Genomic DNA, 55781 nt, shown 5'->3' on the forward strand with positions numbered 1-55781 from the left:
AAGGGCGAGGTCATCAAGACCGTGCCGGAGTCGAAGATCGTGGAGACCCTGATCGAGGAGGCCATGAAGCTCGCCGCAGAACAGGAGGGTGGGACGGCAGGTGCCTCCGGCGTCACCGGGACACCGACAGTGACGGTGCACTGAGACACAGAACGATCCGAGAGGGGGCCCAGCGTGACCATTCTGGAGAGCATCCGGGGACCACGCGACCTGAAGGCGCTGTCCGAGGCGGAACTCGGTGAACTGTCCGACGAGATACGTCACTTCCTGGTGCACGCGGTCGCCAGGACAGGCGGTCACCTCGGGCCCAATCTGGGGGTGGTGGAACTCACCATCGCACTGCACCGGGTCTTCGAGTCGCCGGTGGACCGGATCCTGTGGGACACCGGCCACCAGAGTTACGTCCACAAACTCCTGACCGGCCGTCAGGACTTCTCCAAACTGCGCGGCAAGGGCGGCCTGTCCGGCTACCCGTCGCGGGAGGAGTCCGAGCACGACATCATCGAGAACAGCCACGCCTCGACCGCGCTGGGCTGGGCCGACGGGCTCGCCAAGGCGCGTGACGTGACGGGCGGGACGGGACACGTCGTCGCCGTCGTCGGCGACGGCGCGCTGACCGGCGGCATGGCCTGGGAGGCGCTGAACAACATCGCGGCCGCCAAGGACCGGCCGCTGATCATCGTCGTCAACGACAACGAGCGCTCCTATGCGCCCACCATCGGCGGCCTGGCCAACCACCTGGCCACGCTGCGCACCACCGACGGCTACGAGAAGTTCCTCGCCTGGGGCAAGGAGGTCCTGCAGCGCACCCCCGTGGTGGGCACCACCCTGTACGAGTCGCTGCACGGCGCGAAGAAGGGTTTCAAGGACGCCTTCGCCCCGCAGGGCATGTTCGAGGACCTGGGCCTGAAGTACGTCGGCCCGATCGACGGGCACGACATCGGCGCCCTGGAGTCGGCGCTGCGCCGCGCCAAGCGCTTCCACGGCCCGGTCCTGGTGCACTGCCTGACCGAGAAGGGCCGCGGCTACGAGCCCGCCCTCGCCCACGAGGAGGACCACTTCCACACCGTCGGTGTGATGGACCCCCGCACCTGCGAGCCGCTGTCCCCGGCGCCGGGTCCGTCGTGGACCAGCGTGTTCGGGGACGAGATGGTGCGCATCGGCGAGGAACGCGAGGACGTGGTCGCGATCACCGCCGCCATGCTGCACCCGGTGGGCCTGGGTGAGTTCGCCGAGCGCTTCCCGGAGCGGGTGTGGGACGTCGGCATCGCCGAGCAGCACGCCGCCGTCTCCGCGGCCGGCCTGGCCACCGGCGGCCTGCACCCGGTGGTCGCCGTCTACGCCACCTTCCTCAACCGCGCCTTCGACCAGGTGCTCATGGACGTGGCCCTGCACCGCTGCGGTGTCACCTTCGTGCTCGACCGCGCGGGCGTGACCGGCACCGACGGGCCGTCCCACAACGGCATGTGGGACATGTCCGTGCTGCAGGTCGTGCCGGGCCTGCGGATCGCCGCGCCGCGCGACGCGAGCCAGCTGCGCGCCCAGCTGCGCGAGGCGGTCGCGGTGGACGACGCTCCCACCCTGGTGCGCTTCCCGAAGGAGACCGTCGGCCCGGACATCCCGGCCGTCGGCCGGGTGGGCGGCATGGACGTGCTGCACCGGGCCAAGCGGCCCGAGGTGCTGCTGGTGGCCGTCGGTGTGATGGCGCCGGTGTGCCTGCAGGCCGCCGAACTGCTCGAAGCCAGGGGAGTGGGCTGCACGGTCGTCGACCCGCGCTGGGTCAAGCCCGTCGACCCGGAGCTGCCGGGCCTGGCCGCCGAGCACCGCCTGGTGGCCGTCGTGGAGGACAACAGCCGCTCCGCCGGCGTCGGTTCCGCGGTGGCCCTGGCGCTCGGCGACGCCGACGTGGACGTCCCGGTGCGGCGGTTCGGCATCCCCGAGCAGTTCCTGGCGCACGCCAAGCGGTCCGAGGTGCTGGCCGACATCGGCCTGACACCCGTGGACATCGCCGGCCGGATCAGCGCGAGCCTGACCGTCAGGGACGCGGCCGACGTCAAGCAGGCCGGTATGGTTCCGGCGCAGCCGGCCGCCCGGACCGTCACGGCAGTCAAGGAGAAAACTGAATGACCACGGAGTTCGACCTCGGTGCCCTGCTGGCCGAGCGCGGCGCCGAGCGGTACGAGCTGCACGCCAGGCATCTGAACCACCAGCTGCCCCGCATGCTGCACACCATCGGCTTCGACAAGGTGTACGAACGGGGCGAGGGCGCCTACTTCTGGGACGCCGACGGCAACGACTACCTGGACATGCTCGCCGGGTTCGGCGTCATGGGCCTGGGCCGTCACCACCCGGTCGTCCGCAAGGCGCTGCACGACGTCCTGGACGCCCAGCTGCCCGACCTGACCCGCTTCGACTGCGCCCCGCTGCCCGGCCTGCTGGCGGAGCGGTTGCTGGCCCACAGCCCGCACCTGGACCGGGTGTTCTTCGGCAACAGCGGCACCGAGGCGGTGGAGACCGCGCTGAAGTTCGCCCGCCGCGCCACCGGCAAGCCGCGCGTGCTGTACTGCGAGCACTCCTTCCACGGCCTGACCACCGGCTCGCTGTCGGTGCTCGGCGAGCAGGGCTTCCGCGACGGCTTCGGCCCGCTGCTGCCCGACACCGCCGTCCCGCTCGGCGACCTGGACGCGCTCGAGAGTGAGCTGAAGAAGGGCGACGTCGCCGCCCTGATCGTCGAGCCGATCCAGGGCAAGGGCGTGCACGAGGCCCCGCCCGGCTATCTGCGCTCCGCCCAGGAGCTGCTGCACCGGCACAAGGCGCTGCTCATCGCGGACGAGGTGCAGACCGGCCTCGGCCGCACCGGCGACTTCTACGCCTACCAGCACGAGGACGGCGTCGAGCCCGACCTGGTGTGCGTCGCCAAGGCGCTGTCCGGCGGATACGTGCCGGTCAGCGTCACCCTCGGCAAGGACTGGATCTTCAAGAAGGTCTACTCCTCCATGGACCGGGTGCTGGTGCACTCGGCGAGCTTCGGCTCCAACGCCCAGGCGATGGCGGCCGGACTCGCGGTGCTGTCGGTCATGGAGAACGAACAGATCGTGGCCAACGCCCGGGCGACCGGCGAGATGCTCAAGTCCCGGCTCACGGCGCTGATCGACAAGTACGAGCTGCTCGCCGACGTCCGCGGCCGGGGCCTGATGATCGGCATCGAGTTCGGGCGCCCGAAGTCGCTGAAGCTGCGCAGCCGCTGGACCATGCTGCAAGCCGCCCGCAAGGGCCTGTTCGCCCAGATGGTGGTCGTGCCTCTGCTGCAGCGGCACCGGATCCTCACCCAGGTCTCCGGCGACCACCTGGAAGTGATCAAGCTGATCCCGCCGCTGATCATCGGCGAGCGCGAGGTGGACCGCTTCGTGGACGCCTTCACCGCCGTGATGGACGACGCGCACAACGGCGGGCTGATGTGGGACTTCGGGAAGACACTGGTCAAGCAGGCGGTCGCCAACCGGTAGGGCCTGCCGTCCGGCGGAGCCGGCCGGGGTTTGCCTCGTGGGCAAAAAATTTGCCCTCGGGGCAAACCCTCGGCTGAATGGAGACATGAGCTCCCCCGAGTCCGACGTCTCGGCGGGGCCGGCTGCCGGCCTGCCCGCCATGGCGTCCCAGCTGCGCGTCCTTCGCCGCCGAGCCTCCCTGACCCTGGAGGCCGCGGCCCGCGCCGCCGGGCTGTCGCCCGCCCATCTCTCCCGTCTGGAGACCGGGCAGCGCCAGCCCTCGCTGCCGGTACTGCTCGCACTCGCCCGTACCTACGGTACGACCGTCTCCGAGCTGCTCGGCGAGCGGACGCCCGACCCCGACGCCGTCGTCCGGGCCGCGGACATGGAGGCCACCCGGGCCGGCGGCTGGACGTACTGGCAGGCGGGTTCCCCCGGGCGCGGCATGCAGGCCCTGCGCGTCCACGTGCCGCACGGCTCCCAGGGCGACATCGTCCGCGTGCACCCCGGCGAGGAGTGGCTGTACGTGCTGCGCGGCCGGCTGCGGCTGCGCCTCGGCGACACCACGCACCTGCTCGGGCCCGGCGACAGCGCGCACTTCGACTCGCTGACCCCGCACCGCATCGCGGCCGAGGACCCGGACGGGCTGGAGCTGCTCTTCGTCCACACCCTGCTGCAGAGCCCGACGGCCACGCTGTGCCTGGGCCCGCACACCGGAGGCACACCATGAGCGACCTGGAGGAGAAGTTCCCGCGCGCGCTGTGGGTCCGGCTCATCGTCTACATCGCCGTCGGCCATCTCTTCGCGGCCTTCATCTGGCTGCTGTTCGAGGTCGGCGCCAAGTAGCCGGATGCCCCGTGCGGGCTCGCCGATCAGTCGAGCAGCCGCGCGCGCAGCCGCCGGCGTGCCGCGGGGGTGAGCCGCAGCCCCCGCTCCAGATAGGCGTCCACGCCGCCCCAGGTCTCCTCGATGGTCTCCAGCGCGGCCGTCAGATACTCGACCCGGGCGTCGAACAGCGGATCCAGCAGCTCCATCACCTCGGGCGAGTACGCCGAGGCGTCGGTGCGGCCGCGCCGCACCCGGTAGCGGCGGTGCCGGGCGCCGGAGGCCAGATAGTCGGCGACGATCGCGTCCCGCTCCACGCCCAGCGCGAGCAGCGTCACCGCGATCGCCAGGCCGGCGCGGTCCTTGCCGGCGGCGCAGTGCAGCAGGGCCGGGACGCTGTCGTCGGCGAGCGCGTGCAGCACCTGGGAGTGCTCCGCGGTGCGCTCGGTGACCATCGCGCGGTAGGAGGCGACCATCCGGGCCACACCCTTGCCGTCGTCGAGGATCGACCGCAGCTGGTCCAGGTCGCCGTCGCGGACCAGCCGCCAGAACTCCGCTCCGTCCGCCGGATCGCTCAGCGGCAGATTCACGTTGCGCACGCCGGGCAGGTCCACGTCCGGTCCGTCCAGCTTCCGGTCTGCCGCGTTGCGGAAGTCGAAGACCGTGTGCAGGCCCAGCGAGGACAGGAACGCCACGTCATCGGGCGTGGCATGGGCCAGGTGGCCGCTGCGGAACAGCACGCCGTACCGCACCCGTCGTCCGTCCTCGGTCGGCAGCCCGCCCACGTCCCGGAAGTTGCGCACCCCGGCCAGTTGCGGCTCGGTCGACGGGATCTGCTGCGTCACGAGGACTCCTTCCTCTCCGCCCCGCCTCCGCGGCTCGCCGGCGGGCGCGACCTCGACCATACGGCATGGCTTCGACGGCCACGAGCATGCGGGACTCCTCCCCTTATTCCCGCGCGAGCCGTCTCGGGACGTGGCTTATCTCACCGCCCGTCAACCCCTTCCTACGGTCGCGTAGGTCACATTCGAGGGTGAATCATGGGCGGACGTGGCAGACGATTCGAAGAATGACAGCGGATCAGTGATCGGGTCGTACGTGGCGGTGGGTGACAGCTTCACCGAGGGTGTCGGTGACCCCGGCCCCGACGGAGCGTTCGTCGGCTGGGCCGACCGCCTGGCCGTCCTGCTCGCCGACCTCAGGCCCGAGGGCGACTTCCAGTACACCAACCTCGCCGTGCGGGGCAAGCTGCTCGACCAGATCGTGGCGGACCAGGTGCCGCGGGCCGTCGAACTCGCCCCCGATCTGGTGTCGTTCTGCGCGGGCGGCAACGACATCCTCCGCCCGGGCACCGACCCGGACGACGTGGCCGAACGCTTCGAGAAGGCCGTCGCCCGCCTGGCGTCCGCGGCCGGCACCGTGATGGTCACCACCGGCTTCGACACCCGCGGCGTGCCCGTGCTCAAACACCTGCGCGGCAAGATCGCCACCTACAACGGGCATGTGCGGGCCATCGCCGACCGCTACGGCTGCCCGGTGCTCGACCTGTGGTCGCTGAAGTCCGTCCAGGACCGCCGGGCCTGGAGCGACGACCGTCTGCATCTCTCGCCCGAGGGGCACACCCGGGTGGCCCTGCGGGCCGGCCAGGTCCTCGGTCTGGACGTGCCGGCCGACCCGGAGCAGCCGTGGCCGCCGCTGCCGCCCCGCGGCACCCTGGCGGTCCGCCGCGACGACGTCCAGTGGGCCCGCGAGCACCTGGTCCCGTGGATCGGCCGCCGGCTGCGCGGTGAGTCCTCCGGCGACCATGTACGGCCCAAGGGCACCCTCTCCCCGGAGGAGATCAGGACCCGGATCGCGTCGGTGGCCTGATCCCCACGTGACGACCGCGGCCCGCCCCGGTGACGGACGCCGGAGCCGGGGCGGGGGCCCGCCGGCCGGTGCCGCCCGCCATAATGATCTCTTCGACCGACTTCAACGGGAGGTACTGTGGCGGGAGTTGACATCCTCGGCTCCGGTCTCCGCACGCTGAGACTCGAGGCCATGGGCGCGCAGCCGCGCGGGGAGCGCGCGGCACGCATCCGCCGTTCGCCCCATTTCGCCGACGGTGCCTTCCGCAACCCCGACGGCCCGTCGAGGACCGCGCCGCCGCGGCGGGAGCTGGCCCGGGCCTACCTGGACGGCGAGCAGCGGCGCCGCCGCCGTCCCCGGGGCACCGTGCCCGTGCACGCCACCACGGTGGCCGATCTGGCCCGCCCCGCCCCCACCGGCCTGCGGATGACCTGGCTGGGACACTCCAGCGTCCTCGCCGAGATCGACGGCCGTCGGGTGCTGTTCGACCCGGTGTGGGGCGAACGCTGCTCCCCGGTGCCGTTCGCCGGCCCGCGTCGCATGCACCCGGTACCCCTGCCGCTCGCCGCCCTCGGCCCGGTCGACGTGGTCGTCGTCTCCCATGACCACTACGACCACCTGGACATGCCCACCATCAAGGCACTGGCCGGCACCGACACCCTCTTCGCGGTCCCGCTCGGCGTCGGCGCCCACCTGGAACACTGGGGTGTGCCCGCAGGCCGTCTGCGCGAACTCGACTGGCACGAGGACACCCAGGTCGGTCCGCTCACCCTCACCGCCACCCCGGCCCGCCACTTCTGCGGCCGCGGCCTGCGCAACCCCCAGCACACCCTGTGGGCGTCCTGGGTCGTCACCGGCGAGCGGCACCGCATCTACCACAGCGGCGACACCGGCTACTTCGAGGGCTTCCGGGACATCGGCGCCGCCCACGGCCCGTTCGACGCGACGATGATCCAGATCGGTGCGTACTCCGAGTTCTGGCCCGACATCCACATGACGCCCGAGGAGGGCCTGCGCGCCCACCTCGACCTGCAGGGCGGCCGGCCGCACGGCGTGCTGCTGCCCATCCACTGGGGCACCTTCGACCTCGCCCCGCACCCCTGGGCCGAGCCGGGTGAGTGGACGAAGGACGCGGCCGAGGAGGCGGGCCAGGCGGCGGCGTTCCCCCGGCCCGGAGAACCCTTCGAGCCCGAGGGGAAGCTGCCCGCCGAGCCGTGGTGGAGGGCGGTGTCCTCTCCGATCGCCCGTCCGTGGCGCCGCCCCGGGCGGACCGAGGCCGTGTCCGCGACGCGCGGCGGCGGCCTGGGTCTCGCGGGGGAGCGGTGACCGGTCCGGAGAACGGCGGTGAACCCCTCTTCGGCCGCCTCACCCGGCTGCTGCCGCCGCCCCCGGACGTGACCGGGAAGGACTGGGCTGCCGTGGGGAAGGCACTGGGGACCGAACTCCCCGAGGACCACAAGGAGCCGGCCGACACCTACGGCGGCGGCGTGTTCGACGTCAACGTCCTGCTGCCGGCACCCGGGTGCCCCCGCCCGGGCCACGACCTGATCGCCATGGACGCCCAGTGCCGCGCATCGCCGCACCTGCTGTGGGACCACGGCGAGCCGCGCCCCGCCGAACCGGACCAGGAGGGGCCCGCCTGATCCCCTGGCCTACGAGGACGAGGGCGGCGAAGTCCTCACCTTGTTGTCCACCACCGGCCGGAGACCCGGGACCTGGACCGTCCTGATCGACGAAGGACGCGGCCCCGAAGGGGAACGCCACGCCGGCCCGTGCACCTCCTTCCTGCGGCAGCTGATCACGTCTGACGTCCGCTCCGCGTACTTCCCCGACCCGCCTCTTAAGGAGCACGTCTTCCAGGCCGGCGCGGAGACCTTCGCCGGCGAGGCGTGACACACGTCCGTCCCGCCGCCGTCGGTCCAGCAGCCGCCCGTCTCCGGACCGTCCGAGTCCGGACAACGGCGGACCACCGAAGACGGAGCAGCGCACCACGGCTCGGCCGGCCACGTCCCGGCCGTGCCGCACGGCACCATCGCCGTCCGACCCCTCGACGCGCGGCCCGCCGCGGGCGCACACTGCCGACCGGCCCCCGTTGCCCCCGGTGGGGCGATCCCATGGGCGAGCCCGCGGGGACCGCGAGCGAAAGGCGGGACGGTGCGAGCGCAGATCAGCACAGCGATCGGCAGCGGCGCGGGCCGGGCAGGCGGCGGTCCGGGACCGGTGCTCGGCCGGGCCCTGAAGATCCTCGGCGCCTTCTGCGCCGACCGTCCCGCGATGACGCTCAGCGAACTGGCCCGGCGCTCGGGGCTGCCCACCTCGACCGTGCACCGCATGCTCGGCGAACTCATCGCCTGGGGAGCCCTGGAGCGCGGCGAGGACGGCCGCTACCGGATCGGCCTGCGGCTGTGGGAGCTGGGCGCGCTGGCCCCGCGCGGCCATGGCCTGCGCGAGCACGCCCTGCCCTATCTGGAGGACCTGTCGCAGGTGACCCGGGAGAACGTGCAGCTGGCGGTGCGTGAGGGATGCGAGCTGGTGTTCGTGGAGCGGATCGCGGGAACCGGCGCGGTGCCCGTGCTCACCCGCCCGGGCGGGCGGTTCGCGCTCACCGCCACCGGGGTGGGGCTGGTGCTGCTCGCCCACGCACCCCGCGAGGTGCAGGAGCAGGTGCTGGCCGGGCCGTTCCACCGGTTCACCGAGAAGACCGTGACCGACCCGCGCGCCCTGCGCCGGATGCTCGGCGACGTCCGGCGCGACGGCTACGCCGTCAGCGACCGGCAGGTCACCATGGACGCCCTGTCGGTGGCCGCGCCCGTGCACGGGCCGGACGGGGAGGTGGTCGCGGCGGTGTCGCTGGTGGTGCGGCACGGCAGCCGAACCGTCCACGCGATCGCCCCGCTGGTGTGCACCAGCGCCCGCACCATCTCCAGAGCACTGGCCGGTACCGGCCGCTGACGGCCCGCCGGCGACGGACCCCGGCCGTCCGGCATGTGCGGCTCACACGCGAGGACCGCACCGGACCGTCCCGGAATCTTTCCCGCCATCCGGGAAAGGCCCTGGGCGGCGGTGGGCCCCGGTCCGAAGATGACCGCACCGACCGCGCCCGGCAGCCCGCGTGATCGTGGACCCTCAAGCCCTCTGCACGAGGAGGAACACCGTGACCGCCTTCGTCCGCAACCAGTGGTACGTCGCCGCCTACGCCCACGAGGTCGGGCGCGACCTGCTCGGCCGCACGATCCTGGGCGAACCGATCCTGCTGTACCGTACCGAGGACGGCCGCCCGGTGGCCCTCGCGGACCGCTGCGTGCACCGCCGCTTCCCGCTGTCCGAGAAACCCAGCCGCCTGGACGGCGACCGCGTGGTCTGCGGCTACCACGGCTTCACCTACGGCACCGACGGCGTGTGCGTCTCCGTGCCCGCCCAGCGGCGCATCCCCCGCACCGCCCGCCTGGCCACCTACCCGGTCGTCGAGCAGGACAGCTTCGTGTGGGTGTGGATCGGCGACCGGGAACCCGGTGACACCCTCCCGCCGCGCGCCCCCTGGCTCGACTCGTCCGACCACACCGTCGTGTGCGGCATGGAACCCCTCGACGCCGACTACGGGCTCCTGGTCGACAACCTGCTCGACCTGTCCCACGAGACCTACCTGCACGGCGGCTACATCGGCACCCCCGAGGTCGCCGAGACCCCCATCACCACCGAGGTCGACGACAAGTCCGGCGTGGTGTACGTCAGCCGCCACATGGACGACGCGGAGTGCCCGCCGTTCTACGCGAAGTCCACCGGGATCGCCGGGCGGATCACCCGCTGGCAGGACATCGAGTACCACGCCCCGTGCCTGTACCTGCTGCACTCGCGCATCGCCCCCGTCGGCGCGCCCGGCCCGAACCCCGACGGCAGCGACCCGCACGCCTTCCACGTGGAGGTCGTCTACGGCATCACCCCGTCCACCGAGAAGACCACCTACGACTTCTGGGCCGTGGCCCGCGACTTCGCCCTGGACGACCAGCGGGTCTCCGACTTCCTGCGGGAGAACAACCACACCGTCGTGATGCAGGACGTGGTCGCGCTCAACGTGCTGCAGAAGGCGCTGGACACGGAGAAGCCCGGCTACCAGGAGCTGTCCATCAACATCGACACCGGCGGCCTGGCGGCGCGCCGCATCCTGGCCCGGATGGCCGCCGAGAACGCCGCACCGGCGGAGGCCGGAGTCCGGTGAACGCACTGCATCCACCGGCGCTGACCGGCGGCGAGGTCTACCGCATCCACTGGGTGCTCGGAACCGACCGGCTGCTCGCCGTCTGCCACTGCGGCGCCGAGCACGAGTTCGAGGATCCGGTCGACGTGTGGGAGTGGCTCCTCGCCCACCCGGACGGGCACCGCCCCTTTGATGACCCGGCCGGCCGCGACCCGGGAGAAGAAGCACCGTGACCACAGTGATCCCCGCCCGCACCCAGGGCACCGGCGAGGCCGGATGCGACCTCGTCCTCACGGCCAAGGACACCGTCGCCCAGGACGTCGTGCGGCTGACCCTGGCCCGCCCCGACGGCGCCGCGCTGCCGCCCTGGGAGCCCGGCGCCCACATCGACCTCGTCCTGCCGGACGGGACCACGCGCCCCTACTCGCTGTGCGGCGACCGGCAGGAGACGGGCACCTACCGTGTCGCCGTCCTGCGCGAGCCCGCCGGGCGCGGCGGGTCGGCGTACGTCCACGACCGTCTCGCGCCCGGCGACCCGGTCCGGGTGCACGGCCCGCGCAACACCTTCGCCTTCGACCCCTCGCCCCGCTATCTGTTCCTCGCGGGCGGCATCGGCATCACCCCGCTGATCCCGATGCTCGCGGAGGCGGAACGGCAGGGCGCCGACTGGGAACTGGTGTACGGCGGGCGCAGCCTGGCCGCCATGGCCTTCCACGCCGATCTGCGCTCCGCCTACGGCGAGCGGATCCGGCTGGTGCCCCAGGACACCCACGGACTGCCGGACCTGGACGCCCTGCTCGGCACCCCCTGCCCGGACACCCTCGTCTACAGCTGCGGGCCGGAAGGGATGCTCAAGGCGGTCGAGGAGCGCTGTGCCGCCTGGCCGGCCGGCGCCCTGCGCACCGAACGGTTCGCGCCCAAGGAGCGTCAGGACACCGGCGCGGACGAGGAGTTCGAGGTCGAGCTGGCACGCAGCGGCCGCGTCCTGACCGTGCCGCCCGGCACGTCCGTGCTGGACGCCGTCGAACAGGCGGGTGTCCAGGTGCTCTCCTCCTGCCGGGAGGGCACCTGCGGAACCTGCGAGACGACGGTGCTGGCCGGCACCGTGCGGCACCGCGACTCCCTCCTCACCCCGGAGGAACAGGCCGCGCACGACACCATGATGATCTGCGTGTCCCGGGCCGCCTGCCCCCGCCTGGTTCTCGACCTCTGAGGCCGGCCTGCGCGCACCGCGCGCCGGCCCCTTCCTCAGGCGACCGGCCGCCGACGGCATGCCGTCGGCGGTCAGTCGCGCGGGAAGGGGTGCAGCAGCTCGCGGCCGGCCGCGAACCGGCGGACCTGCTCGACGATCAGCCGCTCCGCCCGCGGACGGAACGCGGCGGACCCGCCGGCCACATGCGGGGTGATCAGCACCCCCGGACAGCGGCGCAGGGGATGGCCGGCGGGCAGGGGTTCGGGATCGGTGACGTCGAGGGCCGCGCGCAGCCGGCCCGTCGAGGTGTGCGCGAGCAGGGCCTCGGTGTCCAGGGTGCGGCCGCGGCCGACGTTGACGACGAGCGCCCCGTCCGGCAGCGCGGCCAGTTCCCTGGCGCCGAACAGGCCGGCCGTGCTCGCGTTCTCGGGCAGCACGAGCACCACGATGTCGGTGTCCGGCAGCAGGTTGGGCAGGTCGCTCACCGCGTGGACGTCCTGCTCGGGCCGGGCCCGCCGGGCGACGCGGACCACCTGCGCCTCGCAGGCGAGCAGGCGGCGTTCGAGCGCGGCGCCGATGGAGCCGTAGCCGACGATGGTCACCCGGCGATCGGCGAGGGAGCGGGTGAAGTGCGGCTGCCACCGCCCGTCCGCCTGGTCGGCGACCCACCGGGGCAGATCGCGCTGCGCGGCGAGGATCAGGCCGAGCGCGTGCTCGGCGGTGGAGGCGTCGTGCAGACCCCGGCCGTTGTGCAGCGCGACCCCCGCGGGCAGCAGCGGCAGCAGCTTCTCGACACCGGCGCTCAGCGACTGCACCGCCCGCAGCCGGGGCAGGCGCGGCAGAAGGCGAACGGCGTCCGGCACCGCGTAGGGCATGACCCACAGGCCGACCTGGGCCAGGACCTCGTCGGCGGGTTCGCTGTCCGGGGTCGCACCGTCCCAGACGTGCACCCGGACCCCCTCCGGCCAGGGGCCGTACCGCCGGTCCAGACCGGGCCAGGGCAGCAGGACGCCGGTTGCGATGTGATGAACGGCACTGGTCAACGGACTCTCCTTCTCGTACCGTGCTTTCCGTCCAGTGAAACACTTTCCATCACACGGAAAACAGGGGGTCTGGGATGACAGCGACGTCACCCGCCACCGCAGCCGCCGCGCCGGAGCGGACCGGGCTCTTCACCTCCGTCCGCGCCCGTTACCTGATGCCGGTCGCGTTCGTCACGTACTCGCTCGCCTATCTCGACAAGTCCAACTACGCGATCGCCTCCGCCGGCGGCATGGCCGACGACCTGGGGCTGTCCACGAGCGCCGATTCCCTGATCGCCGCGTCGTTCTTCCTCGGCTACTTCTTCTTCCAGATCCCCGGCACCCTGTACGCCGAGCAGCGCAGCGCCCGCAGGCTCGTCGCCTGGTCCACCGTCGCCTGGGGCCTGCTCGCCGTCGCCCAGGGCCTGCTCGGCAGCCCCGGCCAGCTGATCGCGGTGCGCTTCGCGCTCGGCGTCGTCGAGGGCGCCGTGCTGCCCTCGATGGTCATGCTGCTCGGCCGCTGGTTCACCCGCGGCGAGCGCGGACGCGCCAACACCCTGCTCATCCTCGGCAATCCGGTCACCGTGATGTGGCTGTCGGCCGTCTCCGGCTGGCTGGTGTCGGTCTCCGACTGGCGCGTGATGTTCGTCGCGGAGGGCATACCCTCCGTCCTGTGGGGCCTGGCCTGCCTGTGGCTCATCAAGGACCGCCCCGAACAGTACGGTCGGCTGCCCGAGCACGAACTCGCCCGCCTGCGCGCCGACCTGGCGGCGGAGCGGGCCGCCGCACCGCCGGTGACCGGCACCCTGCGCGAACAGTACGGCCGTGTGCTGCGCTCCCCGGCGGTGCTCACCATGGCCGCCCAGTACTTCTTCTGGTCCTTCGGCATGTACGGGTTCGTCTTCTGGCTCCCCGCCATCATCAAGAAGGGCTCCGGCGAGGGCATCGGCGCCACCGGACTGCTCACCGCCGTCCCGTACGCCTGCGCCGCCGCGGCCATGCTGCTCAACTCCCGCCTGTCCGACCGCAGCGGACGGCGCCGCAGGGCCGTGTGGCCGTGGCTCGCCTGCGGCGGCCTCGCCCTGGCCGCCTCCTACGCCGCCGGTGACCACTTCCCGCTGGCGCTCGCCCTGCTCACCGTCGCCGGCCTGTGCCTGTACGCGCCCTACGGGCCGTACTTCGCCTTCGTCACCAGCCTCGCCCCGCCCGGCATCGCCGGCGCCGCGATCGCCCTCGTCAACTCCCTCGGCGCGCTGGGCTCGTTCGCCGGCACCTACCTGGTCGGCTGGGTGCGCGGCACCCCGCTGGGCGACGCGGGCGCCTTCGGGTTCATGGCCGCCTGCGCCCTGCTCTCGGCCGGACTGACCCTGGCCGTCCCCGAACCGGCGGCCGCCCGTCCCGCCCGGGTACCGTGATCGTCGGCGCGGCGGCGACCGCACCCCGGACGCCGGCCGCCGCACCCGCCCGCACCGCCCGGCACACCGCCGGGCGGCCCGCGGCGGCACCCCGAGGACAGGACGAAAGGCACACGGTGACCACACCATCCGGCGACGACATGCTGGGCCGGGGACTGCGGCTGCTGACCGTGCTGGCCGAGCACCCCGCCGGCCTCGGCGTGAGCGCCGCCGCCCGCGCCGCCCGCCTGCCCGTCAGCAGCGCCCACCGCCTCCTCGGCCGCCTGGTCGAGGAGCGGTTCGCCACCTACGACGAGGACACCCGCCGCTACGCCCTCGGCGCCCGCGTCCTCGAACTCGCCCGCGGATTCCAGCGCTCCCCGGCCGGCTACTCGGCCGCCGCCGAGCCGATGCGCCGGCTGGCCGCCCGGACCGGACTGCCGGTCATCGCGGGCATCCTCAGCGGCTCCGACGTGCTGCTCGTGCTCTCCGTGCAGGGCACCCAGCACCTGCAGCTGCGCAGCGCCGAGGGCACCCGCAACCCCTGGCACGCGACCTCGATCGGCAAGGCCCTGGTCGCCGGACTGCCCGAGGACGAACGCGAGCACCTGCTGTCAGCACCGCTCCCCGCGGTCACCTCCCGCACGATCACCGACCCGGACCGGCTGCGCGCCGAACTCGACGAGGTGCGCGCCCGCGGCTGGGCCGAGGTCGACGAGGAGAACGAGATCGGAGTCCGGTCCGTCGCCGCGGCCCTGCCGCCCGGTCCCGCCGGCACCCCGCCCCTGGCCATCTCGCTGGCGGCCACCGTCATCCTCACCGACGCCGCCCAACTGCGCGCCCACGTGCCCGCACTGCGCGCCTGCGTGGACGACATAGCCGCGCACCGCGCCCCCTGACACCCGCGGAGGCGGCCGGGCAGCCCGCAGCGCGGTCCCGCGCCCGGGTCAGCTCAGCGACAGCACCTGCACCGTGGTGTGTCCGCCCGGAGCGTCGTAGCCGATCAGGTCGCCGACGCGATGGCCGAGCAGGGCGCGGCCCAGCGGGCTCGCGGCGGTGACCAGTGTCGTCCGGTCCAGTTCGGCGACCTCGCCCAGCTGGACCGTCTGCACGGTGCCGTCGTCGAACCGCACGGTGGCCGTGGTGCCGATGCCGATGACGTCGGTGGGCGGCGGACCCGCGTCGCCCGCCTGGCGCAGCCGGGCGTCGATGTCGTCGATACGCCTGTCCAGACGCTGCAGATGGGCGACGCGCTGCAGCTCGTCGGCCTGGTCGGCGGTGTCTCCCTGGGCGTCCTCGCCTCGCAGGGTCGCCGCCACCGCGTCGCGCTCGGCGCGCAGCTCGGCGAGTTCCCGTTCGAGGGCCTTGCGGGCCTCGGCGCTGATCGGGGCGGGTTCACCGGTCATGCGTGCTCTCCCCGGACGGATCGGGTGGAACGGCCGGGCGACGGCGGTCACCCGGGCGGGCCCCCGCTTACAGGGTAGTGGCCGCCGAGCGGCGCCACGACCGCGCGATGCCGCGGCCGCCGTTCGGGCGCCGGGCGGCGCACGCGACGCGGGATAGCGGCCCTGGGCGCCTTGTGGAAGGATGCGGGAGAAGACGCGAGCGAACCGGGACACCGGAACGACACCGCTCTCAACGGCGCCCGACCATCGGGAGGTTCCCATGTCGTCGAAGCGACGCCGCAAGAAGAAGGGCCGCCGCAACCACCGCGCCAACCACGGCAAGCGCCCCCAGTGCTGATGCCCGGCGGAGTGTGAGGACGTCATCATGGTGCGGCTCCACCGCAAGGATCTCGGACTGCTGGCCCTGCGGGTCGGCACCGGCGGGGTGCTCTTCGCGCACGGCGCCCAGAAACTGCTCGGCTGGTTCGGCGGCTCGGGCATCGAGGGCACCGCGCAGGCGATGGAGGCCATGGGCTTCCGCCCCGGCCGGCCCAGTGCCGTCGCGGCGGGCCTCGGGGAGGCGGGCGGCGGACTGCTGCTCGCGCTCGGGGCCGTCACACCGGCCGCGGGCGCCATGGCCGGGGCGGTGGCGGTCCACCGGCCCGCCGGCTTCTTCGCGACCCAGGGCGGCTACGAGTACCCCGCCTACCTCGGGCTCGTCGCCGCCGCGCTCGGCCTGTCCGGCGTGGGCCGCTACTCCCTGGACCACCTCACCCGCAACCGCCTGGACAGCCCCGCCGTGGTCGCGCTCGCGTTCGCGGCGAGCACGGCGGCCGCGGTCGCCATCGTGGGCCGCCGGGAGCGCACCCTGGCCGCCAAGGCGGAGACGGAGGGCACGGGCGAGGCGTGAGTCCGCGGTGACCGGACGGCCGGCGCGGCCGCCGGTCAGCGCCGGGCCAGGCGCCGCTCGCCACCGGCACCGGGCTGGTACTCCAGCTCGTAATGGGCGAAGACGGCAGGCTCCTGCGCGGCGGCCAGCACGCCGTCGGTGTCGATCGACGGCGCCTGTTTGATCACCTTCTTCGTGTGGGCCACCCGCAGGTAACCCGGGCCGACGGTGGCACCGGCGAGCGGGACGAACACCAGACGGCGGCGGGTGGGCAGGCCCGTCGTGACCGTCGCGAAGCTGGGCTCGTCCGTCGTGGTGTCGACGTAGACGGACTCCAGAGTGCCGATCTTGTTGCCGTCCGCGTCGACGACATCGTGTCCGCGCCATTCCCGGATGTCGCCCGCCTCGAACATCGCTGACCTCCTGTGCTAGGGACTCTTCACCCGTGTTCCCCGGCACCCTGGAGTTCATCGTGCGGCGCGCCCGGAGCCCCCCGGACGGCCGTGCGGCCGGACACCCGGCCGGGCAGGCCGGCGCCGTCTCGCTCAGCCGTGCGACTCCTCATACCAGAGCAGGACGATCCGCGGGGGATTTTTCCAACTGCCCGTCGCACCGGGCTCGCACGTGACTACGGTGAGTGGCCGTCGGGCGACGGAGTGCCGCACCAGCGGCCCGGACGGCCGGCACAGCGATGGCGCCTGCCCGCTCACGCCCCGCCGCGTGGGCTCACAGGCCCGACGGACCCGTACGAGGAGCAGATGCCACACCTCCGCGCAGCGGCCGTGCGCGCAGACCGCCGTGAGGGCGGGCGGCACGGCCGACCGGCCGCCCGCACCGCCCCGTCGCAGCCCCCGGCCCGCATACGGCCCCGGCTGCTGCCCCTGGCCGTGCTGCCGGCGACCGCGGTCGCACTCGGCGCCGGCGCCGCCGTGCTGTACACGCTGGACACCCTGCGCTCCACCGGCCAGCGCCCCCCAGCCGTGCTGTGGGCGGTGCTCGCCGGGGCCGCGGCGGTGACGCTCGCCGCCCTGCTGACCGGCGCTCTCGCCGCCCGCCGTGCCACCCGCTCCGTGCGCGAGCGGTTCGGCGCCCTGCGCGCGGACACGGCGCGCCGCGAGGCCGAACTGACGGCCCTGGTCGAGGCGTTGCGGCACGGCGAGGAGCCGCCCCGGACCCCGCGGCGCGGCGAGCCGTCCGCCCGCGCCGACGCCTTCGGGCTGCTCGCCGACGACCTCGCCCGCGCCCACGACGGCGCCGTCGCCGCCGTGGCCGAGGCCGGCCGGCTCTCCGGCCGGGCGGGCAGCGAACAGAAGCTGGAGGTCTTCGTCAACCTCGCCCGGCGCCTGCAGTCCCTGGTGCACCGCGAGATCTCCCTCCTCGACGAGCTGGAGAACGAGATCGAGGACCCCGAGCTGCTCAAGGGCCTCTTCCACGTCGATCACCTCGCCACCCGGATCCGCCGCCACGCGGAGAACCTCGCCGTGCTGGGCGGTGCCGTCTCCCGCCGCCAGTGGAGCAACCCCGTCCCCATGACCGAGGTGCTGCGCTCCGCCATCGCCGAGGTCGAGCAGTACTCCCGGGTCCGGCTCGTGCCCCCGGCCGACGGCCGGCTGCGCGGCCACGCCGTCGCCGACGTCATCCACCTGCTGGCCGAACTCGTCGAGAACGCCACGGTGTTCTCCGCCCCGCACACCGAGGTCCTGCTGCGGGCGAACCACGTCACCTCCGGGCTCGCCGTGGAGGTCGAGGACCGCGGCCTGGGCATGCCGGTCGCCGAACAGGTGCGGATGAACGAGCTGCTCGCCGACCCCGGCCAGGTCGACGTCGCCGGGCTGCTCGCGGACGGCCGGATCGGCCTGTACGTGGTGTCCCAGCTGGCCCGGCGGCACGGCATCACCGTGCGCCTGCAGACCAACATCTACGGCGGCGTGCAGGCCGTCCTCGTGCTGCCGCAGACACTGCTCGGCGCGGAACTGGACGTACCGGAGCCGTACGGGGCGGACGCGGAGACCGCCGCATCTCCTGCGGACGTCCCGCCGGCGGCGGCCGGGGACGGCCGGGCAGCCGGGGCCGCTCCGGACGCCGCGGCCGCCACCGGCCCCGGCGGGCGGTCCGGTGCGCCTGAGACGGCCGCCGGCACACCCGCCGCATCCGCCGGCGCTCCCGGTGCCCCCACGGCGCCCGTCGACGCTCCGGCCGCTTCCACGGCACCGTCGCCGTCCGGCGCCCCCGCGCCCCTGCCCCGGCGCGGCTCCGGCACCCGACGGCCCGCCCCGGCACGGGCGGTGCCCGGCCCCCGTCCCGGGGACCGGGCGGCCGCGGCCGCGCACGAAGGCGTCCTGCCCGCCCCGCGCGACGGCAGCGTGCCCGGCACTGAGGTGAAGCCCCCGCTGCCCCGGCGCCGCGCCCACCACCACCTGGTGCCGCAGCTGCGGAGCGGCCCGGCACCCCGCCGGCACGGCGACGACACACCCCTGCACGACCCCGGTCTGATGGCCGCGTTCCGGCGCGGCGTCGGACTCGCCGAGGCCCGGCAGCACCAGGACGGCCCGGGCACGGACCAGGGGCCGTACGCGCCCGGACCGGCGGACACGCCGGCCGGAAGCGGCCCTGCGACGCTCGTACCGGTGCCCGGCCACGGGCACGCCGCCGACGCCGCCACGGGAACACCGGGCGCGCCGGCGGGCGGCCTGCCCGCCCCGCCCACCGGTGCCGACGGCACCCGTGCCGGCACACCGCCTGCTGCGCCGGGCGTGCGCGGCGGTTCGCCGCACGCCCCCACCGACGGCGCCCTGGGCGCGCACGACACCACGCCCGGTGTGCACGCCCCCGGCGCGCCCGGAGCGTACGACCACGGCGCGGCCCGCGTACGCGACGGCGTGCCGGACACCGCGCCCGCCCCCGCCGGACCGGCCGGCCACGACGGGAGCACCCCGACCGGATGACCCGGCCGGACGACCACGGAACCGGAAACCCCGTACCCCAAGGAGTCGATGCAGCATGCCGACCGACGCGCCGACCAGCCGCGTTGCCGACCTCGACTGGCTGATGAGCGGCCTCGTGCAGCGTGTCCCGCACACCACCAGCGCGGTCCTGCTCTCCTGCGACGGGCTGGTGAAAGCCGTTCACGGGCTCGACCCCGACAGCGCCGACCACATGGCCGCCCTGGCCTCCGGTCTGTACTCCCTCGGCCGCAGCGCCGGTGTCCGCTTCGGGGACGGCGGCGACGTCCGGCAGGTCGTCGTCGAACTCGACTCGAACCTGCTGTTCGTCACCACCGCCGCATCCGGCACCTGCCTCGCCGTGCTCGCCGGACGCGAGGCCGACGCGGCGGTTCTGGGGTACGAGATGGCGATGCTCGTCAAGAGCGTGCGCCCCTACCTCGTGACCGCCCCCCGCCAGCAGACCGCCGAACCCCCGGTGCTGCGGCCTTGAGCGCGGCGGCGGCCGGCGACGCACCCTGGCTCGACGACGCGGCCGGACGACTGGTGCGCCCCTTCACGGTCAGCAACGGCCGTACCGAACCGAGCGTCGCCCTGGACCTGATGTCGCAGGTGATGACCACCGGCAGGACCCCCCTGGGCTACCTCGGCCCCGAGCACGGGCAGGCGCTCGACCTGTGCCGCGCCCCGGTGACGGTGGCCGAGGTGGCCGCTCACCTGAGGCTGCCCGTGGCGGTGACCAAGGTCCTGCTCGCCGACCTCCTCGACTGCGGGGCGCTGACCACCAAACCTCCCGTGTACGACCACCACCCCACCGACCGGGCTCTCCTGGAGGCAGTGCTCGATGGACTACGACGACAGCTCTGACCGCGCCGGCGGCCCCACCGGCCGCGGCGACCCCTTCCCGACCGCGCTGAAGATCCTGGTCGCGGGCGGGTTCGGCGTGGGCAAGACGACGTTCGTCGGCGCCGTCAGCGAGATCGCCCCGCTCAGCACCGAGGAGCTGCTGACCACCGTCAGCGAGGGCACGGACAGCCTCGACGGCGTCGACAGCAAGACCGAGACCACGGTCGCCATGGACTTCGGCCGCATCACCCTCGACACGCGGCACGTGCTCTACCTGTTCGGCACCCCCGGGCAGGAGCGGTTCTGGTTCCTGTGGGACGAGCTGTCCGAGGGCGCCCTCGGCGCGGTGGTCCTCGCCGACACCCGCCGCCTGGAGGACTGCTTCGCGGCCGTCGACTACTTCGAACAGCGCGGCCTGCCCTTCGTCGTCGCCCTCAACGAGTTCGACGGTGCCCACCGCTACGACCCCGAGGAGGTGCGGGACGCCCTCGACCTCGCCCCGGAGATCCCCGTGATCAACTGCGACGCGCGCCGGGCCGCCTCCGGCGTCCAGGCCCTGCTGACCCTCGTCCGGCACCTCATCGCCCACGCCCCCGAGCCCGCCGCCGCTTCCGGCCGCGGCGCCTGACGCTGTCCCCGATCCCCGACGGAGTCCCTCCATGTCCCACCCGAAGCGGCACCGCAGGCCGCTGCCCGTCCCCGGGCGGCACGGCACCGGAGCCCGGTCATGAGCTACGACCCGCCGCGCCCGGTCGGCCGGCTGCTGCTCACCCCGCAGGACCGGGAAGCCCCCGCCCGCGTCGAGCGGCTGCGCGGGCTCGGCCTGGGCGAGCGCCCCGAGCCCGCCCTCGACGCGTTCGCCGACCGGCTCGCCGCCCGCACCCGCGCCCCGTACGCGATGGTCAACTTCCCCGGTCCGCGTGAGCAGTTCTACGCCGGGCTGCACCGCCCGGAGCGGGACGTGCTCGACGTCGACACACCCGCCCCCGGTACCCCGGCCGAGGACCAGGACCCCTCGGGGCCCCGGCGCGAGCTGGGCCGGCGCCTCGCCCGCGACCACGGCTTCTGCCCCCATGTGGTGGCCCGGCGCAAGGCGCTGGTGCTGGAGGACGTCCGTGACTACCCGCGGTTCGCGGCCAACGCGATCGTCGACGCGTTCGGCATCCGCTCCTACCTCGGTGCCCCGCTCATCGACGGCACCGGGATGGTGCTGGGCACCGTGTGTGTCGTCGACGTCGCGCCGCGCCCCTGGGGCCGGGAAGGACTGGGAATCATCAAGGCCGCGGCTGCCGACCTGACCCGGCGGCTCGAACACTGGCCGGGCCCGTGAACGCACGGCGGCACACGGCGTGTCGCGGCGTGTGCGGCGGTGCGTGAAGCAAAGCTGTGCCCGTGTTTAAGAAAACCTCGATGGACCTGGGCTGCTCACGTGCGGCAGATTGCTGTGCGATTCCACTCCTCACCCCGGACACGGGTCCCTTCGGCATGCCCGGACACCGTGCCGGGGCCGAACCACAGGAGCCGTAGCGTTGAAGGCGCTGGTCAAGCAGAAGGCGGAGCCCGGGCTGTGGCTGGCCGACGTGCCCGAGCCCACCATCGGACCCGGTGACGTCCTCATCAAGGTCCTGCGGACCGGTATCTGCGGCACCGACCTGCACATCCGGGCCTGGGACGGCTGGGCCCAGCAGGCGATCCGCACCCCGCTGGTGGTCGGGCACGAGTTCGTCGGCGAGGTCGTCGAGGTCGGCCGGGACGTCACCGACGTCACAACCGGCGACCTGGTCAGCGGCGAGGGGCACCTGGTGTGCGGCAAGTGCCGCAACTGCCTGGCCGGGCGCCGCCACCTGTGCCGGGCCACCGTCGGTCTCGGTGTGGGCCGCGACGGCGCGTTCGCCGAATACCTGTCGCTGCCCGCCGGCAACGTCTGGGTGCACCGCGTCCCCGTCGACCTCGACATCGCCGCGATCTTCGACCCGTTCGGCAACGCCGTGCACACCGCGCTGTCCTTCCCGCTGGTCGGCGAGGACGTCCTGATCACCGGCGCCGGGCCGATCGGCCTGATGGCGGCGGCCGTCGCCCGGCACGCGGGCGCCCGCCACGTCGTCATCACCGACGTCAGCGAGGAACGCCTGGAGCTGGCACGCAAGATCGGCGTCAGCCTCGCCCTGAACGTCGCCGGGTCCACCATCGCCGACGGCCAGCGCGAGCTGGGGCTGCGGGAGGGCTTCGACATCGGCCTGGAGATGTCCGGCCGGCCCGAGGCCCTGCGCGACATGATCGCGAACATGACGCACGGCGGCCGGATCGCCATGCTCGGCCTGCCCTCCGAGGAGTTCCCGGTCGACTGGGCCCGCATCGTCACCTCGATGATCACCCTCAAGGGCATCTACGGCCGCGAGATGTTCGAGACCTGGTACGCGATGTCCGTGCTGCTGGAGGGCGGCCTGGACCTCGCCCCGGTGATCACCGGCCGGTACGCGTACCGCGACTTCGAGGCGGCGTTCGCGGACGCCGCGAGCGGCAAGGGCGGCAAGGTCATCCTCGACTGGACCGCCTGACCCGGATCTCCTCCCGCCAGCACCCGCCAGCCCTCAAGGAGCCAAGCGATGTTCGACTCCGTGCGCGACGACCTGCGCGCCACCCTCGACGAGATCCGCGCCGCCGGCCTGCACAAGCCCGAGCGCGTCATCGGCACCCCGCAGTCCGCGACCGTCAACGTGACCTCGGGCGGCCGCCCCGGCGAGGTCCTCAACTTCTGCGCCAACAACTACCTGGGCCTGGCCGACCACCCCGAGGTCATCGCCGCCGCCCACGAGGCCCTGGACCGCTGGGGCTACGGCATGGCCTCCGTGCGCTTCATCTGCGGCACCCAGGAGGTGCACAAGGAGCTGGAGGCGCGGCTGTCGGCGTTCCTCGGCCAGGAGGACACGATCCTGTACTCCTCCTGCTTCGACGCCAACGGCGGCGTGTTCGAGACGCTGCTCGACGACCGGGACGCGGTCATCTCCGACGCCCTCAACCACGCCTCCATCATCGACGGCATCCGCCTGTCCAAGGCCCGCCGCTACCGCTACGCCAACCGCGACCTCGCGGACCTGGAGGCGAAGCTGAAGGAGGCCTGTGACGCCCGGCGCCGGCTGATCGTCACCGACGGCGTGTTCTCCATGGACGGCTATGTCGCACCGCTGCGCGAGATCTGCGACCTCGCCGACCGCTACGACGCGATGGTCATGGTCGACGACTCGCACGCCGTCGGGTTCGTCGGCCCGGGCGGGCGCGGCACCCCCGAGCTGCACGGCGTCATGGACCGCGTCGACATCGTCACCGGCACCCTCGGCAAGGCGCTCGGCGGTGCCTCCGGCGGCTACGTCGCCGCCCGCGCCGAGATCGTCGCCCTGCTGCGCCAGCGCTCCCGCCCCTACCTGTTCTCCAACACCCTCGCCCCGGTGATCGCCGCCGCCTCCCTGCGGGTGCTCGACCTGCTGGAATCGGCCGGCGACCTGCGGGAGAAGCTCGCCGCCAACACCGCCCTGTTCCGCCGCCGCATGACCGAGGAGGGCTTCGACATCCTCCCCGGCGACCACCCCATCACCCCGGTGATGATCGGTGACGCGGCCCGGGCCGGCCGCATGGCCGAGCTGCTGCTGGAGCGCGGCGTGTACGTGATCGGCTTCTCCTACCCGGTGGTGCCGCAGGGCCAGGCCCGCATCCGCGTGCAGCTGTCGGCCGCGCACTCCACGGACGACGTCAACCGCGCGGTGGACGCCTTCGTCGCCGCCCGCGCCGCCCTGGAGGCCTGACCGAAAACCATCGCCCGCCCGGGAGCACGCGTCCGGCCGCGCTCCCGGACGGGCGTCGGAGCGGGAGTCCGACCAGCACCGACGCCCTGTGATAATGGGGGAATGATCGAAGCGCGGCGGCTGCACATCCTCCGTGCGGTGGCCGATCACCGTACGGTCACCGCAGCGGCCGCCGCGCTCTACCTCACCCCGTCCGCCGTCTCCCAGCAGCTGGCGGCCCTGGAGCAGGAGACCGGCCACCGCCTGTTCGAACGCAGCGCCAAGGGCGTACGGCTCACCCCGGCCGGGGAGATCCTGCTCAACCACACCAACGCCGTCCTGGCCCAACTGGAGCGGGCCGAGGCCGAACTGGCGGCCTACGGCGCGGGACAGGCCGGCATGGTGACGGTGGCCGCGTTCGCCACCGGCATCGCCGAGGTCGTCGCGCCCGCGGTGGGCCGCCTGGCCCGCACGGCACCGGGCATCCGCATCCGCGTCCAGGACGCCGAGGGCGACGCCAGCCTGCCGATGGTGCTCGACCGGCAGGTCGACGTCGCGGTGGCCGTCGAGTACCGGGGCGCGCCGCCCGCCGACGACCCCCGCCTGACCCACGTCCCGCTGTACGCCGAGCCCTTCGACGCCGTGGTGCCGGTCACCCACCGCATGGCGGGCGCCGCCGAGATGCCGCTCGCCGAACTGGCCAAGGACCCCTGGATCGGCCCCTACCCCGGCAACCCCTGCCACGACGTGGTCGTCCTGGCCTGCGAGATCGCCGGCTTCCAGCCACGCCTGGAGCATTCCTCGGACGACTTCCGTGCGGTGGTGGCCCTTGCCGCCGCCGACGCCGGCGTGGCGCTGGTGCCGCGCTCCGCGCTGCGCGGCATGGACCTCGCGGGCGTGGTCGTGCGCCCCGTCGACGGAGTGGCGCCTACGCGCCGGGTCTTCGCTGCGGTGCGCCGGGGCGCCGAGGAGCACCCGCTGATCAAGCCCGTGCTGGAGGCGCTGGGGGAGGCGGCCCCGGCGACGTAGCCCGGGGACGCAGCCCGGGGACGCAGCCCGGGGACGCAGGAGGGCGGCGCGTCCTCCTTTGCCGGCTCCCGCCGCCGCACACCCCGTCCCGGCTGCCCGGACCCGCAAGCATGCTCGCACCCCACAGCCGCAGCGTGCCCGCCGGCACGCCCGCCGGCCGCGAGCCTGTCGGCCGTATGCCTGCTTGCCGCCCGCCGCACCCGGCCCCGGCACCTTCCCGGGCACGGCGGTCCGTGCACGCCAGGGGGCGTTGTCAGCGGGCCGTGGCATGATCCGATGACGTGGACGCAGCCGGCGTGCGGCCGTATCCGGCCGCTCCGCGCAGGCGGACAGCGGGGGATCGGTCCGACAGGGGTCCGACAGGGGAGGGGGCGAGGGGATGGCCGACAGGCCGGCACCGGGACCGCACGGCGGCACGTTCGCGAGCGGGCCCGGCAGGGGAAGCGGAACCACCGGCCGCGGCACCCCCGTGCATGCCGAGGACGCCACCGGATCCCACGTCACGGACGCCGCCGAGCCGGACGGGGCCGGCGGCCGGGACGGCCGCCGAAGCGGCGCAGGAGCCACCGGGCGCACCGAGACGGCGGACACGGCGCGGCCCGCGTCCCTGTGGTCGCGTGATGTCGCCCTGTTCCTCGCGGCCCGCGCGGTCGCCCGGCTCGGCGACACCATGCTGCCCGTCGCGCTCGCCGCGGGCCTGCTGCAGCACGGCTATGGCGCGGGAGCGGTCGGCCTCGCCATGGCGTCCGCGGCCGCCGCCTTCGCCGGGCTCGTCGTCTTCGGCGGGGTCGTCGCCGACCGCTTCTCCACCCGCACACTGATGATCGGCGCCGACCTGGTCCGGCTGGGCACCCAGTCCGTGGCCGCGGTGCTGTTCTTCTCCGGGCACGTGGTGCTGTGGCAGATCTGCGCGATCGGCTTCACCAACGGCGTGGCGAGCGCGGTGTTCCAGCCCGGCGTCGCCAGCACGGTGCCCCGGCTCGCCGCCGACGTCCAGGCGGCCAACGGGGCGATACGCATCGCGGAGTCCTCGGCCCAGCTCGCGGGACCCGCCGTCGCCGGTCTGCTCGTCGGGCTCGTCTCGCCCGGCGGGGTCTTCGCGGCCCACGCCGCCACCTACGGGTTCAGCGCGCTGTGCCTGCTGCTGCTCCGGCTTCCCCCGGCGCGGCCCGGCAGCTCCCCGGCCGAGCCGGGCACCGGCACCTTCCGGGCGGATCTCGCCGAGGGATGGCGGGAGTTCCGGTCGCGGACCTGGCTGTGGGCCGTCATCGCCGTGTGGTGTCTGTACATGGTCGCCGCGTGGGGGCCCACCGTCCCGCTGGTGGCCACGGAGGTGGTCCGGCAGCACGGCCCGCGCGCCTACGGACTGGTCAACTCCGCGCTCGGCGCCGGAACCGTCGTCGGCGGCTTCCTCGCCCTCCGGCTGCGGCCCCGCCGGATGCTCCGGGCCGGCGCGCTCGCCCTGTTCGCCTTCGTCTGCTTCCCGGCCACCGTCGGTGCCGGCACCGGCGTCCGGGCGATGGCCGCGGGCGCCGCCGTCGCCGGGGCGGGGCAGGCCTTCTGGGGCGTGATGTGGGCGACCAGCGTGCAGACCCAGGTCCCGCCGGACGTCCTCAACCGCATCCACGCCTACGACGTGGCGGGCTCCCTGGCCATGATGCCCGTCGGCCAGGCCCTCGCCGGACCCTCCGCGGCGCTGCTCGGCACGGACCGCACGCTGCTGGTGGCCGCGGCGATCAGCCTGGTGGTGCCGGCCGCGCTGCTGTCGGTGCCCGCGATACGCGGCCTGGTGCGGGCGGACGCACCGGACCGGCCGCGCTCAGGCCCCGGCGGCGCCCTGCTGGAAGAAGCCTGAGATCCGCTGCCGCAGCGACGCGGCGTCCAGGCCGTGCGCGGCGGTGTGCTGCTCCACGGTCCCGTACCGCCTCAGCTCCGCGCGGCCCACCCCGAGACCGAGCACCCGGTGCGGCACATGGGCCAGCGCGTCACTCGCCGCCGCCGTCGACGTGCCGGCCAGGTACGGCTCGACCAGGACGACGTCGGTCCCGCCCGTCCGGGTGGCCCGGCGCAGCGCCTCGCCGTCGAAGGGCCGTACCGTCGTCGCGTACAGCACGGTGGCGTCGAGGCCCTCGGTGGCCTCGAGCACCGCGTCGAGCAGGGGACCGACGGCGACCACGACCCCGCCGCGGCCCTCGCGCACGGTCAGGAAGCGCTCCCCGTCCACCTGCCGCGCCTGGGCGTTGGACTGCACGGACAGCCGCACGTACACCGTGTCGTCGCCCGCGGCCACCGCGTGCCGCAGCAGGGTCTCGGCCTCGTCCGGGTGCCCCGGCACATGCACGGTCCAGCCGTCCAGGGTGTCCAGCAGCGCCACGTCCCCCGGCGCCATGTGGGTGTAGCCGCCCGCCGGCCAGTCGTAGGAGGCGGCGGCGCTCACCAGCACCGCGCCCGCGCCCTGATGCCCGAAGTCGAGTTTGACCTGCTCGAAGGGGCGCTCGACGAGGAAACTGGCGAAGGTGTGCACCACGGGCCGCAGCCCTGTCAGCGCCATTCCCGCGGCGGCGCCGACCAGCAGCTGTTCCCGGATGCCGACGTTGATCACCCGGTCGGGGTACCGGCGCAGGGCCTCTGCGAAGCCGTCCTTGCCGATCTCGGCGAGGACGACCGCGACCCGCGGATCCTCCTGAAGCAGCCGGGTGACGACCGGGGCGAGGCGGTCACGCATGGTGTCCATCAGCAGCACTCTTTCCGTTGTGAGCGGGCTTTCCGCCGTGAGCGGGAGAACGGGGGGAGAAGCGGCGGGTGCTCAGGCGTCCTTCGGTTCGACCCGGGCCACCACCACGTGCGGCCGGCCCGGATGCGCGGCGGTGAAGGCGGCGTACAGCTTCTCGTGGTCACGGCCGTCGACGGTCACCGCCGACCAGCCGGCCGCCTCGAAGCGGGCCGCGATGCCGCCGGGGCGGGCATGGACGGCGGAGGCGTTGTCGACCACGACGGTGTGCAGCCGCTCCAGCCCGGCGGGCCCGGCGAACGCGATCGCCTCGTGGTTGCTGCCCTCGTCCAGCTCGGCGTCGCCGATCAGCACCCACACCCGGGGCCGGTGCAGCCCCTGGGCGCGCAGCCCGAGCGCGGTGCCCACGGCGATGGGCAGCCCGTGCCCCAGGGAACCGCTGCTGATCTCGACGCCCGGGATCAGCGTGCGGTCGGGATGGTGACCGAGCGGCGAGTCGTAGGAGCCGAAGCCCGGCAGCCAGTCGACCGGCAGGAAACCCTTCGCGGCGAGCACCGCGTAGTACGCCATCGGCCCGTGCCCCTTGGACAGCAGGAACCGGTCCCGCTCCGGGGCGTCCGGCCGCCCGGGATCGACCCGCAGCACCCGGTCGTAGAGCACCCAGAGCACGTCCAGGGTGGAGGTGGCGGCCGGGCCGTGCTTCTCGTCGCCGGTCATCAGGCCCATCAGCCGGGGCAGGTCGGCGTACCCGTAGGCACGCCCCAGTGCGTCGGTGGTCGTCATGCCGACGACTCTGCGACCTCAAGCGGACTTGAGGTCAACTGCGCCACGGCCCCGCACACCGGGCGGGGGAGGCAAGGTGCGCGAGCACCGAAGAGAGTGCGGTATGGTTTTCCTGCGCGTGGGGGCCGGAAACTCCAGTTCACACGGGCAACGGGACGTGGCGCAGCTTGGTAGCGCACTTGACTGGGGGTCAAGGGGTCGCAGGTTCAAATCCTGTCGTCCCGACTGGAGACAGTCGCAGGTCAGGGCCGGTTCCGGAGGTGTCCGGAACCGGCCCTCGGCCATGTCCGGAGCCGGTCGCTCGATCCTGCGGCCCGATGTTCGGCTGCTTCGCCCGGCGGACCCGGGACACCCGCACCCGCACCGAAGGGCGCCCCCTCCCTTGACCTGGCCATGACACCACTGCATCCTTCCGGCATCCGGCCGATGCCTGCCGAGCGGTGGAACCGGCCATGGCGGCCGTACCCCGGAGTGCCCGCATGAGACGACCTGTCACTGTGCGCCGAGACCGCCGAGCCGTTCGCTGCCCGCAGGCCGGGCGTCGGACGGTCCGGCGCCGCGGCGGCGGGTACCGGCGAGGTGCCCCGACTGCCGCCTTTGGCCAGGAGCCGCCGCCCGGCTGTCGCAGCGCTGCCGGACCGCACGCGGACACCGCGCCGTGCTGCCGTCCCCGCACCGGCCCCGACGTGCCGCAGGCGGCGGTCACCCCGTGCGCCGGCGGCCCGCTGCCTGGCCGGCGGCCCCGTGCCGGGCCGCGCCCGTCCGACGGCCGGGCCGGGCGGCCGCGAGACCGCCGGCCCGGGTGACCGATGCGGGCCGCCGCCCGGCAGCGGAGAAGGGGACCCCGCCGCGATCGCCCCCAGCACAGGCACCCGGCGCTGCCCGCCCGGCATGACGATGCGGCTCTCGCCCGGCCGCCCCGGCGCCGCCGTCGCGCACGCCGTCCGACCGGCCACCTCCGTGCCGCACCAGGGCGCCACCCGGTGCGGCCGGTGTCGCAGGGAAAGGCTGCTTCATGATCCTGGCCAGCTATCAGCAGGACTACAGTCCGGTGGCCGACTCGCTCGGGCTGTCGTCCGCCGTCGCGATCCTTCCGCTGCTCACCCTGTTCGTGCTGCTCGGCGTGGTGCGCATGAAAGCGTGGCTCGCCTCGCTGATCGCCTTCGCCGTCGCCGTGGTGGTCGCGGTCGCCGCGTACGGGATGCCGGTCGGCGACGCGCTCGACAGCGGGCTGCTGGGCGCCGCGTTCGGTTTCTTCCCGATCATGTGGATCGTCATCAACGCGATCTGGGTCTACAACCTCACCGTCGCCACCGGGCACTTCGACGTGCTGCGCCGGTCGTTCGCCTCGATCAGCGACGACCAGCGGGTGCAGGCCATCATCATCGCCTTCTGCTTCGGTGCGCTCATGGAGGCGCTGGCCGGTTTCGGCACTCCCGTCGCGATGAGTTCGGTCATGCTGATCGCCCTGGGCTTCAGGCCGCTCAAGGCCGCCGCCGTCGCGCTGGTCGCCAACACCGCGCCCGTGGCGTTCGGCGCCATCGCGGTGCCGATCACCACCCTCGCGGGCGTCACCGGCCTGTCCGTGGAGGACCTCGGCGCGATGGTCGGCCGCCAGACGCCCGTCCTGGCACTCTTCGTGCCGCTGGCCCTGGTGTTCATCGTCGACGGCCGCAGGGGCCTGCGGCAGACCTGGCCGCCGGCCCTGGTGTGCGGGGTGTCCTTCGCCGTCTTCCAGTACCTGTCCTCGAACTTCTGGTCGGTGCCGCTCGCCGACATCGTCGCCGCGCTCGCCTCCGCGCTGGCGGTCCTGGCGTTCACCCGGGTCTGGCACGCCGCGGAGCCGTACCAGGAGGACGACGCGGACGACGCCCGGCCCGGCGGTGCCGGAGCAGCCCGCCGGCCGGGGGCATCCGGCCGCACAGGATCCGCGGACGCGGAGGAACCAGCCCCCGCACACGCCGTCGCCGCCCGCACGGCGCGCGACACACCGCTGGACGTCTTCCGTGCGTACGCGCCCTACCTGGCCATCATCGTGGTCTTCGTGCTGGCCACCCGGGTCCCGGCGATCACCGGAAAGGCCCCGGCCGAGCCCGGCGAGAGCGGCACCGGCCTGGAGGCGGTCACGCAGATCGTCACCTGGCCGGGACTGCACATCTCCGCCGCCGACGGCGACCCGGTGGCCACCACCTTCAAGCTCAACTACCTCTCGGCGGCCGGCACCCTGCTGCTGGTGGCCGGGGTGATCAGCACGGTCCTGCTCGGGATCGGTCCGCGCCGGGCCCTGCGCGCCTACGGACACACCCTGAACCAGCTGAAGTTCACGGTGCTCACCGTGATGCTGGTGCTGGGTCTCGGCTACCTCATGAACGAGTCCGGTCAGACCACCACGCTGGGCCTGTGGGTGGCCGGCGCCGGAGGAGCCTTCGCCTTCCTCTCGCCGATCCTCGGCTGGCTGGGGGTCGCCGTCACCGGATCCGACACCTCGTCCAACTCGCTCTTCGGCGCCCTGCAGATCACCGCCGCCCATCAGGCAGGCCTGTCACCCACCCTGATGGCCGCGGCCAACTCCTCCGGTGGCGTGCTCGGCAAGATGATCTCCCCGCAGAACCTCGCCATCGCCGCGGCCGCCGTCGGCTACGAGGGCCGCGAGGGGTTCCTGTTCCGCCGGGTCATCGTGTGGAGCGTGGTCTTCATGCTCTTCATGTGCGCACTGGTGTACCTGCAGAGCACCCCGGTCCTTGACTGGATGGTCGTGGACACCCCGGCCGGTACCCGCTGACCCAGGGGCCGCGACCGGCGTGACACGACCCGCGCCCCGGGGCCGCGCCCCGCGCCTGCGCCGGAGCACGGTCCCGGCCGCCCCGCCCTCAGTACACGTGCCCCACATGCGCCAGCGCCTGCTTCAGCAGCACCCCGTGCCCGCCGGGCATCTCGCTCTGCACCGCCGGGGAGAGCGCCTCCTGCGGGCTGAACCAGACCAGGTCCAGAGCGTCCTGGCGGGGCCGGCAGTCGCCCGCGACCGGGACGATGTAGGCGAGCGACACGGCGTGCTGGCGCGGGTCGTGGAACGGGGTGATCCCGGCCGTCGGGAAGTACTCGGCGACGGTGAAGGGCTGCAGCGAGGCGGGCACCCGGGGCAGCGCGACGGGCCCGAGGTCCTTCTCCAGGTGACGCAGCAGGGCGTCGCGGACCCGCTCGTGGTGCAGCACCCGGCCGGAGACCAGGGTCCGGCTGACCGTACCGTCCGGCCCGATGCGCAGCAGCAGACCGATGCTGGTCACTTCGCCGTTGTCGTCGACACGCACCGGCACGGCCTCGACGTAGAGGATCGGCATGCGGGCGCGTGCCGCCTCCAGCTCGTCGACGGTCAGCCAGCCGGGTGTGGTCTCGGTCATGTCAGACATCGCTTGATCATACTTTCAGGGTCGGGCGTCGGGGGAGGTCTCCCGACGAGATCGTCACCGGGCGCCGGTGCGGTCGCCGGGGTCGTCCGGGGCGGGCAGTCGGTACACCCGCAGGGCGTTGTCACGGCCCGTCCACCGGGCGATCCGCAGCGCGTCCGGCAGGCTCAGTTCGCCGGCGTCCACCCGCTGCTGCAGCAGACCGGCCAGGCCCCGGCGGAAGGCGACCGCGCCCAGATGGTGGAACTCGGCCAGCCCGAACGCGTCGGAGCTGTACAGCAGCTTGCGGAACGGGGTGATCTCCAGGGCCTCGGCGAGGACGGCGCCGGCGCGGGCCGGACCGACGTGGTGCAGGGCCAGCCCGACGTCGAGGTACACCTGCTCGAAGACGGCCGCGAGATACGCGGCCTGCCGCTGGTGGGGCCAGCAGTGCAGCAGCATCACCGGGACCGTGCCGGCCGTCAGGCGCAGCCAGTCGGTCAGCAGGGCGGGGTCAGCGCGGTGCAGGTGCAGGTCGCTGTCGCCGAACCCGGTGTGCAACTGCAGCGGCAGGCCCACCTCGACGGCCGTCCACAGCAGATGCCGGACCAGCACCGGATCGGCCAGACGACGGCCGTCGCCCTGGCCGGGCCCGGCGAGCCAGGCGGCCGCCGCCCGGGTCACCTCCTCCTCGGCCGGGCGCGCCGGGTCCAGGGCGAAGCCGGTGCGGTAGGCGGCCACGGACTTCACCGCGACCACACCGGGGCGGGCCACGGCCTGCCGCACGGCGGCCTCCACCGCGGCGGCGTACTCGTCCGGCTCCACGCCCCGCGCCGCGACGGCCTCGGCGACGCTCTCCAGCCGGACCACCTCGTACGCAGCCGGCCGCACACCCGGCCGGGCGGCCAGCTCGGCCAGCTCGGCCGGGCCGGTCAGCCGCTCGGCCGCGTAGCCGGTGTCCACGCAGAAGGCCGAGACGCCGGCGGCGGCCAGCAGACGCCGGCTCGCCTTCGGCCCGCCCAGCTCCGCGCGCCGCGCCAGATACTCCTCGGGCGGAGCGTGCCGGGGCAGGCCCAGGACCGGGGCGCAGTGGCGGCGCACGGCCACCCCGGCCGGGGTGTCGAACAGCGAGATCCCGCTGCCCGGCCATGCCGCGCCCTCGGTGAGCAGGGACTCGAACCCCTGCCGGTCCAGGCCAAAGGTGACGATCCCGTGGCAGTGGTGGTCCACCAGGTCGAGCGTGTCGAGCGCTTCCCGGACCGGCCCGGTGTCATCGCCCATCAGTACCTCCAGCGGTAGGCGGCCGCCACCTGGGCGTCGTCCAGTCCGCAGGAGGCCGCGATCTCCCCTTCGCGCACGGCGGTCACCGCATCGGCCAGCACCGGGCCGAGCGCGTCGCGCAGCACCCCGTCCGCGCGGAACGCGGTCACCGACTCGGCCAGGCTCGCCGGCAGGCGCCTCACGCCCCGGGCTTCGGCCACGGCCGGGTCGAGGTGCGCCGGGTCGCCGGTGGTCTCCTCCGGCAGCGGGGCCGCGGACTCCACGCCGTCCAGGCCCGCGGCGATGACGCAGCCCAGCGCCAGGTACGGGTTGGCGGCCAGGTCGACCGGTTTGACCTCCAGGTTGGCGGCGCGTTCCCGCTCGCCCAGGGTTCCGGTGACCACCCGCAGCGCCGCCTCCCGGGTCTCGCGGCCCCACGCGGTGAACACGCCCGCCCAGCGGGACGGCCGCATCCGCAGCCGGCTCGCCGGACTCGGCGCGGTGACCGCCGTCAGGGCGGGCAGGTGGGCCAGCACCCCGGCGGTGAAGGACTCGGCCTCGGCGGTCATCCCGTACCGGCCGGTGCCGCCGGAGTGCAGGTTGGTGCCGTCACGCCAGGCCGACAGATGCAGATGACCGCCGTTGCCGACCGAGTCGGCGACGACGGCCGGGGCGAAGGAGACCCGCAGGCCGTGCCGCCGGGCCACGGCCCGCACGGTCTGCCGCACCAGCACGCTCCGGTCGGCCGCCGCCAGCGGATCGAGGGCGCCGACGGAGATCTCGAACTGCCCGGGCGCGTATTCCGGGTGGATCTGGTCGACGTCCACGCCCTGCGCGGCGCAGGCCGCCAGCAGATCGGCGGTGCAGTCGCTCAGCTCCACCTGCCGGACGGCACCGTAGGCCGGGCCCGCGACCGCCGGCTCGAAGGAGCCGTCCGGGGTGTCCCGGCCGACCGCCCACTCGATCTCGACGGCCGCCTTGAAGACGATGCGGTGGCGCCGCTCGGCGCCGGTGACGACACGGCGCAGGAAGGTGCGGGTGCATCCGGGGTGCGGCTCGCCGTCCTGCGTGATCCGGTCCACCGGCGCCCAGGCCCAGCCGGGCTGTCCGGCCAGCACGGTCAGCTCGTCGAGATCCGGGTAGAGCCTCAGGTCGCCGTCGGGGGAGCCGAGCACGTCGGTGGTGACGACCGAGTCGTCGGAGAGGAAGGTGTCGAACACGGGGGACATGCCCACGCCCCAGGCCACCGCCGCGGTCAGTCTCGCCACGGGGATGGTCTTGACCCGGCCGATCCCGGCGGTGTCGACATAGGACAGCACGATCCCGTGCACGCCGTGCTCGGCCAGCTCGGCGGCGAGCGCACCGGCCCGCTCCACCTCGCCGGGACGGCCACCGGGCACGGGATCCATGAGGGTCGCCATAGGTCTCTCCTGCTGATCGGACGGGCCGCCGCCCGCGGGCGGGCTCGGGACCCGGGCCGGCGCGCCGCCCCGATCAGGGTCGCACGGCCGGTCAGGGTTTCACAGCCACCGCGCCGAACTGCGGCACCGCGGCGGGCGTGCCCGCGTCGGGACGCCACTGCGAACACGGCACCAGACCGGGCTCGACCAGGTCCAGGCCGTCGAGGAACGACGCGATCTCCGCGCGCGGCCGGGCGGTGATCGGGGGCACGGCGTGCTCGTTCCAGAAGGCCATGGCCGCGACATTGCCCTCGCCGCCGACGTCGGCGTCGGACGTCGGGTGGGTCAGCGTCAGGAAGCTGCCCGAGGGCACCGCGGCCATGATCCGGCGCACGATGTCCCGGGCCGTGCCGGTGTCCAGCACGAAGTTCAGGATGCCCAGCATCATCACGGCCACCGGACGGCCGAAGTCCAGTGTCGCCGCGGCACGTTCGACGATGCGTTCCGGGTCGTGCACATCGGCGTCGACGTAGGCGGTGGCGCCCTGCGGCGTGCCGGTCAGCAGGGCGCGGGCGTGGGCGAGGACGATCGGGTCGTTGTCGACGTACACGATCCGTGCCTCGGGCGCGATCCGCTGGGCCGTCTCATGTGTGTTGCCGGCGGTGGGCAGCCCGGTGCCGATGTCGAGGAACTGCCGCACCCCGTGCTCACCGGCCAGGTGGCGCACCGCCCGCCCGAGGAACGCGCGGTCGGCCCGGGCCACCTCGCGGATCACCGGGAACATTCCGGCGACCTGGTCACCGACCTGCCGGTCGACGTCGTAGTTGTCCTTGCCGCCCAGCCAGTGGTTCCACACGCGCGCGTTGTGCGCCACACCGGTGTCGATCTTCGGCGGGGTGTCCGACGGGGCGTGGCTGTCGCGCACGGCTGCACTCCTGGTCTGTCGGGGTCATGGGCGTCTGCCCGGTACTCCGGTGGCCTTCCCGGTACTCCGGTGACCATTGTGCCGCGCGGTGATCACTCTGTGCTAAGAATCGGCGATCCGGCACCGCCGCAGGCGCGCACGGGGACCAAGGGCGCGTTTGCCCGGGGCGGGTGCGCCGTGTCCGGCTCGAAGGCCGGTGCCGGGCCGCCCACGGTCCGGCACCGCACCGTCCACCGGGTGAGGTGCGGCGCCTGCGCGGCAGCACGCACCGCGTCGGCCTGTACTGCGACCAGAACCACTGGCTGCACCGTGACACCACGAGCAACGCGGGCGACGCCCTGTGGATCGCGGACTACGTCACCGCCGGCAAGCCGCGCATCAAGGCTGCGTGGCTGTGCCACCAGTACACCGACCGGCCCCTCGGCACGAACGTCGCCCAGTTCGCGGACCGCGCCGCGCTGCGCGCGTGGGCGAGCAAGGGCGGCACACCGGCCACGCCAACGGTGGACCTGTCCAACGTCGTCGCCGCGGCCCGCACCGATCCGGGCGCCGCGCAGGGACACCAGACCCACCCCGCGGACGTCCGGATCGTCGAGGCCGCACTGAAGGCCGAGGGACTGCTGTCCGCGAAGTACGCTTCGGACGGCTCGTTCGGCTCGACGACCGTGGCCGCGTACGCCGCTCTGGCGCGCCCTCGAACAACTCGCCGGCCGGATCGGCTGGACGCCGCTGCGCACCCTCGCCGGGCTCCTGCTCGGCTGGGCCAAGCCGCCGCAGTACGAGCAGCCCACCGCTGTCCCGGTCAAGGTGAAGCTGGACGTGGACACTGCCGGGCTCGCCCGCGACGTCGCCGCCGTCGTGCAGCGCAGCGGAGGGAGGCTGCAGCGACGGATGAGCGCCGTCTGCTGATCCCGCTGCGCGCGCTGATCCGCATCGCGGGCAACGACCGCATCGCCATCGGCGATCCGCCGCAGCCCGTACCCGGCTGCCGGGAGTGCGCGGACCTGGTCCGGCAGCGGGCCGAGGCCCAGGCCGCAAAGGACTGCTCAAGGGCGACCGACTGCAATGTGCGGCTGCGCCGCCACGCCTGGCACGGGTGCACCTGACCCCGTGATCTCCCGCCACGGCCCGGACGGCGATTCGGGCCGCGACGGGCAGCGGCGGCCGCCTCCGCCCCCCCGTCTGAGGCGGCCGCTCCATGCCGCCCCGCCGTCTGCGCTCCCATGCAGGCGGCGGGGCTTCACCATATGTGGGGGGTCGTGGGTGGATGTTCCACGAGGTCGCAGGGCGTTCAGCGTTCCGGGATTCTTCCGGTGGGCGGTCGGATTCCGGGTTCCTTCCGTACGATCACGCGCCCTCACGAGATCTCATGAAATACGTTGTGACGCCTGTTTGTGCAGGTCACACTCTGTACAGGCCTCTGACCTGGTCATGTCTGCTCCGCGGCGAACATCCAGCGCTGCTTCTCCAGCTCCGCTGTGATCGTGATCAGCAGGTCCTGGGTGACCGGGTCCGGCTTCTCGGTGGCCTCGATGCGCTCGCGCAGCCGTGCTATGGCGGAGTCCAGGGCGTCCACCATGACCTGGACGACGTCCGTGTCGCGCACCCAGCCGTCCTTCGGGCCGGGCAGGATGAACCGTGAGGCGATCGTCTCCGGGCGGCCGTCGGGAGGCAGGCCGAGCGCGGCGGAGCGTTCCGCGACCGTGTCGGCGAAGGAGCGGGCCGCCGACACCAGCTCGTCGAGCTGCAGGTGGATGGAGCGGAACCGCGGTCCGACGATGTTCCAGTGCGCCTGCTTGCCGATCAGCGACAGCCCCAGAAGCTCCACCAGGGTGTTCTGCAACGCGTCTCCGGTGACGTGGAGCGCCGAGTCGGGAATCGTGCTCTTCACGACAGACATACGGTGGTTCTCCTTCTGCGGTCGTCCGGGGCCGTGGGAACACCCGTCCGGGCGCCTTCGCACACCGGCCCCGTGCAGGCGCGGGTGCCCCGGCCTCGGCACCGCAAACAACGCGCACATGCCCGCCGGACGACGTGCACAGGCCGGCCGGACGACGCACGACCAGGCTCGCCGGCCCGCGCGCCGGCCGCGGAACAAACCCCGTCCGGGTGTGCGTGCGCTCCCGGACGTAGCGGCCGGCACCACCGGTGTGGCGCCGGAACCACCGGTGCGTCAGCGTGGCACGACCCGGTCCAGGAACGCCGTCAGGTCGGCGAACACCTCGTCCCGGTTGGTCTCCGCGAACACCTCGTGGCGGGCGCCCGGGTAGATCCGCACGGTCAGGTCACCGCCCTGGCCGCCGGTGAGCCGTTCGACACCGGTCCGGCTGCCGGGCAGCGGCACCAGCCGGTCGTCGTCGCCGTGCAGCCACAGCACGGGCAGCGCCCCCACGTCCCCGCCCTCGGTGACGGTCCGCAGGGTCCGCGCGAACGCCTCCACCGTCGGCCGCTTCATCGGGCCGTGCCACACCAGCGGGTCCGCCGCGTAGGCCGCGCCCACCTCCGGGTCGCGGGACAGCGCCGCCGGGCTGATCGGCGTGTCGGGTATCTCCGGCAGGGCGAGCAGCCGGCCCGGCAGCTCCCACTCCCCGATGACCGGTCCGGACAGCACCAGCGCGGTCAGCTCGGACCCGTACCGCTGGGCGTAGCGGGCCGAGATCAGCCCGCCCATGGAGTGCCCGATCACGACGAGCGGAAGCCCGGGGTGCGCGGCGCGGGCGAGATCCGCCACCGCGTGCACGTCGCTCACCACGTCCTCGAAGTCCTCGACGACCACCCGTTCGCCCGCCGAGCGGCCGTGGCCCATGTGGTCCGGCGCGTACACGGCGGCACCGTGCGCCCCGAGCACGCCGGCCGTCTGCGCGTACCGCCCGGCGTGCTCGCCGTAGCCGTGCACCAGCAGCGCGATGTACCGGGGCTCGTCGTGCGGCCACTCGTGGACGCAGAGGGCGCCCCGGGTGCCGGTCAGGGTGTGTTCGCGGGTCTCGGCCATTTCCACCTCCGGCGTCGGCATGGCTCGGCACGGGGATCTTCCCAGGGGAGCGGTCCGCGGTCTATAGTCCAAAACTAGCAGTGGTAGTTAACGTCGGTGCCGGCCTCGCGCGGGCCTTTCCCGGAGGAGTCTCGTCGTGCGTCCCGTCCACTTCGCGGCCGCCCGCCGCACCCCCATCGGCAAGCTGCGCGGAGCCCTGTCCGGCGTGCGCCCCGACGACCTGGCCGCGGCCGTTCTCCGCGCCCTGGTCGCCGACGTGCCCGCGCTGGACCCCGCCCGCATCGACGACGTGTACTGGGGCGCCGCCAACCAGGCCGGCGAGGACAACCGCAACGTCGCCCGGATGGCCGCCCTGCTCGCCGGTCTGCCCGAGACCGTGCCCGGCGCCACCGTGAACCGGCTGTGCGCCTCCGGCCTGGAGGCCGTCACCGCCGCCGCCCGCACCATCGCCGCCGGCGAGGCGGACATCGTCCTCGCGGGCGGATCGGAGTCGATGAGCCGCGCACCGTTCGTCCTGCCCCGCCCCGACGAAGCCCTGCCGCGCGGCATGCAGACCTACGACACCCGGCTCGGCTGGCGCCTGGTCAACCCGGCCATGGAGGAGCTGCACGGCCTGCTGTCCATGGGCGAGACCGCCGAGGAGGTCGCCGCCCGGTACGGCATCCCGCGCGAACGCCAGGACGCGTTCGCGCTGCGCAGCCACCGCCGGGCCGCCCGGGCCGCCGAGGACGGCCTCTTCGACGCCGAACTGCTGCCCGTGAAACGGCCCGACGGCGTGGTCGTCGACCGCGACGAGTGCATCCGCGAGGACACCTCCCTCGACAAACTCGCCCGCCTCAAGCCGGTCTTCCGGGTCGGCGGCACGGTCACCGCGGGCAACGCCTCGCCGATGAACGACGGCGCCGCCGGCCTCCTCCTGGTCAGCGAGGACGCCCTGCACGAGCTGGGACTTCAGTCCCTGGGCCGCTATGTCGCCGGTGCGTCCGCGGGCGTCCACCCCGACGTGATGGGCATCGGGCCGGTCCCCGCGACCCGCAAGGCGCTCGCCCGCGCCGGCTGGAGCATCGACGACATCGAGGAGGCCGAGCTCAACGAGGCCTTCGCCGCCCAGACGCTCGCCTGCGTCGACCAGCTCGGCCTCGACGAGGACCTGGTCAACCCCACCGGCGGCGCCATCGCCCTCGGTCACCCGCTCGGCTGCTCCGGCGCCCGCATCCTCACCACGCTGCTGCACCGCATGCGCCGCACCGGCGCGGCCCGCGGCCTGGCCACCATGTGCGTGGGCGTCGGGCAGGGCAGCACCGTCCTGGTCGAACGGGCCTGACACCGCACGGGCCGCCGCCCGGGCGAGCGGCCCGCAGCGCAGACCTGCCGGCACCGGCGCAGATCGCTCCCGTCACCGCAGCAACGACGCCGCACCCGAAGGAAGTCTCCGCATGGCCACCCTCTCCGTCGCCGCCGTCCTCGCCGAGAACGCCCGTCGCCGCCCGCACAAGACCGCCCTCGTCGAGGGCGAGGTGCGGCACAGCTTCGCCGAGGTCTGGCAGCGGGCCCGCGCCCAGGCCGGCGCGCTGGCCGAGCGCGGGGTGCGGCCGGGAGACCGGGTCGCGCTGATGGCCCCCAACACCGCCGAGTTCCCGGTGGCGTACTACGCGATCGCCGCCGCCGGCGCGGTCGTCGTCCCCGTCCATCTGCTGCTGTCGGCGCCCGAGGTGGAGCACGTCCTGAAGGACAGCGGCGCCCGTCTGCTGCTGTGCCACCCGGCGCAGGCCGACACGGGTACCGCCGCCGCCCGGGCGGCGGGCGTCGACGTCGTCACCCTCGGCGAGGAGTTCGGCCGGCTCGCCGCCGACGCCGAACCGCTTCCGTCCTACGTCACCCGCGACGCCGACGACCCGGCCGTCGTCTTCTACACCAGCGGCACCACCGGCGTCCCCAAGGGCGCCGTGCTCAGCCACTTCAACCTGGTGATGAACGCGACCGTCAACGCCTTCGACGCCAACGACGTCCGCCCCGACGACATCGCGCTCGGCGCACTGCCGCTCTTCCACGCCTTCGGGCAGACGGTCTCGCTGAACTCCACGTGGCGGGCCGGGGCGACACTCGTGCTGCTGCCGCGCTTCGACGCCGCCCGCGCGATCGAGCTGATGGTGAAGGAGGGCGTGAACACCTTCCACGGCGTGCCGACGATGTTCGTGGCGCTGGCCGCCGCCGCGCAGGAGGCCGACGCGCTGCCCGAGCTGCGGGTGTGCGTCTCCGGCGGCGCCTCGCTGCCGGTGGCGGTGCTGGAACGTTTCGAGGCGGCCTTCGGCGCGAAGATCCACGAGGGGTACGGGCTGTCGGAGACGTCCCCGGCGGCGGCCGTGAACCAGCCGGTGTTCGGCGTCAAGCCCGGCACCGTCGGCCACCCGCTGTGGGGCGTGGACGTGGAGATCGCCCGCGCCGAGGCCGAGGACCGGATCGAACTGCTGGCGCCCGGCGAGCTGGGCGAGGTGGTGGTGCGCGGACACAACGTCTTCTCCGGCTACCTCGGCCGCCCCGAGGCCACCGCCGAGGCCCTGGTCGACGGCTGGTTCCGCACCGGCGACCTGGGCACCAAGGACGACGAGGGGTTCATCCGGATCGTCGACCGCAAGAAGGACGTCGTCATCCGCGGCGGCTACAACGTCTACCCGCGCGAGGTCGAGGAGGTGCTGCTGCGTCACCCCGCCGTCGCGCAGGTCGCCGTCATCGGCGTGCCCGACGACCTGCACGGCGAGGAGGTGTGCGCGGTCGTCGTCCCCGCACCCGGCACCGACGTGGCACCGGACGAGATCGTCGCCTGGTCCAAGGAGCGGCTGGGCCGGCACAAGTACCCGCGGCGCGTGGAGATCACCGACGCGCTGCCGCTCGGCCCGAGCATGAAGGTGCTCAAGCGGGAACTGCGGGCCCGGTACGCGGGTGCCTGAGACGCGGTCCCGCCCGCAGGAGGCCGCCGGCCGGCACACCGACGACTGCCGCGTGCCGTCCGGCGGGCCCGCCCGCCCCTGGTGAGCGGTCACCTGGCGAGACGGCCCTGCCGCCGCGCGCCCGTCCGCACCTAGCATCGGTCTTCGCATGGACACGATCATCCAGTGGCACCTGAGCGGATGGGGCTTCGCGGCGCTCGCCTGCGCGGCCCTGCTGGTCGGCTTCTCCAAGACGGCGGTCAGCGGGGCCAACACGGTCAGCCTCGCGATCTTCGCCGCCGTCCTGCCCGCCCGCGCCTCCACCGGCGTGCTGCTGCCGGTGCTCATCGCCGGTGACGTGCTGGCCGTCCTCACCTACCGGCGGCACGCCCACTGGCCCACGCTGTGGCGGCTGTTCCCGGCGGTCGCGGTCGGCGTGGTGGCCGGAACCCTGTTCCTGACCTGGGCCGACGACGCCGTGATGCGGACCTCCATCGGAGTGATCCTGCTGCTGATGGCGGCCGTCACCGTGGTGCGGCGGCGGACGGCCGGACGCGAGCGCGAGCAGGACACGGTCACCACCCGCGCCGGCCGCCTCAAGGCCCGCTCCTACGGCGTCCTCGGCGGCTTCACCACCATGGTCGCCAACGCGGGCGGTCCGGTGATGTCGATGTATCTGCTGTCGGCCGGCTTCCGGAAGCTCGGCTTCCTTGGCACCTCGGCCTTCTTCTTCCTCGTGGTCAATGTCTCGAAGGTGCCGTTCAGCGCGGGACTCGGCCTGATCGACGGCCGCTCGCTCGTCCTGGACGCGGCCCTGGCGGTGTTCGTCGTGCCCGGCGCGCTGATCGGCAGGTGGGCCGTGCGCCGCATCGACCAGCGGTTGTTCGAGCAGCTGGTGGTGGCGGCGACGGTCGTGGGCGGCCTGCAGCTGCTGCTCGCCTAGACGCCGTCCGGGAGGGTCCGGGCGCCGTCCGGTCCCCGTCGTCCGGCATGCACCGTCCGCCTCGCCCTCGTGGCCGCCGCGAACCGGCCGGAGGCCGGCGGGTGCGCTCTGTCGTGGGTGATCCTGCTCGGGCGGGACACCGGCCGAGGTCATGGCCGACGGCAACGGCCGGAGAACCGCACGGCCTGCCGGACGCCGCCCCTGGTCCTACCCCGCGGATCAGGCCGGGCTCGCGGTGCCGGGGGTGCGTGTGCTCCCCGGTCCGGCCCGGTCGGTCCGGCCTGATCCGCCTGATCGGAACGAAAGGCCCTCGCCGGGGCGAGGACCCCCTCAGAGGCTGTCTACGCCGTCGGCGCCGCGACCGAGGCGACCGCGCGGCCCAGAGCCTCGCGGACCCGGTCGTAACGCTGCACGTCCGACCAGACGTCGGCGCGCCGTGTCCTGCCGGAACAGCAGTTCCACAGGCTTGCCACGAGTCCGGTCAGCAGCGGGATGAACAGCCAGCTCAGTGGGTCCAAGATCGTCCTTCCTCTCCCGTGTGATCAGTGGGTAGGGCGACCATGACATACGTGATCAGTTCTACATATTGGTACGAAGACCGACCTTCTGCTTTTCACTCGTAAGGATCCCAGGCACCTCCGGGTGCGTTCCGAAGGCCGGGCCGGGGTGGCGGGCGAAGCACCGGACAGTGGTCCGTGACACGCCAAGTGATCGTTAAGATGGGCGCGCTGTGAGGGTGGGACTCTTCTGGGATTGAGGCGGTCTACGGGTGCTGGTGGCGGATCGGTACCGGCTGCACACGGTCATCGGTCGGGGCGGGATGGGCGAGGTCTGGCGGGCCCAGGACGAGGTCCTCGGCCGGCCGGTCGCGGTCAAGCTGCTGCTGAGCGATGTGGCCGACGCCTCGGCGGAGGCCCGCTTCCGGATGGAGGCGCAGACCTCCGCACGGCTGAACCACCCGAACGTGGTGGGCACCCTCGACTTCGGCACCTGGCAGGGCCGCTGCTTCCTGGTCATGGAACTGGTCGACGGCGGCAGCCTCGCCGGTGAACTGGCCGCAGGCGGACCGCTGACGCCGGAGCGTTTGGCCCAGGTCGCCCAGCAGGCCGGCGAGGGCCTGGCCGCGGCGCACGCCCAGGGCATCGTGCACCGGGACGTCAAACCCGGCAACCTGCTCAGCGACCACGACGGCACCGTGCGCATAGGCGACTTCGGCATCGCGCGCTTCGTTGACGACCCCTCCGCCGGACTCACCACCACCGGGCAGATCGTCGGCACCGGGCTGTACCTGGCACCCGAGCGGGCCATCGGCACGCCCGCCACCCCCGCCTCCGACATCTACTCCCTGGGCTGCGTGCTCTACCAACTGGCCGTCGGAAGACCGCCGTTCGAGTCGGACACCGCCACCGCCCTGCTGTACCAGCACGTCGACGCCCCGCCCGTGCCGCCCAACCAGCGCGGGGCCGCGCTGCCGCCGGCCTTCGAGAACTATCTGCTGGGCATGCTCGCCAAGCGGCCCGAGGAACGCCCCACGGCCCGCCAGGTCGCCGACTGGTTCCGCGGCGGCGCCTGGCGCGGCACCGCGGAACCCCTGCCCCCGGAGCAGCCCGGCCAGGTGCTGGAACCCTACGCGGCCGCCCGGCCGGCACTGCACCACGGCGCGGCGCCCGCGCCGCTCGCGGGCACGGCGGCCGGCGTCGTCGACCCGCCGGCGCCGCCCGTCCTGGACACCGGCTGGCACACCACCGTGCACCGCGTCCCGGCGCGCCGTCCCGCCCTGGCAGGACCGCTGCGCCGCCACCGCCGTCTCGTCGCCGTCCTGGCCGGCGCCCTGCTGTTCGTCTGCGCTCTGCTGCTCGGCATGAACCTGTTCTGATCCCCGGTTGCCGTCTCCTCTGCGGCCCCGGCCTGGTGCCGGACGCGGGGTGTCCACAGGGGCTGCGTCGTCCGGGCCCCGCTGACGTACCCTGCGGGCATGCGGATCTCCGTCTCCTCCGACATGGACGAACCCGTGGCGCGCGCCCTGGTCGCCCGGCTGCGCGAACGCGGGCACGAGGTGGTCACTCACGGCGCGCTGCGGCCCGGGGACGACCCGCAGTGGGCGGCCTGCTCCGAGGCCGCCGCCCGCGACGTCGCCGAGGGCCGCAGCGACCAGGCCGTGGTGTGCTGCTGGACCGGCACGGGCGCCTCCATCGCCGCGAACAAGGTGCCCGGCGTCCGGGCGGCCCTGTGCACCGACGCGTACACCGCCGAGGGCGCGCGCCGCTGGAACGACGCCAACGTCCTCGCCCTCGGGCTGCGCCTGACCTCCGAGCCGCTGCTGGCCGAGATCCTCGACGCCTGGTTCGCGGCGAGCCCGAGCACGGACCCCGAGGACCGGGAGAACGTCCAACGCGTCGGACGCCTCGACGCCGCCGGCCGCACGGCATCCGTGACGGCGGCCGACGGCGACCGCTGAGACCGGGGCCGGTCCGCCGGGTCACCGGCGCCGTCGGCGCATCGGTCACGTCCGGGGCACCGCCTCGGCCCGCACCAGCCGTGCCAGCGCATCCGCGCGGAACAGCGCACGCCCTGCCGCGATCCGGCGCTCCCGCTCCGGGCCCGGCCGGGTGAGCCGGTCCAGCGCGCCCAGCAGCGCGGCCTCGTCCGCCGCGAACTCGGACACCCCGAGCGCCGCCATACGGCGGACACCCTCCGCGCCGTGGCCGGGCAGCGGCCGGTGGGCGACCACCGGCAGCCCGGCGGCCAGCGCCTGGACCGCGGTCTGGCCGGCCGCGTTGTCCACCAGGGCGGCGCACGCATGCAGCAGCCCGGGCATGTCCGTCACCCAGCCGGGGGTGAGCACCCCCGGGACGCCGGACAGCGCACGCCGCAGCCGCTCGTTGCGCCCGCACAGCACCACCGGCGCAAAGCCGTGCGCGGCCAGCAGCCGCGCGGTGCCGGGCAGCCGCTCCCCGGCACCCCAGGCGCCCGCGGAGACCAGCACCGCGGGCCGTCCCGGCGCCGCCCGCTCCAGGCGGCGCCGCCACCCGGGTGTCGTCGGCCCCTCGGCGAAGAACTCCGGCGCGACCACCGGGCCCACGGCCTCCGCCGGACGGCCCAGGCCCCGCGCGACCTGACGGGCCGTCTCCTCCGTCAGACACAGGTGCAGGTCGTTGCCCGGATGCAGCCACTGGCGGTGCACGGCGAAGTCCACGATCACCACCGCGCCGGGCACCTCGAGCACCCCGCGCTCGCGCAGATGCCCGGTGAGCTGCGCGGCCAGATGGAAGACGGACACCACCACATCGGCCCGTGTACGGCGCACCAGCTCCATCAGGGGCCTCGCCGCCAGCCGCGCCAGCGGAGTACCGCTCGGGCGGGGGGAGGGGCCCGGCCGCAGGAAGAAGTCGTAGATCCCGGCGTACACCCAGGGACAGTGGCGGACGGCGCCCTGATAGAAGCCGCGCAGCCCGCTCCCCAGGCCCCGGGGCAGCAACTGAAGCACATCGACGACGTGCGCCTGTCCGCCCGCCGCGCGTGCCCGGCGCGCCAGCTCCGCCGCCACCGTGTCGTGTCCGGCGCCCATGCTCGCACTCAGCACGAGCAGCCGTTCGGCCTCGGCGGCGCCCGGTCCGGCCGCGGCAGCGGGCGCACGCGCCGTGGACGGCGCCGGGGGTGCCGGCGCGCGCGCACCGTGAGTTCCGGGTGCGTCGGACACGGGGGCGTGCGCCCGCGCCCGCGGGTCGGGCACAGGCGTGTTCACACCCTCGCGAGCGGCGGGCAGGGGTGGCGGCGACAGCGATTCGGACGACACTGGTAGTGAGTAACCCTCACCCACCGCAGTCAAACGGACGGGCACGCCCCGGCCCTTGCCGCGTTTCGGCACCGGCCCCCGGGATACTTCACCCGTCGGCACGGAGTTCCCGGACCGCCGGGGCCGCAGCGGCGGCCCCCGTATCCGTCGAGACAGAGGTGCTTCCCGATGACTCAAGCCCCCTCCAGCGTCCGGTCCGGCCCCGGGAGGCCGCTCGAGGCACCCGCGACGCCGAGCACGGCGCGCCGCCGCGCGGCCGACGGCGCGGTGACCGGCGGGGGCGCCCTGGTGACCGGCGCCTCCTCCGGGATCGGCGCCGCCGTCGCCAGACGGCTCGCCGCGGAGGGCGGCTGGCGGCTCGTCCTCAACGGCCGGGACCGCGCCCGCCTGGAGGAAGTCGCCCACCAGACCTCGGCCGTCGTCTACCCGGCGGACCTGTGCGGCCCGGGGGCCGAGCAGCGCCTGGCCGAGTTCGCTCTGGACAGCGTGGGAGAGGTCGACCTGCTGGTGGCCGGCGCGGGCATCGGCTGGGCCGGGCCGTTCAGCACGATGCCGCACCCCGCGATCGACGAGGTGTTCGACGTCAATGTGCTGGCCACCGTCCATCTCGTGCGGCTGCTGCTGCCCCACATGGTCCGGCAGGGATCCGGACGGGTCGTCATCATCGGCTCCCTGGCCGGCACGGTCGGCGTGCGCGACGAGGCGGTCTACTCGGCCGCGAAGGCCGCCCTGGCCACCTTCGCCGACGCCGTGCGCTACGAGCTGCGCGGCACCGGCGTCGGCATCAGCCATGTGGTGCCCGGCGTGGTGGACACGCCGTTCTTCGAGCGCCGCGGGGTGCCCTACCGGCGGTCCCGGCCGAAACCCGTGCCGGCCAGCCGGGTCGCGGACGCGGTGTGGGAGGCGGTCGCCCACGGCCGCGACGAGGTGTACGTGCCCGGCTGGACCCGGGTGCCGGGCCGGGTCAGAGCCATCGCCCCCGCGCTGTACCGCCGCCTGGCCGCACGCTTCGGCTGACCCCGCCCCGAGAACGGTGCCGGGCACGGGGCGATGACGCGTCGCCGGCACGGGACACGCACCGTCCGCCGGACGCGGAGTGCCCCCGTCCGCCGCGGTCCCCCGGCCGGCGGACGGCCGGACGCGGGATCGTCCACCCGGCCGGCGGCCGGACGCCGCCGTCGTGCCGTCACTCCCGCGGGACATCCCGGTCCGGCGAGGGCTCGGCCCGGTGCCGCCCGGGGAGCACCTGCCCACGACGTGCCGCACGCGCCCCCGGCCGGCGCCCCACCGCACGCGGACGACACGGACCGTTCCGCCCGGCAGCGGCCCGGACGCGGGAGCGCAGGCCGGTGGTCGCCGACGCGCCGCCGCCCACCCGCGCGGCACGCGGTGCGCACCGCCGCGACCGCGCCCGCAGTCGGCCGGCGGACCGGCGACGCCCAGCCGAGAAGGAGGGACCCAGTGGGACAACAGGGCAGGGCATTGATGCCTCCCGTGGCAGCGGCGCTCGCGCCGGCCGCCGCCGTCGCGCCGGCCGCCGCCGTCGCGGCGGCCCACATCGTGCCGGCCGCGACCTGGCTGCCGCGGCTGCGCGCGCTGTGCTTCCCGCGCCTGGCCGGGCTGGGCCGCCCCGACCATGTCGCGCTCACCTTCGACGACGGCCCCGACCCGCGCTCCACGCCGTACTTCCTGGACACGCTCGACCGGCTGGGCGTCCGCGCCACCTTCTTCGTCCTGGGGGAGCATGCCGCCCGGTTCCCCGAGCTGACCGGTGACATCGCCCGGCGGGGACACGAACTCGCCGTGCACGGCTGGACCCACAGCCGCCCCTGGCTCCCGGCACCCGCCCGAGACCTGGCGGAGATCGCGCGCGCCGCCCGCGCGGTGCGGGACATCACGGGCCGTCAGCCGCTGTGGTACCGCCCGCCCTACGGCATCCTGACCGGCGGCCGCTGGGCGGCGGGCCGGCGCCTGGGCCTGCGTCCGGTGCTGTGGACGGCCTGGGGACGGGACTGGACCGCGGACGCCACCCCCGCCACCGTGCGGGCCACCGTGAGCGTGGACCTCGCAGGCGGCGGCACGATCCTTCTGCACGACTCGGACCGCGCGTCGGCCCCCGGCTGCTGGCGCGCCGCCCTGGGTGCCCTGCCCGCCCTGGTCGTCGGCTGCCGGGACGCGGGGTGGGAGGTCGGCACCCTGGCGGAACACGCGGTCGGCGGGCACGAGACGGGACACCCCGAGGACCGACGGGCGGACTGCCCGCCGGACACCGCCCGCCGGGCCGCACCGCGAGACCCCCGGCGGCCCGCCGCCGGCCGGCGCTGACCCTGCCCCTCCCCGCCGCCGGACCTCCGCCTGACCCCGTAGGCTCGGCGGCATGCCTGCGCACGTCCTGGTCCTCGGCGGCACCACCGAGGCACGCGAACTGGCCGCGGCACTCGCGGCGCACACCGGTGTCCGGGTGACCAGCTCGCTGGCCGGCCGGGTGAGCCGGCCGGGCGCCCTCGCGGGGCAGGTGCGCACCGGAGGCTTCGGCGGAGCGGACGGCATGGCGGCCTGGATACGGGACCACCACGTCACCGCCGTCGTCGACGCCACCCACCCCTTCGCCCGCTCGGTCACCCGCAACGCGGCCGACGCGGCCCGGGCCACCGGGATCCCGCTGGTGGTGCTGCGCCGCCCCGGCTGGCAGCCGGGCCCCGGCGACCGCTGGCACCACGTGGCCTCGCAGACCGCCGCGGCGGACCTGCTGCCCGGGCTGGGCCGCCGGGTGTTCCTCACCACGGGACGGCTGGGCGTTGCCGCGTTCGCCCGCCTGACGGACCTGCATTTCGTGCTGCGGTCGGTGGAACCGCCCGAGCCGCCGATGCCGCCCCGCCTGACGGTGCTGCTGGCCCGGGGACCGTTCACCGTGCCCGAGGAGACGGCCCTGCTGCGGGAGCACCGCATCGACGTGCTGGTGACCAAGGACAGCGGCGGCACCGCCACGGCCGCCAAACTCACCGCCGCGCGCCGCCTCGGCCTGCCGGTCGTCGTCGTACGGCGGCCACCGCTGCCGGACGGCGTGACCGCGGTCCCGAACGTGCCGGCGGCCCTGGCGCTGCTGGACCTGCCCGCACGATGAGTGACCCGGCGCCGCCCGGCCGGGGCGCGATACAGCCCCGCACCCCCGCCCTGTCAGTGCCGCGGCCCGCAGGCCCTCACTGCTCCGGCCGCCGACGGCGCAGCAGGTAGGTGTCCATGATCCAGCCCTTGCGCGCACGAGCCTCGGCCCGCAGCCGCTCGATGCGCGGCCCGGCCTCGGCGAGAGGACCGGAGTCGAGGATCTCGTCGGGTGTGCCGAGGTAGGCACCCCAGTAGATGTCGATGTCCTGGTCGGCGTACGCCCGGAAGGCCTGGTGGGCGTCCAGCATCACCACCACGTCGTCCACGCCCTCCGGGAACCCCTCGGCGAGCCTGCGGCCGGTGGTGATCTGCACCGGACGGGCCACCCGGTTCAGCCCCGTGCGGTGCCGTGCGGCCAGGGCCGAGACGCTGCTGATGCCCGGTATGACGTCGTAGTCGAAGGCGACCGCCCCTCGCGCCAGCACCTCCTCCAGGATCCCCAGGGTGCTGTCGTACAACGCCGGATCGCCCCACACCAGGAACGCGCCGCGCTCGTCCTCGCCCAGCTCCTCGGCGATCAGCCGCTCGTAGATGTCCGCGCGGGCGCTGCGCCAGTCACCGACGGCGGGGGAGTAGGCCGCGCCGCCCGCCGACCGGTCCCGCTCCGGGTCCCGCGCCTCCACCACCCGGTACGTCCCCTCCGGCACGTGCGTGCGCAGGATGTCCCGGCGCAGCCGCACGAGGTCCGCCTTCACCTCGCCCTTGTCCAGGACGAAGAACACGTCCGTCTCGCGCAGCGCCCTGACCGCCTGCAGGGTCAGCTGCTCGGGGTCGCCCGCACCGATACCGATGACATGGATCTTTCGCACACCCCGAGTCTGCCGTACCCCACCGACACCGCCTCCACCGGCGCCGCACCGACCACGACGGCCGGGCGTACGCACCGACCCTGACGACCGGGCTCACGCACCGCCCGCGACGATCCATCCGACTCAGCCTCAGCCACGCTCCGGCGCCGCCTCGCCCCGCAGCCGGGGCGCGTGCTCCGCCGCGTCCACCGGCCGCGCCCCGCCGCGGCTCTCCACCAGCCCCGCCAGGTCCCGGGCCCACCCCACCAGACCGGCCGTGTCCATGCCGTGCGGGCGGCGCACCCCGGTCTCCGCCACCCACTCCCGCACCGCGCCCGCGCCGCGCCGCAGCAGCCGGGCCCCGCCGGTGGCGTTGCCACGCGCCGCGTGCGTCAGGCCGACCGCGAGCTGGGCCAGCCCGCGCCACAGGATCCGCTCCGAGCCCGGCCCGGACTTCCAGGCGTCCTCGAAGACCTCGTGGGCGTGGAACGGCCGGCCGGCGTCCAGCAGGGCCTGGGCCTCGGCGACGGTCTCGGCCGGGGTGCGCACGACGCCCTCCGGCTGCCGGGGCACGCCCTCGGCGTCGTAGGGCAGCGGGCGCCCCAGCCCGTCGCGCGGCCGGGCACTGCGCGCCCGCCCCTCACTGTCCCGGTCGCGGTCCCGGTCGCGGTCCGCCCGGCTCCGTCCCTCCCGGTCCGTGCCCAGGTCGTCCCGGTGGCTCTCACCCCGCGCGTCGGCCGGACGGCCGGAGGATGTGCTGCTCATATGCCGATTGTCCCCCGGCCTTCTGCGCCCCCTAGTCGAGGCCTTTGAGCAGCTGGTCGCGGTCGGTCCAGTGGAACGCGGCGCCCGTCACGGCCAGCCGGACTTGACCGAGGTCGAGGGTGTGCGGGGTGGTGGAGTCGCCCTGCACCCAGGTGATGTTGGTGCTGCCGGCTTCGTCGGCGAGCTTGCGGCCTTCGGCGAGCATGCCGGGCTCAGGGTCGACGGCGATGACCTCGCCGACGAGGTTCGGCAAGGACGGACACCTGGGCTCCGCCTCCTGCAAGTGCGGCAGCGCATGCCCCTCGTCGTGGGCGCGGCCGGCCAGCACGGCGGCCCTGAGATGCAACTGCCCGGTGACCACCCGCTGCAGAGACTCCTCCGCCTGCCCGAGCGTGGACAACCCCTGGGAGACGAGCCGCTGACCAGTGCGGTACTTGCCCTCACGCAGGGGGTGAGCGCCCGCAGGTACTGGTACACACCCCCAGCACGGCGCTGGAGCCGCGCTGAGCGGCCCAGTCCAGACGGGCCAGCGACAGCTGCGCCGGGTCCGAGAAGCCGAGCTTCGTGGCGACGTCGTACGCGGTCCGGTACAACGAGGCGAGCGTCAGCCATGCCTCGCTGGTGCCGCGCGATGCGCAGCAGTCGTGGCCTCCTCGATGAGGCCGGCGACCTCGCTGGCCGCCTTCTTGAATTCCCCGTTGCGCACGGCCAGGCACAACGCGCGCTGCGCGCCTGGATGTCCGGATCAGCCCCGAGGTCGTAGACGTCGAGTGCCTCCCGGATAGGCCGGATGAGCACGTCCAGCTCGTCGGCGCGCAGCTCACTCGCGTAGGGCTGGCCGACGACGGTGGCCACATCGACCCGCATGGCGCGCGCACATGCAGCGATGACGTGGGGGTGGGAGGAATGACCCCCTGTTCCGTCTTCGTCAGGGTGCTGTAGGGGACACCCGACAGCTCGGACAGGGCTCTTTGAGTGAGGTGTCGTTACCGTCGTAGACGCGCGATCCGACGGTATTCCACGATGGCCTTCAGGCCCCGCCCGCCGAGTGCGGTAAAGTGGCCTTCGCGCACTCGGGCGGGTGACCGCCGGTGAGCGTATCGGGACGTGGCGCAGCTTGGTAGCGCACTTGACTGGGGGTCAAGGGGTCGCAGGTTCAAATCCTGTCGTCCCGACAGTACGAAGGGTCTTCGTGGACAGGGTCCGCGAAGACCCTTCTCGTGTATCGGGCGAATCGGGTGTGGCGCACGGGGAGTCGCCGGCACGGTCGGCGATCACTGGCACAGAACGGCGGCGTCCGGTCCTGCTCGGTACGGCGGCGCGTGTGGAAGCGGCTGTGCTGTCCGCCGGTGGTACGTCGTCCGTAACGGCGTGCCGCGGCACCGGCGGACCACGCTCACACACGGCGGACCGGCCCCCTCACAGATGACACCCTCACAGATGACGCCGCCGCCCCGCCGCCTCGCGCACATAGGTCTCGCGGGCCCGGATCGCCGCCTCGCGGGTGGAGGTGCCGGCCACCGGGACGTCCCACCAGGCCTCGGCCGGGGGAGCGGTCGGGGTGGGGTCCGTCTCGACGTACACGCACGTCGGGCGGTCGGACGCGCGGGCCGTGCGCAGGGCCTCGCGCAGCTCGCCCACGGTCTTGGCGCGCAGCACGTCCATGCCGAGGCTGGCCGCGTTGGCGGCGAGGTCGACCGGGAGCGGGTCGCCGGTGAAGGTGCCGTCGGCGGCGCGGTAGCGGTAGGCGGTGCCGAAGCGTTCGGCGCCCACCGACTCCGACAGGCCGCCGATGGAGGCGTACCCGTGGTTCTGCAGCAGGACCACGGTGACCGGCAGGCCCTCCTGCACCGCGGTGACGATCTCGGTCGGCATCATCAGGTAGGTGCCGTCGCCGACCAGGGCCCACACCGGGGTGCCGGGGGCGGCCTGCTGCACGCCGATGGCCGCCGGGATCTCGTAGCCCATGCAGGAGTAGCCGTACTCCAGGTGGTACTGGCGCGGTGAGCGGGCCCGCCAGAGTTTGTGCAGGTCGCCGGGGAGCGAGCCGGCCGCGTTGATCACCACGTCCTCGTCGCCGACCACCTCGTCCAGCGCGCCGATCACCTGGGTCTGGGTCGGCTGGGCGCTGTCGTCCTTCGCGCGCAGGGCGGCCTCGACGACCTCCTCCCAGCGCTGCTTGCCGTCGCGGTACTCGGCGGCGTAGGCGTCCGCCACGCGGTGTCCGGCCAGGGCGTCGCGCAGTGCGGTCAGGCCGGTGCGGGCGTCGCAGACGACCGTGGCGGCGGCCAGTTTGTGCGCGTCGAACGCGGTGATGTTGAGGTTGACGAAGCGGACGTGAGGGTGCTGGAACAGGGTGCCGGAGGCCGTGGTGAAGTCGGTGTAGCGGGTGCCCACGCCGATGACCAGGTCGGCGGTGCGGGCCAGGTGGTCGGCGACCGCGGTGCCGGTGTGGCCGATGCCGCCGACGTCGGCCGGGTGGTCGTGGCGCAGGGAGCCCTTGCCGGCCTGGGTGGAGGCGACCGGGATGCCGGTGGCGTCCGCCAGGGCCGCCAGCGCCTCCTCGGCCGCGCTGTGGTGGACGCCGCCGCCGGCCACGATCAGCGGACGCCGTGCCGCCCGGATCGCGTCGGCCGCCGCGGCGAGCTCGGCCGGGTCGGGGGCGGGACGCCGGATGCGCCACACCCGTTCGGCGAAGAACTCCTCCGGCCAGTCGAACGCCTCGGCCTGCACGTCCTGCGGCAGGGCGAGGGTGACCGCGCCGGTCTCCGCCGGGTCGGTCAGCACCCGCATCGCCTGCAGCGCGGACGGGATCAGGGCCTCGGGGCGGGTGATCCGGTCGAACCAGCGGGAGACCGGGCGCAGCGCGTCGTTGACCGACACGTCCGCCTGCGCCGGGTGCTCCAGCTGCTGCAGCAGCGGGTCGGCGGTGTGCGCGGCGAAGTAGTCGCCGGGCAGCAGCAGCACCGGCAGACGGTTGATGGTGGCCAGCGCGGCACCGGTGACCAGGTTGGTGGCGCCCGGGCCGATGGAGGTGGTCACCGCCTGTGTGGCCAGCCGGCCGCGCTGCCGGGCGAAGCCCACGGCCGCGTGCACCATCGCCTGCTCGTTGCGGCCCTGGTGGAACGGCATGACGTCCGCGTATTCGACCAGCGCCTGGCCGAGACCGGCGACATTGCCGTGGCCGAAGACGCCCCAGGTGCCGGCGATCAGCCGCTGCCGTTCCCCGTCCCGCTCGGTGTACTGGGCGGCGAGAAACCGCACGAGGGCCTGGGCGACGGTCAGCCGGATCGTCGCCGTGTTCTGTGTCGTGCTCGGCTCGCTCATCGGGACCTCACGAGGACGGGGTGGTGTACAGGGGAAGGCGGGCGTCGACGGGCTGGGCGGGCCAGGTGCCGCGGATCCAGGCGTGGTCGGGATGGTCGCGGATCAGCCAGGCCCGCTCGGTGTCCGGGCCCGCCATGACGTTCAGGTAGTACATGTGGTGGCCGGGCACCGCCATCGACGGGCCGTGCCAGCCGTCCGGGATGAGGACGACGTCGCCGTCGCGGACCTCGGCCAGCACGTCGGTGTTCCTGCCCTGCCCGGACGGCGAGACCCGCTGGTAGCCGAGGCCGGGGACGCCGTCGTGGGCGGCGAACTCGAAGTAGTAGATCTCCTCCAGGACAGACTCCTCGCCCGGCCGGTGCTCGTCGTGCTTGTGCGGCGGGAACGACGACCAGTTGCCGCCCGGAGTGATCACCTCCACGGCGATCAGCTTGTCGCATTCGAACACGTCGGCGGCGGCGAAGTTGTTCACCTGGCGGGAGCAGCCGCCGGTGCCGCGCAGCTCCACGGGCACCCCCTCGGCCGGTCCGTAGCGGGCGGGCAGGCGCCGGGTGCAGCGGGCGCCGGCGAGGGCGAACCGCCCGCCGGCGGCGGAGGACACGGTCGCCCGGGCGTCCCGGGGGACGTACGCGAAGTCGCTGACCGCGTCGAACACACTTGTGCGGCCGGCGAGTTCGAAGGTGTGACCGCCGAAGCCGTCGTCGACGGCCACCGTGCAGGCGCCGGCGAGCGGCAGCACGATCCACTCGCTGTCCCGGGTGTCGACGGTGTGCGAGCCGCCGGCCGACAGGTCGAGGACGCGCAGGTGGGAGTAGCCCCAGCCGGCCGTCTCCGGGCTGACGTGCACGGAATAGGGGCCGTCGGCGGCCTTGCCGGCGGGCAGGTGGTACGGGCTGGTCATCGTGAAGCCTCCAGATCGGCGGGCTCGGTCACGGGGGCGTGGTCCTCACCGGGTACGGTCGGGCGGGCCCGGCTGCCGCTCACAGCAGGCTCACGGCGGTGTCGACCGCCTGCTCGACACTGCCCTCGGCCGGATAGAGCAGGGAGCGGCCCACCACCAGGCCCTGCACGGTGGGCAGCCGCAGCGCCGAGCGCCAGCGTGCGTAGGCCGCCTTCTGGTCGCCGCCGACCTCACCGCCGAGCAGCACGGCCGGCAGCGTCGAGGTCCGCAGGACGGCGGCCATGTCGTCGGGGTCCGCGGTGACCGGCAGCTTCAGCCAGGTGTAGGCGGAGGTGCCGCCCAGGCCCGAGGCGATCGCGATGGCCCGGGTGACGGCCTCCGCGGACAGGTCGTTGACCACCCTTCCGCCCAGGCGGCGGCAGATGAACGGCTCCACGAACACCGGCAGGCCCGCCTCGGCCATCTCGTCGATGGCGCGGGCCGAGGCCTCCAGGGTGGCCAGTGAGCCGGGATCGTCGTAGTCGATGCGCAGCAGCAGCTTGCCGGCGTCGAAACGGAGCCGGGCCAGGTCGCGGGCGCGGTGCCCGGTGAACCGGTCGTCCATCTCGAACGACGCCCCGGCCAGGCCGCCGCGGTTCATGGAGCCCATGACCACCTTGCCGTCGAGCACACCGAGCAGCAGCAGGTCCTCCAGTATGTCGGCGGTGGCCAGCACCCCGTCCACGCCGGGCCGGGACAGGGCCACGCACAGCCGGTTCAGCAGGTCGGCGCGGTCGGCCATGGCCAGCTCCCGGTCGCCCACGCGCAGGGCGCCGCGTGCGGGATGGTCGGCGGCGACGATCATCAGCCGGCCGCTGTCGCCGA

55 protein-coding genes, 2 tRNA genes and 2 pseudogenes (1 of these 59 running past the window's edge) are annotated in these 55781 nt (G+C 74.2%); 38 read left to right on the forward strand and 21 right to left on the reverse strand.

All coding sequences use genetic code 11. The features are described from left to right. The 5 genes and pseudogenes from IE286_RS13930 to IE286_RS13950 all read left to right on the forward strand — a co-directional run. Nucleotides 1-144: pseudogene (locus tag IE286_RS13930) on the forward strand (flavodoxin-dependent (E)-4-hydroxy-3-methylbut-2-enyl-diphosphate synthase); the annotation flags it as partial. A 30-nt stretch (nucleotides 145-174) separates the two neighbouring features. After that, the gene (dxs, locus tag IE286_RS13935; RefSeq protein WP_189797015.1) at nucleotides 175-2127 is read left to right on the forward strand and encodes a 1-deoxy-D-xylulose-5-phosphate synthase; all 1953 of its coding nucleotides are present in this window, start codon (nucleotides 175-177) and stop codon (nucleotides 2125-2127) included. Beyond that, complete coding sequence (locus IE286_RS13940) at nucleotides 2124-3506, forward strand: aspartate aminotransferase family protein (protein WP_189797016.1); 1383 nt, start codon at nucleotides 2124-2126, stop codon at nucleotides 3504-3506. Before dxs ends, IE286_RS13940 begins: the two co-directional genes overlap by 4 nt. Nucleotides 3507-3591: 85 nt before the next feature. After that, on the forward strand, nucleotides 3592-4215 hold the full coding sequence (locus tag IE286_RS13945) for a helix-turn-helix domain-containing protein (protein ID WP_189797017.1): 624 nt from the start codon (nucleotides 3592-3594) through the stop codon (nucleotides 4213-4215). Then, a complete protein-coding gene (locus tag IE286_RS13950; RefSeq protein WP_189797018.1) occupies nucleotides 4212-4331 on the forward strand; it encodes a DUF6126 family protein in 120 nt (39 codons plus the stop codon). Before IE286_RS13945 ends, IE286_RS13950 begins: the two co-directional genes overlap by 4 nt. A 26-nt stretch (nucleotides 4332-4357) precedes the next feature. On the opposite strand, the gene IE286_RS13955 is transcribed toward IE286_RS13950, so the two are convergent. Continuing rightward, a complete protein-coding gene (locus IE286_RS13955; RefSeq protein WP_189797019.1) occupies nucleotides 4358-5155 on the reverse strand; it encodes a tyrosine-protein phosphatase in 798 nt (265 codons plus the stop codon). A 238-nt stretch (nucleotides 5156-5393) separates the two neighbouring features. On the opposite strand from IE286_RS13955, the gene IE286_RS13960 reads away from it, so the two are divergent. From IE286_RS13960 to IE286_RS13995, 8 genes are all read left to right on the forward strand, one after another. Continuing rightward, nucleotides 5394-6179, forward strand: coding sequence for an SGNH/GDSL hydrolase family protein (locus tag IE286_RS13960; protein ID WP_189797125.1), 786 nt, complete (start codon nucleotides 5394-5396; stop codon nucleotides 6177-6179). A gap of 171 nt (nucleotides 6180-6350) precedes the next feature. Further along, a complete protein-coding gene (locus IE286_RS13965; RefSeq protein ID WP_189797020.1) occupies nucleotides 6351-7484 on the forward strand; it encodes an MBL fold metallo-hydrolase in 1134 nt (377 codons plus the stop codon). Further along, nucleotides 7481-7801, forward strand: coding sequence for a hypothetical protein (locus IE286_RS13970; RefSeq protein ID WP_189797021.1), 321 nt, complete (start codon nucleotides 7481-7483; stop codon nucleotides 7799-7801). The genes IE286_RS13965 and IE286_RS13970 overlap by 4 nt, the downstream gene beginning before the upstream one ends. A 40-nt stretch (nucleotides 7802-7841) precedes the next feature. Then, complete coding sequence (locus IE286_RS13975) at nucleotides 7842-8051, forward strand: hypothetical protein (protein WP_189797022.1); 210 nt, start codon at nucleotides 7842-7844, stop codon at nucleotides 8049-8051. 261 nt (nucleotides 8052-8312) lie between these two features. Next, nucleotides 8313-9110, forward strand: coding sequence for an IclR family transcriptional regulator (locus IE286_RS13980; RefSeq protein WP_229862683.1), 798 nt, complete (start codon nucleotides 8313-8315; stop codon nucleotides 9108-9110). A 202-nt stretch (nucleotides 9111-9312) separates the two neighbouring features. Next, a complete protein-coding gene (locus IE286_RS13985; protein WP_189797023.1) occupies nucleotides 9313-10374 on the forward strand; it encodes a Rieske 2Fe-2S domain-containing protein in 1062 nt (353 codons plus the stop codon). Then, on the forward strand, nucleotides 10371-10586 hold the full coding sequence (locus IE286_RS13990) for a hypothetical protein (protein WP_229862685.1): 216 nt from the start codon (nucleotides 10371-10373) through the stop codon (nucleotides 10584-10586). Before IE286_RS13985 ends, IE286_RS13990 begins: the two co-directional genes overlap by 4 nt. Next, complete coding sequence (locus tag IE286_RS13995; RefSeq protein ID WP_229862687.1) at nucleotides 10583-11566, forward strand: PDR/VanB family oxidoreductase; 984 nt, start codon at nucleotides 10583-10585, stop codon at nucleotides 11564-11566. The genes IE286_RS13990 and IE286_RS13995 overlap by 4 nt, the downstream gene beginning before the upstream one ends. A gap of 71 nt (nucleotides 11567-11637) precedes the next feature. Here IE286_RS13995 and IE286_RS14000 read toward each other — a convergent pair whose 3' ends face one another. Then, nucleotides 11638-12588 carry a 2-hydroxyacid dehydrogenase gene (locus IE286_RS14000; RefSeq protein ID WP_229862689.1) on the reverse strand — a complete coding sequence of 317 codons (951 nt, stop codon included), beginning with the start codon at nucleotides 12586-12588 and terminating at the stop codon, nucleotides 11638-11640. Between the two features lie 74 nt (nucleotides 12589-12662). Between IE286_RS14000 and IE286_RS14005 the strand changes: the two genes are divergently transcribed. Then, nucleotides 12663-13982 carry an MFS transporter gene (locus IE286_RS14005; protein ID WP_189797024.1) on the forward strand — a complete coding sequence of 440 codons (1320 nt, stop codon included), beginning with the start codon at nucleotides 12663-12665 and terminating at the stop codon, nucleotides 13980-13982. A gap of 116 nt (nucleotides 13983-14098) precedes the next feature. Next, complete coding sequence (locus IE286_RS14010; protein ID WP_229862693.1) at nucleotides 14099-14860, forward strand: IclR family transcriptional regulator; 762 nt, start codon at nucleotides 14099-14101, stop codon at nucleotides 14858-14860. Between the two features lie 48 nt (nucleotides 14861-14908). Here the strand turns inward: IE286_RS14010 and IE286_RS14015 are convergent, their stop codons facing one another. After that, nucleotides 14909-15367, reverse strand: coding sequence for a GreA/GreB family elongation factor (locus tag IE286_RS14015; RefSeq protein ID WP_189797025.1), 459 nt, complete (start codon nucleotides 15365-15367; stop codon nucleotides 14909-14911). A gap of 259 nt (nucleotides 15368-15626) precedes the next feature. On the opposite strand from IE286_RS14015, the gene IE286_RS28025 reads away from it, so the two are divergent. Together IE286_RS28025 and IE286_RS14020 are read left to right on the forward strand one after the other, a co-directional pair. Beyond that, nucleotides 15627-15704 carry a 50S ribosomal protein bL37 gene (locus IE286_RS28025; RefSeq protein ID WP_506005074.1) on the forward strand — a complete coding sequence of 26 codons (78 nt, stop codon included), beginning with the start codon at nucleotides 15627-15629 and terminating at the stop codon, nucleotides 15702-15704. Nucleotides 15705-15731: 27 nt separating this feature from the next. Further along, nucleotides 15732-16256 (forward strand): DoxX family protein, encoded by a 525-nt coding sequence (locus tag IE286_RS14020; RefSeq protein WP_189797026.1) that lies wholly within the window; start codon nucleotides 15732-15734, stop codon nucleotides 16254-16256. A 35-nt stretch (nucleotides 16257-16291) separates the two neighbouring features. Here IE286_RS14020 and IE286_RS14025 read toward each other — a convergent pair whose 3' ends face one another. Next, nucleotides 16292-16648: a PRC-barrel domain-containing protein gene (locus tag IE286_RS14025; protein ID WP_189797027.1), complete on the reverse strand. Its 357-nt coding sequence runs from the start codon at nucleotides 16646-16648 to the stop codon at nucleotides 16292-16294. Between the two features lie 345 nt (nucleotides 16649-16993). On the opposite strand from IE286_RS14025, the gene IE286_RS14030 reads away from it, so the two are divergent. The 9 genes from IE286_RS14030 (at nucleotide 16994) to IE286_RS14070 (ending at nucleotide 26686) form a co-directional block, all read left to right on the forward strand. Then, nucleotides 16994-19180: a sensor histidine kinase gene (locus IE286_RS14030; protein ID WP_189797028.1), complete on the forward strand. Its 2187-nt coding sequence runs from the start codon at nucleotides 16994-16996 to the stop codon at nucleotides 19178-19180. Nucleotides 19181-19235: 55 nt separating this feature from the next. Further along, a complete protein-coding gene (locus IE286_RS14035) occupies nucleotides 19236-19670 on the forward strand; it encodes a roadblock/LC7 domain-containing protein (RefSeq protein WP_189797029.1) in 435 nt (144 codons plus the stop codon). After that, nucleotides 19667-20044 carry a DUF742 domain-containing protein gene (locus IE286_RS14040; RefSeq protein WP_189797030.1) on the forward strand — a complete coding sequence of 126 codons (378 nt, stop codon included), beginning with the start codon at nucleotides 19667-19669 and terminating at the stop codon, nucleotides 20042-20044. The genes IE286_RS14035 and IE286_RS14040 overlap by 4 nt, the downstream gene beginning before the upstream one ends. Next, nucleotides 20022-20651 carry a GTP-binding protein gene (locus IE286_RS14045; RefSeq protein WP_189797031.1) on the forward strand — a complete coding sequence of 210 codons (630 nt, stop codon included), beginning with the start codon at nucleotides 20022-20024 and terminating at the stop codon, nucleotides 20649-20651. The genes IE286_RS14040 and IE286_RS14045 overlap by 23 nt, the downstream gene beginning before the upstream one ends. Nucleotides 20652-20750: 99 nt before the next feature. After that, nucleotides 20751-21353, forward strand: coding sequence for a GAF domain-containing protein (locus IE286_RS14050; RefSeq protein ID WP_189797032.1), 603 nt, complete (start codon nucleotides 20751-20753; stop codon nucleotides 21351-21353). A gap of 199 nt (nucleotides 21354-21552) precedes the next feature. After that, the gene (gene tdh, locus IE286_RS14055; RefSeq protein ID WP_189797033.1) at nucleotides 21553-22581 is read left to right on the forward strand and encodes an L-threonine 3-dehydrogenase; all 1029 of its coding nucleotides are present in this window, start codon (nucleotides 21553-21555) and stop codon (nucleotides 22579-22581) included. A gap of 48 nt (nucleotides 22582-22629) precedes the next feature. Beyond that, nucleotides 22630-23823 carry a glycine C-acetyltransferase gene (locus IE286_RS14060; protein ID WP_189797034.1) on the forward strand — a complete coding sequence of 398 codons (1194 nt, stop codon included), beginning with the start codon at nucleotides 22630-22632 and terminating at the stop codon, nucleotides 23821-23823. A gap of 102 nt (nucleotides 23824-23925) precedes the next feature. Continuing rightward, entirely contained in the window at nucleotides 23926-24831 is a 906-nt protein-coding gene (locus tag IE286_RS14065; protein WP_189797035.1) for a LysR family transcriptional regulator, read from the forward strand. Between the two features lie 379 nt (nucleotides 24832-25210). Then, nucleotides 25211-26686: an MFS transporter gene (locus IE286_RS14070; RefSeq protein ID WP_229862696.1), complete on the forward strand. Its 1476-nt coding sequence runs from the start codon at nucleotides 25211-25213 to the stop codon at nucleotides 26684-26686. On the opposite strand, the gene IE286_RS14075 is transcribed toward IE286_RS14070, so the two are convergent. Both IE286_RS14075 and IE286_RS14080 read right to left on the reverse strand, forming a co-directional pair. Beyond that, nucleotides 26651-27565: a transketolase family protein gene (locus IE286_RS14075; RefSeq protein ID WP_189797036.1), complete on the reverse strand. Its 915-nt coding sequence runs from the start codon at nucleotides 27563-27565 to the stop codon at nucleotides 26651-26653. The two genes, IE286_RS14070 and IE286_RS14075, sit on opposite strands and share 36 nt — an antisense overlap. 72 nt (nucleotides 27566-27637) lie before the next feature. Next, nucleotides 27638-28345: a thiamine pyrophosphate-binding protein gene (locus tag IE286_RS14080; RefSeq protein ID WP_189797037.1), complete on the reverse strand. Its 708-nt coding sequence runs from the start codon at nucleotides 28343-28345 to the stop codon at nucleotides 27638-27640. A 151-nt stretch (nucleotides 28346-28496) separates the two neighbouring features. Here IE286_RS14080 and IE286_RS14085 point away from each other — a divergent pair. Both IE286_RS14085 and IE286_RS14090 read left to right on the forward strand, forming a co-directional pair. After that, a tRNA-Pro gene (locus tag IE286_RS14085) sits at nucleotides 28497-28570 on the forward strand. 790 nt (nucleotides 28571-29360) lie between these two features. After that, nucleotides 29361-31127, forward strand: a complete 1767-nt coding sequence (locus IE286_RS14090) for an L-lactate permease (protein WP_189797038.1) — start codon at nucleotides 29361-29363, stop codon at nucleotides 31125-31127. An 88-nt stretch (nucleotides 31128-31215) separates the two neighbouring features. On the opposite strand, the gene IE286_RS14095 is transcribed toward IE286_RS14090, so the two are convergent. The 4 genes from IE286_RS14095 to IE286_RS14110 form a co-directional block, all read right to left on the reverse strand. Then, nucleotides 31216-31743: an NUDIX hydrolase family protein gene (locus IE286_RS14095; protein ID WP_189797132.1), complete on the reverse strand. Its 528-nt coding sequence runs from the start codon at nucleotides 31741-31743 to the stop codon at nucleotides 31216-31218. A gap of 63 nt (nucleotides 31744-31806) precedes the next feature. Continuing rightward, nucleotides 31807-33009 carry an amidohydrolase family protein gene (locus IE286_RS14100; RefSeq protein ID WP_189797039.1) on the reverse strand — a complete coding sequence of 401 codons (1203 nt, stop codon included), beginning with the start codon at nucleotides 33007-33009 and terminating at the stop codon, nucleotides 31807-31809. After that, nucleotides 33009-34409, reverse strand: a complete 1401-nt coding sequence (locus IE286_RS14105) for a glutamine synthetase family protein (RefSeq protein WP_189797040.1) — start codon at nucleotides 34407-34409, stop codon at nucleotides 33009-33011. The genes IE286_RS14100 and IE286_RS14105 overlap by 1 nt, the downstream gene beginning before the upstream one ends. Nucleotides 34410-34500: 91 nt before the next feature. Continuing rightward, a complete protein-coding gene (locus IE286_RS14110; RefSeq protein WP_189797041.1) occupies nucleotides 34501-35313 on the reverse strand; it encodes an SAM-dependent methyltransferase in 813 nt (270 codons plus the stop codon). A gap of 239 nt (nucleotides 35314-35552) precedes the next feature. Between IE286_RS14110 and IE286_RS14115 the strand changes: the two are divergent. Then, nucleotides 35553-35789, forward strand: a pseudogene (locus IE286_RS14115) (GH25 family lysozyme); the annotation flags it as partial. Nucleotides 35790-36742: 953 nt separating this feature from the next. Here IE286_RS14115 and IE286_RS14125 read toward each other — a convergent pair. Together IE286_RS14125 and IE286_RS14130 are read right to left on the reverse strand one after the other, a co-directional pair. After that, nucleotides 36743-37213 carry a Dps family protein gene (locus tag IE286_RS14125; protein WP_189797042.1) on the reverse strand — a complete coding sequence of 157 codons (471 nt, stop codon included), beginning with the start codon at nucleotides 37211-37213 and terminating at the stop codon, nucleotides 36743-36745. Nucleotides 37214-37486: 273 nt separating this feature from the next. Then, a complete protein-coding gene (locus IE286_RS14130; RefSeq protein WP_189797043.1) occupies nucleotides 37487-38305 on the reverse strand; it encodes an alpha/beta hydrolase in 819 nt (272 codons plus the stop codon). Nucleotides 38306-38441: 136 nt separating this feature from the next. On the opposite strand from IE286_RS14130, the gene IE286_RS14135 reads away from it, so the two are divergent. The 3 genes from IE286_RS14135 to IE286_RS14145 all read left to right on the forward strand — a co-directional run bounded on the left by IE286_RS14135 (nucleotide 38442) and on the right by IE286_RS14145 (nucleotide 42175). After that, complete coding sequence (locus tag IE286_RS14135) at nucleotides 38442-39629, forward strand: thiolase family protein (RefSeq protein ID WP_189797044.1); 1188 nt, start codon at nucleotides 38442-38444, stop codon at nucleotides 39627-39629. 112 nt (nucleotides 39630-39741) lie between these two features. Next, nucleotides 39742-41253 carry a long-chain-fatty-acid--CoA ligase gene (locus IE286_RS14140; RefSeq protein ID WP_189797045.1) on the forward strand — a complete coding sequence of 504 codons (1512 nt, stop codon included), beginning with the start codon at nucleotides 39742-39744 and terminating at the stop codon, nucleotides 41251-41253. A 148-nt stretch (nucleotides 41254-41401) separates the two neighbouring features. After that, nucleotides 41402-42175 carry a sulfite exporter TauE/SafE family protein gene (locus IE286_RS14145; protein ID WP_189797046.1) on the forward strand — a complete coding sequence of 258 codons (774 nt, stop codon included), beginning with the start codon at nucleotides 41402-41404 and terminating at the stop codon, nucleotides 42173-42175. Nucleotides 42176-42516: 341 nt separating this feature from the next. Here IE286_RS14145 and IE286_RS14150 read toward each other — a convergent pair whose 3' ends face one another. Beyond that, entirely contained in the window at nucleotides 42517-42693 is a 177-nt protein-coding gene (locus tag IE286_RS14150) for a hypothetical protein (protein ID WP_189797047.1), read from the reverse strand. 251 nt (nucleotides 42694-42944) lie between these two features. On the opposite strand from IE286_RS14150, the gene IE286_RS14155 reads away from it, so the two are divergent. Further along, entirely contained in the window at nucleotides 42945-44051 is a 1107-nt protein-coding gene (locus tag IE286_RS14155) for a serine/threonine-protein kinase (RefSeq protein ID WP_189797048.1), read from the forward strand. Nucleotides 44052-44150: 99 nt separating this feature from the next. Further along, nucleotides 44151-44633 carry an RpiB/LacA/LacB family sugar-phosphate isomerase gene (locus IE286_RS14160; protein ID WP_189797049.1) on the forward strand — a complete coding sequence of 161 codons (483 nt, stop codon included), beginning with the start codon at nucleotides 44151-44153 and terminating at the stop codon, nucleotides 44631-44633. A 45-nt stretch (nucleotides 44634-44678) separates the two neighbouring features. Here IE286_RS14160 and IE286_RS14165 read toward each other — a convergent pair whose 3' ends face one another. After that, a complete protein-coding gene (locus tag IE286_RS14165; protein ID WP_189797050.1) occupies nucleotides 44679-45743 on the reverse strand; it encodes an MGDG synthase family glycosyltransferase in 1065 nt (354 codons plus the stop codon). Nucleotides 45744-46139: 396 nt separating this feature from the next. Between IE286_RS14165 and IE286_RS14170 the strand changes: the two genes are divergently transcribed. The 3 genes from IE286_RS14170 (at nucleotide 46140) to IE286_RS14180 (ending at nucleotide 49095) form a co-directional block, all read left to right on the forward strand. Further along, the gene (locus IE286_RS14170; protein WP_189797051.1) at nucleotides 46140-46988 is read left to right on the forward strand and encodes an SDR family NAD(P)-dependent oxidoreductase; all 849 of its coding nucleotides are present in this window, start codon (nucleotides 46140-46142) and stop codon (nucleotides 46986-46988) included. A 468-nt stretch (nucleotides 46989-47456) separates the two neighbouring features. After that, complete coding sequence (locus tag IE286_RS14175) at nucleotides 47457-48296, forward strand: polysaccharide deacetylase family protein (RefSeq protein ID WP_189797052.1); 840 nt, start codon at nucleotides 47457-47459, stop codon at nucleotides 48294-48296. A gap of 52 nt (nucleotides 48297-48348) precedes the next feature. Next, nucleotides 48349-49095 (forward strand): cobalt-precorrin-6A reductase, encoded by a 747-nt coding sequence (locus IE286_RS14180; protein ID WP_189797053.1) that lies wholly within the window; start codon nucleotides 48349-48351, stop codon nucleotides 49093-49095. A 76-nt stretch (nucleotides 49096-49171) separates the two neighbouring features. On the opposite strand, the gene cobF is transcribed toward IE286_RS14180, so the two are convergent. From cobF to IE286_RS14200, 4 genes are all read right to left on the reverse strand, one after another. Next, a complete protein-coding gene (gene cobF, locus IE286_RS14185; protein ID WP_189797054.1) occupies nucleotides 49172-49945 on the reverse strand; it encodes a precorrin-6A synthase (deacetylating) in 774 nt (257 codons plus the stop codon). A gap of 129 nt (nucleotides 49946-50074) precedes the next feature. Continuing rightward, nucleotides 50075-50689: a DUF309 domain-containing protein gene (locus tag IE286_RS14190; RefSeq protein ID WP_189797055.1), complete on the reverse strand. Its 615-nt coding sequence runs from the start codon at nucleotides 50687-50689 to the stop codon at nucleotides 50075-50077. Between the two features lie 31 nt (nucleotides 50690-50720). Further along, complete coding sequence (locus tag IE286_RS14195) at nucleotides 50721-51089, reverse strand: methyltransferase domain-containing protein (protein WP_189797056.1); 369 nt, start codon at nucleotides 51087-51089, stop codon at nucleotides 50721-50723. 40 nt (nucleotides 51090-51129) lie between these two features. Beyond that, the gene (locus IE286_RS14200) at nucleotides 51130-51282 is read right to left on the reverse strand and encodes a hypothetical protein (protein WP_189797057.1); all 153 of its coding nucleotides are present in this window, start codon (nucleotides 51280-51282) and stop codon (nucleotides 51130-51132) included. Between the two features lie 508 nt (nucleotides 51283-51790). Between IE286_RS14200 and IE286_RS14205 the strand changes: the two genes are divergently transcribed. Next, nucleotides 51791-51864 (forward strand) — tRNA-Pro (locus tag IE286_RS14205). A gap of 259 nt (nucleotides 51865-52123) precedes the next feature. Here IE286_RS14205 and iolD read toward each other — a convergent pair. From iolD to IE286_RS14220, 3 genes are all read right to left on the reverse strand, one after another. After that, entirely contained in the window at nucleotides 52124-54016 is a 1893-nt protein-coding gene (iolD, locus tag IE286_RS14210) for a 3D-(3,5/4)-trihydroxycyclohexane-1,2-dione acylhydrolase (decyclizing) (RefSeq protein WP_189797058.1), read from the reverse strand. A gap of 7 nt (nucleotides 54017-54023) precedes the next feature. Continuing rightward, the gene (iolB, locus tag IE286_RS14215) at nucleotides 54024-54917 is read right to left on the reverse strand and encodes a 5-deoxy-glucuronate isomerase (protein WP_189797059.1); all 894 of its coding nucleotides are present in this window, start codon (nucleotides 54915-54917) and stop codon (nucleotides 54024-54026) included. Nucleotides 54918-54996: 79 nt separating this feature from the next. After that, nucleotides 54997-55781: the 3' portion of a Cgl0159 family (beta/alpha)8-fold protein gene (locus IE286_RS14220; RefSeq protein ID WP_189797060.1), read on the reverse strand. Its footprint extends 94 nt past the window's final position; the window shows 785 of its 879 coding nt (coding positions 95-879); its start codon lies off the right edge, out of view; its stop codon occupies nucleotides 54997-54999.

The organism is Streptomyces thermodiastaticus, assembly GCF_014656135.1.
In the GTDB taxonomy this organism is placed as follows: domain Bacteria; phylum Actinomycetota; class Actinomycetes; order Streptomycetales; family Streptomycetaceae; genus Streptomyces; species Streptomyces thermodiastaticus.

Coding starts and splice junctions, on each gene's coding strand:
- IE286_RS14160 (WP_189797049.1), top strand. CDS start 44,151: ATGCGGATCTCCGTCTCCTCCGACATGGACGAACCCGTGGCGCGCGCC.
- IE286_RS14020 (WP_189797026.1), top strand. CDS start 15,732: ATGGTGCGGCTCCACCGCAAGGATCTCGGACTGCTGGCCCTGCGGGTC.
- IE286_RS14145 (WP_189797046.1), top strand. CDS start 41,402: ATGGACACGATCATCCAGTGGCACCTGAGCGGATGGGGCTTCGCGGCG.
- IE286_RS14080 (WP_189797037.1), bottom strand. CDS start 28,345: ATGACGACCACCGACGCACTGGGGCGTGCCTACGGGTACGCCGACCTG.
- IE286_RS14100 (WP_189797039.1), bottom strand. CDS start 33,009: ATGGGCGATGACACCGGGCCGGTCCGGGAAGCGCTCGACACGCTCGAC.
- IE286_RS14025 (WP_189797027.1), bottom strand. CDS start 16,648: ATGTTCGAGGCGGGCGACATCCGGGAATGGCGCGGACACGATGTCGTC.
- IE286_RS14060 (WP_189797034.1), top strand. CDS start 22,630: ATGTTCGACTCCGTGCGCGACGACCTGCGCGCCACCCTCGACGAGATC.
- IE286_RS14125 (WP_189797042.1), bottom strand. CDS start 37,213: ATGTCTGTCGTGAAGAGCACGATTCCCGACTCGGCGCTCCACGTCACC.
- IE286_RS28025 (WP_506005074.1), top strand. CDS start 15,627: ATGTCGTCGAAGCGACGCCGCAAGAAGAAGGGCCGCCGCAACCACCGC.
- IE286_RS14065 (WP_189797035.1), top strand. CDS start 23,926: ATGATCGAAGCGCGGCGGCTGCACATCCTCCGTGCGGTGGCCGATCAC.
- IE286_RS14030 (WP_189797028.1), top strand. CDS start 16,994: ATGCCACACCTCCGCGCAGCGGCCGTGCGCGCAGACCGCCGTGAGGGC.
- IE286_RS14045 (WP_189797031.1), top strand. CDS start 20,022: ATGGACTACGACGACAGCTCTGACCGCGCCGGCGGCCCCACCGGCCGC.
- IE286_RS14015 (WP_189797025.1), bottom strand. CDS start 15,367: ATGACCGGTGAACCCGCCCCGATCAGCGCCGAGGCCCGCAAGGCCCTC.
- IE286_RS14095 (WP_189797132.1), bottom strand. CDS start 31,743: ATGACCGAGACCACACCCGGCTGGCTGACCGTCGACGAGCTGGAGGCG.
- IE286_RS14105 (WP_189797040.1), bottom strand. CDS start 34,409: ATGGCGACCCTCATGGATCCCGTGCCCGGTGGCCGTCCCGGCGAGGTG.
- IE286_RS13940 (WP_189797016.1), top strand. CDS start 2,124: ATGACCACGGAGTTCGACCTCGGTGCCCTGCTGGCCGAGCGCGGCGCC.
- IE286_RS14070 (WP_229862696.1), top strand. CDS start 25,211: ATGGCCGACAGGCCGGCACCGGGACCGCACGGCGGCACGTTCGCGAGC.
- IE286_RS14075 (WP_189797036.1), bottom strand. CDS start 27,565: ATGGACACCATGCGTGACCGCCTCGCCCCGGTCGTCACCCGGCTGCTT.
- IE286_RS14175 (WP_189797052.1), top strand. CDS start 47,457: ATGCCTCCCGTGGCAGCGGCGCTCGCGCCGGCCGCCGCCGTCGCGCCG.
- IE286_RS14190 (WP_189797055.1), bottom strand. CDS start 50,689: ATGAGCAGCACATCCTCCGGCCGTCCGGCCGACGCGCGGGGTGAGAGC.
- iolD (WP_189797058.1), bottom strand. CDS start 54,016: ATGAGCGAGCCGAGCACGACACAGAACACGGCGACGATCCGGCTGACC.
- IE286_RS13965 (WP_189797020.1), top strand. CDS start 6,351: ATGGGCGCGCAGCCGCGCGGGGAGCGCGCGGCACGCATCCGCCGTTCG.
- IE286_RS13950 (WP_189797018.1), top strand. CDS start 4,212: ATGAGCGACCTGGAGGAGAAGTTCCCGCGCGCGCTGTGGGTCCGGCTC.
- IE286_RS13945 (WP_189797017.1), top strand. CDS start 3,592: ATGAGCTCCCCCGAGTCCGACGTCTCGGCGGGGCCGGCTGCCGGCCTG.
- IE286_RS14090 (WP_189797038.1), top strand. CDS start 29,361: ATGATCCTGGCCAGCTATCAGCAGGACTACAGTCCGGTGGCCGACTCG.
- IE286_RS14005 (WP_189797024.1), top strand. CDS start 12,663: ATGACAGCGACGTCACCCGCCACCGCAGCCGCCGCGCCGGAGCGGACC.
- IE286_RS14130 (WP_189797043.1), bottom strand. CDS start 38,305: ATGGCCGAGACCCGCGAACACACCCTGACCGGCACCCGGGGCGCCCTC.
- IE286_RS14180 (WP_189797053.1), top strand. CDS start 48,349: ATGCCTGCGCACGTCCTGGTCCTCGGCGGCACCACCGAGGCACGCGAA.
- IE286_RS14050 (WP_189797032.1), top strand. CDS start 20,751: ATGAGCTACGACCCGCCGCGCCCGGTCGGCCGGCTGCTGCTCACCCCG.
- IE286_RS14170 (WP_189797051.1), top strand. CDS start 46,140: ATGACTCAAGCCCCCTCCAGCGTCCGGTCCGGCCCCGGGAGGCCGCTC.
- iolB (WP_189797059.1), bottom strand. CDS start 54,917: ATGACCAGCCCGTACCACCTGCCCGCCGGCAAGGCCGCCGACGGCCCC.
- IE286_RS14035 (WP_189797029.1), top strand. CDS start 19,236: ATGCCGACCGACGCGCCGACCAGCCGCGTTGCCGACCTCGACTGGCTG.
- IE286_RS14165 (WP_189797050.1), bottom strand. CDS start 45,743: ATGGGCGCCGGACACGACACGGTGGCGGCGGAGCTGGCGCGCCGGGCA.
- IE286_RS14140 (WP_189797045.1), top strand. CDS start 39,742: ATGGCCACCCTCTCCGTCGCCGCCGTCCTCGCCGAGAACGCCCGTCGC.